This window comes from Nakamurella leprariae, from assembly GCF_016918035.1.
Classification (GTDB): domain Bacteria; phylum Actinomycetota; class Actinomycetes; order Mycobacteriales; family Nakamurellaceae; genus Nakamurella; species Nakamurella leprariae.
In genome coordinates, this window is the sequence record NZ_JAERWK010000020.1 from 171,390 (window position 1) to 223,494 (window position 52,105).

At 71.5% G+C, this 52,105-nt stretch carries 56 protein-coding genes and 1 pseudogene (1 of these 57 running past the window's edge); 19 read left to right on the plus strand and 38 right to left on the minus strand.

Annotated elements, in window-relative coordinates:
* Positions 1-69, plus strand: partial view of an ArsR/SmtB family transcription factor gene (locus JL106_RS15740; protein WP_205261677.1) — the 3' end only. 270 nt of this gene lie to the left of the window's left edge; the window shows 69 of its 339 coding nt (coding positions 271-339); its start codon lies beyond the left edge, outside the window; it ends in the stop codon at positions 67-69.
* Here the strand turns inward: JL106_RS15740 and JL106_RS21720 are convergent, their stop codons facing one another.
* The 3 genes from JL106_RS21720 to JL106_RS15755 form a co-directional block, all read right to left on the minus strand.
* Positions 70-561, minus strand: coding sequence for a MarR family winged helix-turn-helix transcriptional regulator (locus JL106_RS21720; RefSeq protein ID WP_205261678.1), 492 nt, complete (start codon positions 559-561; stop codon positions 70-72).
* Between the two features lie 409 nt (positions 562-970).
* A complete protein-coding gene (locus JL106_RS15750; protein ID WP_205261679.1) occupies positions 971-2,122 on the minus strand; it encodes a GNAT family N-acetyltransferase in 1,152 nt (383 codons plus the stop codon).
* A gap of 76 nt (positions 2,123-2,198) precedes the next feature.
* Positions 2,199-3,065, minus strand: coding sequence for a class I SAM-dependent methyltransferase (locus JL106_RS15755; RefSeq protein WP_205261680.1), 867 nt, complete (start codon positions 3,063-3,065; stop codon positions 2,199-2,201).
* A 48-nt stretch (positions 3,066-3,113) separates the two neighbouring features.
* Between JL106_RS15755 and JL106_RS15760 the strand changes: the two genes are divergently transcribed.
* Positions 3,114-3,683: a helix-turn-helix domain-containing protein gene (locus JL106_RS15760; RefSeq protein ID WP_205261681.1), complete on the plus strand. Its 570-nt coding sequence runs from the start codon at positions 3,114-3,116 to the stop codon at positions 3,681-3,683.
* Positions 3,684-3,980: 297 nt separating this feature from the next.
* Here JL106_RS15760 and JL106_RS15765 read toward each other — a convergent pair whose 3' ends face one another.
* The 3 genes from JL106_RS15765 to JL106_RS15775 form a co-directional block, all read right to left on the minus strand.
* Complete coding sequence (locus tag JL106_RS15765; RefSeq protein ID WP_205261682.1) at positions 3,981-5,402, minus strand: L-lactate permease; 1,422 nt, start codon at positions 5,400-5,402, stop codon at positions 3,981-3,983.
* 837 nt (positions 5,403-6,239) lie between these two features.
* Positions 6,240-6,797, minus strand: coding sequence for a nuclear transport factor 2 family protein (locus JL106_RS15770; protein ID WP_205261683.1), 558 nt, complete (start codon positions 6,795-6,797; stop codon positions 6,240-6,242).
* 59 nt (positions 6,798-6,856) lie between these two features.
* Complete coding sequence (locus tag JL106_RS15775; protein WP_205261684.1) at positions 6,857-7,648, minus strand: SDR family NAD(P)-dependent oxidoreductase; 792 nt, start codon at positions 7,646-7,648, stop codon at positions 6,857-6,859.
* Between the two features lie 192 nt (positions 7,649-7,840).
* Between JL106_RS15775 and JL106_RS15780 the strand changes: the two genes are divergently transcribed.
* Positions 7,841-9,838 carry an oxidoreductase gene (locus tag JL106_RS15780; RefSeq protein WP_205261685.1) on the plus strand — a complete coding sequence of 666 codons (1,998 nt, stop codon included), beginning with the start codon at positions 7,841-7,843 and terminating at the stop codon, positions 9,836-9,838.
* A gap of 30 nt (positions 9,839-9,868) precedes the next feature.
* Here the strand turns inward: JL106_RS15780 and JL106_RS15785 are convergent, their stop codons facing one another.
* The 10 genes from JL106_RS15785 to JL106_RS15830 form a co-directional block, all read right to left on the minus strand.
* The gene (locus tag JL106_RS15785) at positions 9,869-10,615 is read right to left on the minus strand and encodes a hypothetical protein (protein ID WP_205261686.1); all 747 of its coding nucleotides are present in this window, start codon (positions 10,613-10,615) and stop codon (positions 9,869-9,871) included.
* Positions 10,612-11,751, minus strand: a complete 1,140-nt coding sequence (locus tag JL106_RS15790; protein ID WP_205261687.1) for a serine aminopeptidase domain-containing protein — start codon at positions 11,749-11,751, stop codon at positions 10,612-10,614. The genes JL106_RS15785 and JL106_RS15790 overlap by 4 nt, the downstream gene beginning before the upstream one ends.
* Before the next feature lie 47 nt (positions 11,752-11,798).
* Positions 11,799-12,572, minus strand: a complete 774-nt coding sequence (locus tag JL106_RS15795; protein ID WP_205261688.1) for an SDR family NAD(P)-dependent oxidoreductase — start codon at positions 12,570-12,572, stop codon at positions 11,799-11,801.
* Positions 12,569-13,366, minus strand: a complete 798-nt coding sequence (locus tag JL106_RS15800) for an ABC transporter ATP-binding protein (protein WP_205261689.1) — start codon at positions 13,364-13,366, stop codon at positions 12,569-12,571. Before JL106_RS15800 ends, JL106_RS15795 begins: the two co-directional genes overlap by 4 nt.
* Complete coding sequence (locus tag JL106_RS15805) at positions 13,356-14,108, minus strand: ABC transporter ATP-binding protein (RefSeq protein WP_205261690.1); 753 nt, start codon at positions 14,106-14,108, stop codon at positions 13,356-13,358. Before JL106_RS15805 ends, JL106_RS15800 begins: the two co-directional genes overlap by 11 nt.
* Complete coding sequence (locus JL106_RS15810) at positions 14,101-14,988, minus strand: branched-chain amino acid ABC transporter permease (protein WP_205261691.1); 888 nt, start codon at positions 14,986-14,988, stop codon at positions 14,101-14,103. The genes JL106_RS15805 and JL106_RS15810 overlap by 8 nt, the downstream gene beginning before the upstream one ends.
* Positions 14,988-15,866, minus strand: coding sequence for a branched-chain amino acid ABC transporter permease (locus JL106_RS15815; protein WP_205261692.1), 879 nt, complete (start codon positions 15,864-15,866; stop codon positions 14,988-14,990). Before JL106_RS15815 ends, JL106_RS15810 begins: the two co-directional genes overlap by 1 nt.
* A gap of 28 nt (positions 15,867-15,894) precedes the next feature.
* Complete coding sequence (locus JL106_RS15820; RefSeq protein WP_205261693.1) at positions 15,895-17,103, minus strand: ABC transporter substrate-binding protein; 1,209 nt, start codon at positions 17,101-17,103, stop codon at positions 15,895-15,897.
* A 489-nt stretch (positions 17,104-17,592) separates the two neighbouring features.
* Entirely contained in the window at positions 17,593-18,333 is a 741-nt protein-coding gene (locus tag JL106_RS15825; RefSeq protein ID WP_205261694.1) for a GntR family transcriptional regulator, read from the minus strand.
* 98 nt (positions 18,334-18,431) lie between these two features.
* A complete protein-coding gene (locus JL106_RS15830) occupies positions 18,432-19,622 on the minus strand; it encodes a CaiB/BaiF CoA transferase family protein (RefSeq protein WP_205261695.1) in 1,191 nt (396 codons plus the stop codon).
* 184 nt (positions 19,623-19,806) lie between these two features.
* Between JL106_RS15830 and JL106_RS15835 the strand changes: the two genes are divergently transcribed.
* Positions 19,807-20,805 carry a hypothetical protein gene (locus JL106_RS15835; RefSeq protein WP_205261696.1) on the plus strand — a complete coding sequence of 333 codons (999 nt, stop codon included), beginning with the start codon at positions 19,807-19,809 and terminating at the stop codon, positions 20,803-20,805.
* Positions 20,806-20,825: 20 nt separating this feature from the next.
* Here the strand turns inward: JL106_RS15835 and JL106_RS15840 are convergent, their stop codons facing one another.
* From JL106_RS15840 to JL106_RS15870, 8 genes are all read right to left on the minus strand, one after another.
* Positions 20,826-21,512, minus strand: coding sequence for an SDR family NAD(P)-dependent oxidoreductase (locus tag JL106_RS15840; RefSeq protein ID WP_236007798.1), 687 nt, complete (start codon positions 21,510-21,512; stop codon positions 20,826-20,828).
* The gene (locus JL106_RS21175) at positions 21,404-21,769 is read right to left on the minus strand and encodes a hypothetical protein (protein WP_236007750.1); all 366 of its coding nucleotides are present in this window, start codon (positions 21,767-21,769) and stop codon (positions 21,404-21,406) included. Before JL106_RS21175 ends, JL106_RS15840 begins: the two co-directional genes overlap by 109 nt.
* A 28-nt stretch (positions 21,770-21,797) precedes the next feature.
* Complete coding sequence (locus JL106_RS15845) at positions 21,798-23,219, minus strand: FAD-dependent oxidoreductase (protein ID WP_205261698.1); 1,422 nt, start codon at positions 23,217-23,219, stop codon at positions 21,798-21,800.
* A gap of 74 nt (positions 23,220-23,293) precedes the next feature.
* Positions 23,294-23,989, minus strand: coding sequence for an IclR family transcriptional regulator (locus tag JL106_RS15850; RefSeq protein WP_205261699.1), 696 nt, complete (start codon positions 23,987-23,989; stop codon positions 23,294-23,296).
* Positions 23,990-24,015: 26 nt separating this feature from the next.
* Entirely contained in the window at positions 24,016-25,281 is a 1,266-nt protein-coding gene (locus JL106_RS15855; protein ID WP_205261700.1) for a homogentisate 1,2-dioxygenase, read from the minus strand.
* 198 nt (positions 25,282-25,479) lie between these two features.
* The gene (locus JL106_RS15860) at positions 25,480-26,082 is read right to left on the minus strand and encodes an NADPH-dependent FMN reductase (protein WP_205261701.1); all 603 of its coding nucleotides are present in this window, start codon (positions 26,080-26,082) and stop codon (positions 25,480-25,482) included.
* A complete protein-coding gene (locus JL106_RS15865) occupies positions 26,079-27,011 on the minus strand; it encodes a hydroxymethylglutaryl-CoA lyase (protein ID WP_205261702.1) in 933 nt (310 codons plus the stop codon). Before JL106_RS15865 ends, JL106_RS15860 begins: the two co-directional genes overlap by 4 nt.
* Positions 27,008-27,913 carry an SDR family NAD(P)-dependent oxidoreductase gene (locus JL106_RS15870; protein ID WP_205261703.1) on the minus strand — a complete coding sequence of 302 codons (906 nt, stop codon included), beginning with the start codon at positions 27,911-27,913 and terminating at the stop codon, positions 27,008-27,010. Before JL106_RS15870 ends, JL106_RS15865 begins: the two co-directional genes overlap by 4 nt.
* Before the next feature lie 167 nt (positions 27,914-28,080).
* Here JL106_RS15870 and JL106_RS15875 point away from each other — a divergent pair, with 167 nt between their 5' ends.
* The 5 genes from JL106_RS15875 (at position 28,081) to JL106_RS15895 (ending at position 31,918) form a co-directional block, all read left to right on the plus strand.
* Entirely contained in the window at positions 28,081-28,653 is a 573-nt protein-coding gene (locus tag JL106_RS15875) for a carboxymuconolactone decarboxylase family protein (protein ID WP_205261704.1), read from the plus strand.
* Positions 28,608-29,489, plus strand: a complete 882-nt coding sequence (locus JL106_RS15880; protein ID WP_205261705.1) for an aspartate/glutamate racemase family protein — start codon at positions 28,608-28,610, stop codon at positions 29,487-29,489. The genes JL106_RS15875 and JL106_RS15880 overlap by 46 nt, the downstream gene beginning before the upstream one ends.
* A complete protein-coding gene (locus JL106_RS15885) occupies positions 29,486-30,514 on the plus strand; it encodes a hypothetical protein (RefSeq protein ID WP_205261706.1) in 1,029 nt (342 codons plus the stop codon). The genes JL106_RS15880 and JL106_RS15885 overlap by 4 nt, the downstream gene beginning before the upstream one ends.
* Before the next feature lie 41 nt (positions 30,515-30,555).
* The gene (locus JL106_RS15890) at positions 30,556-31,083 is read left to right on the plus strand and encodes a UGSC family (seleno)protein (protein ID WP_205261707.1); all 528 of its coding nucleotides are present in this window, start codon (positions 30,556-30,558) and stop codon (positions 31,081-31,083) included.
* A gap of 466 nt (positions 31,084-31,549) precedes the next feature.
* Positions 31,550-31,918: a helix-turn-helix domain-containing protein gene (locus JL106_RS15895; RefSeq protein ID WP_205261708.1), complete on the plus strand. Its 369-nt coding sequence runs from the start codon at positions 31,550-31,552 to the stop codon at positions 31,916-31,918.
* Between the two features lie 129 nt (positions 31,919-32,047).
* Here JL106_RS15895 and JL106_RS15900 read toward each other — a convergent pair whose 3' ends face one another.
* The gene (locus tag JL106_RS15900; protein ID WP_205261709.1) at positions 32,048-32,788 is read right to left on the minus strand and encodes an SDR family NAD(P)-dependent oxidoreductase; all 741 of its coding nucleotides are present in this window, start codon (positions 32,786-32,788) and stop codon (positions 32,048-32,050) included.
* Positions 32,785-33,180: a (R)-mandelonitrile lyase gene (locus JL106_RS15905; protein ID WP_205261710.1), complete on the minus strand. Its 396-nt coding sequence runs from the start codon at positions 33,178-33,180 to the stop codon at positions 32,785-32,787. The genes JL106_RS15900 and JL106_RS15905 overlap by 4 nt, the downstream gene beginning before the upstream one ends.
* Positions 33,181-33,433: 253 nt before the next feature.
* Between JL106_RS15905 and JL106_RS15910 the strand changes: the two genes are divergently transcribed.
* Together JL106_RS15910 and JL106_RS15915 are read left to right on the plus strand one after the other, a co-directional pair.
* Positions 33,434-34,477 carry an NAD(P)-dependent alcohol dehydrogenase gene (locus JL106_RS15910; RefSeq protein ID WP_328842535.1) on the plus strand — a complete coding sequence of 348 codons (1,044 nt, stop codon included), beginning with the start codon at positions 33,434-33,436 and terminating at the stop codon, positions 34,475-34,477.
* 260 nt (positions 34,478-34,737) lie between these two features.
* Complete coding sequence (locus tag JL106_RS15915) at positions 34,738-36,093, plus strand: Nramp family divalent metal transporter (protein WP_205261712.1); 1,356 nt, start codon at positions 34,738-34,740, stop codon at positions 36,091-36,093.
* Positions 36,094-36,110: 17 nt separating this feature from the next.
* Here JL106_RS15915 and urtE read toward each other — a convergent pair whose 3' ends face one another.
* From urtE to urtA, 5 genes are all read right to left on the minus strand, one after another.
* Positions 36,111-36,803, minus strand: a complete 693-nt coding sequence (gene urtE / locus JL106_RS15920; protein WP_205261713.1) for an urea ABC transporter ATP-binding subunit UrtE — start codon at positions 36,801-36,803, stop codon at positions 36,111-36,113.
* Positions 36,803-37,561, minus strand: a complete 759-nt coding sequence (gene urtD, locus JL106_RS15925; protein WP_205261714.1) for an urea ABC transporter ATP-binding protein UrtD — start codon at positions 37,559-37,561, stop codon at positions 36,803-36,805. Before urtD ends, urtE begins: the two co-directional genes overlap by 1 nt.
* The gene (gene urtC / locus JL106_RS15930) at positions 37,561-38,694 is read right to left on the minus strand and encodes an urea ABC transporter permease subunit UrtC (RefSeq protein ID WP_205261715.1); all 1,134 of its coding nucleotides are present in this window, start codon (positions 38,692-38,694) and stop codon (positions 37,561-37,563) included. The genes urtD and urtC overlap by 1 nt, the downstream gene beginning before the upstream one ends.
* Entirely contained in the window at positions 38,691-39,575 is an 885-nt protein-coding gene (urtB, locus tag JL106_RS15935) for an urea ABC transporter permease subunit UrtB (protein WP_205261716.1), read from the minus strand. The genes urtC and urtB overlap by 4 nt, the downstream gene beginning before the upstream one ends.
* A gap of 119 nt (positions 39,576-39,694) precedes the next feature.
* Positions 39,695-41,005: an urea ABC transporter substrate-binding protein gene (urtA, locus tag JL106_RS15940; protein WP_205261717.1), complete on the minus strand. Its 1,311-nt coding sequence runs from the start codon at positions 41,003-41,005 to the stop codon at positions 39,695-39,697.
* Between the two features lie 512 nt (positions 41,006-41,517).
* Between urtA and JL106_RS22610 the strand changes: the two are divergent.
* From JL106_RS22610 to JL106_RS15960, 3 genes and pseudogenes are all read left to right on the plus strand, one after another.
* Positions 41,518-41,741, plus strand: a pseudogene (locus JL106_RS22610) (trimeric intracellular cation channel family protein); the annotation flags it as partial.
* Between the two features lie 213 nt (positions 41,742-41,954).
* Positions 41,955-42,713: an MOSC domain-containing protein gene (locus JL106_RS15955; protein ID WP_205261719.1), complete on the plus strand. Its 759-nt coding sequence runs from the start codon at positions 41,955-41,957 to the stop codon at positions 42,711-42,713.
* A 116-nt stretch (positions 42,714-42,829) separates the two neighbouring features.
* The gene (locus JL106_RS15960) at positions 42,830-43,030 is read left to right on the plus strand and encodes a hypothetical protein (RefSeq protein WP_205261720.1); all 201 of its coding nucleotides are present in this window, start codon (positions 42,830-42,832) and stop codon (positions 43,028-43,030) included.
* A 22-nt stretch (positions 43,031-43,052) separates the two neighbouring features.
* Here JL106_RS15960 and JL106_RS15965 read toward each other — a convergent pair whose 3' ends face one another.
* Entirely contained in the window at positions 43,053-44,090 is a 1,038-nt protein-coding gene (locus JL106_RS15965) for a DUF2332 domain-containing protein (protein WP_205261721.1), read from the minus strand.
* Between the two features lie 34 nt (positions 44,091-44,124).
* Here JL106_RS15965 and JL106_RS15970 point away from each other — a divergent pair, with 34 nt between their 5' ends.
* Positions 44,125-44,613 carry a hypothetical protein gene (locus tag JL106_RS15970; RefSeq protein ID WP_205261722.1) on the plus strand — a complete coding sequence of 163 codons (489 nt, stop codon included), beginning with the start codon at positions 44,125-44,127 and terminating at the stop codon, positions 44,611-44,613.
* A 22-nt stretch (positions 44,614-44,635) separates the two neighbouring features.
* Here the strand turns inward: JL106_RS15970 and JL106_RS15975 are convergent, their stop codons facing one another.
* On the minus strand, positions 44,636-45,154 hold the full coding sequence (locus tag JL106_RS15975; protein ID WP_205261723.1) for an RES domain-containing protein: 519 nt from the start codon (positions 45,152-45,154) through the stop codon (positions 44,636-44,638).
* 40 nt (positions 45,155-45,194) lie between these two features.
* The gene (locus JL106_RS21180) at positions 45,195-45,398 is read right to left on the minus strand and encodes an antitoxin Xre/MbcA/ParS toxin-binding domain-containing protein (protein WP_205261724.1); all 204 of its coding nucleotides are present in this window, start codon (positions 45,396-45,398) and stop codon (positions 45,195-45,197) included.
* A gap of 215 nt (positions 45,399-45,613) precedes the next feature.
* On the opposite strand from JL106_RS21180, the gene JL106_RS15985 reads away from it, so the two are divergent.
* Together JL106_RS15985 and JL106_RS15990 are read left to right on the plus strand one after the other, a co-directional pair.
* Positions 45,614-46,606, plus strand: coding sequence for a hypothetical protein (locus JL106_RS15985; RefSeq protein ID WP_205261725.1), 993 nt, complete (start codon positions 45,614-45,616; stop codon positions 46,604-46,606).
* A gap of 126 nt (positions 46,607-46,732) precedes the next feature.
* Positions 46,733-47,278, plus strand: coding sequence for a helix-turn-helix domain-containing protein (locus JL106_RS15990; RefSeq protein ID WP_205261726.1), 546 nt, complete (start codon positions 46,733-46,735; stop codon positions 47,276-47,278).
* Positions 47,279-47,719: 441 nt separating this feature from the next.
* Here the strand turns inward: JL106_RS15990 and JL106_RS15995 are convergent, their stop codons facing one another.
* The 3 genes from JL106_RS15995 to JL106_RS16005 all read right to left on the minus strand — a co-directional run bounded on the left by JL106_RS15995 (position 47,720) and on the right by JL106_RS16005 (position 49,970).
* Positions 47,720-48,169, minus strand: a complete 450-nt coding sequence (locus JL106_RS15995) for a hypothetical protein (RefSeq protein WP_205261727.1) — start codon at positions 48,167-48,169, stop codon at positions 47,720-47,722.
* 112 nt (positions 48,170-48,281) lie between these two features.
* Positions 48,282-48,857 carry a hypothetical protein gene (locus JL106_RS16000; RefSeq protein ID WP_205261728.1) on the minus strand — a complete coding sequence of 192 codons (576 nt, stop codon included), beginning with the start codon at positions 48,855-48,857 and terminating at the stop codon, positions 48,282-48,284.
* A 222-nt stretch (positions 48,858-49,079) separates the two neighbouring features.
* Positions 49,080-49,970 carry an LLM class flavin-dependent oxidoreductase gene (locus tag JL106_RS16005; protein ID WP_205261729.1) on the minus strand — a complete coding sequence of 297 codons (891 nt, stop codon included), beginning with the start codon at positions 49,968-49,970 and terminating at the stop codon, positions 49,080-49,082.
* A 151-nt stretch (positions 49,971-50,121) separates the two neighbouring features.
* Here JL106_RS16005 and JL106_RS16010 point away from each other — a divergent pair, with 151 nt between their 5' ends.
* On the plus strand, positions 50,122-50,697 hold the full coding sequence (locus JL106_RS16010; RefSeq protein ID WP_205261730.1) for a TetR/AcrR family transcriptional regulator: 576 nt from the start codon (positions 50,122-50,124) through the stop codon (positions 50,695-50,697).
* Between the two features lie 95 nt (positions 50,698-50,792).
* The gene (locus tag JL106_RS16015) at positions 50,793-51,560 is read left to right on the plus strand and encodes an EthD domain-containing protein (RefSeq protein ID WP_205261731.1); all 768 of its coding nucleotides are present in this window, start codon (positions 50,793-50,795) and stop codon (positions 51,558-51,560) included.
* 170 nt (positions 51,561-51,730) lie between these two features.
* Here JL106_RS16015 and JL106_RS16020 read toward each other — a convergent pair.
* Positions 51,731-52,105, minus strand: a 375-nt coding sequence (locus JL106_RS16020) for a transposase (protein WP_205261732.1), incomplete at its 5' end; no start/stop codon positions are given.

Consider the following 52,105-nt stretch of genomic DNA (forward strand, 5'->3'; position numbering starts at 1 on the left):
GTCGACGAACAGGTGCACGGGCTGCTCCACGGTGTCGGAGCCACCCACGCCGAGCAGGCCACCGGCTGATCAGCCGGTGCGCAGGCCGGGCCAGCCGTCCGGGTCGACGGCCTGCTGGATGTGGGTGCCGATCTCGCGGAGCTGGTGCACCTGCTCCGGGCTGAGCGGGTCGAAGACGGCGCGGCGCACGGTTGCCACGTGCCCGGGCGCGGTCGCCTGCACCTTGTGCCAGCCGGCCTGGGTGAGCGTGGCCAGGGTGGACCGGCCGTCGGTGGGGTCCGGCCGGCGGACCATCCAGCCGCGACGCTCCAGCCGGCGGGCCACGTGGGACAGGCGGGACGGCGAGCCATGGGTGAGCGCGGCCAGCTGACTCATCCGGCAGGTGCGGTCCTGCGACATGGAGAGCCAGGCCAGCACCTGATACTCGAAGTGGCTGATCCCGGCCTCGCGCTGCAGCTGCGTGTCCAGGGTGGACGACAGCGTGATGAGCACCCCCACCAGGGCCAGCCAGGCCTGGCTCTCCTCGTCGGAGAGCCACTGCGGCGGCGCCGGCGTGCTCACGACTCCACGGTAGCCGCGTTCCGGCCGAACGATCCGTCCTTCGTTGGACGCGTCAGATGAACGGTGTGCCGCCTGGTCGAAGTCTCGACCACCCGACGGGTCGAGGTCCACCCATGCCATCCCCGTTCTCCCCCGCCGCGCCCGGCGCGGCCTTCGACGCCTTCCTGCGGGTCGACGCCCCGACGGCCCGCGCGCGCCGCGCCTGGACCCCCGCGGACGGGCCGATGCCGGCGCGGTACCTGCGTCATGGCGCCCATGGTGTTCGACGCCGCCAGGGCGGGGACAGCCGCCCCGTTGCGCAGTGCGCCCGCCCGCCGCCACCGCGAACCGGCGATCGTGAGGTACCGGAGCCAGGTGGTCAGCCGTTGCGAACGCTCGACCGTCCGACGGGAACGCCAGCGTGGAACGTTCATTTCCGTCGTTCCATCACCTCAGCACGGTGCGCGCGCCGGGCGGCCACGAACGAGGTGACGGTGCCGCGTGCGGTCGCCGCGACCGAGAGCATCCGGGACCGCCGGCGGGGGCCGATGATGCCGAACTCCGGAGTGAGGTCGACCCGGTCGGTCCAGCGCAGCTTGGCCTGGTTGGGGCCGGCCGACAGGCACAGCTGCCGATGCCCCGCCTGCTGGGCGTCGGCGACGGCCAGCGACTGCAGGTAGGTGATGGCCGAGTAGGGCCACGCGGCATCGGTGGCGCCGGAGACCGAGCTGTAGGTCGCGGTCGAGGTGTGCAGCATCAGCTGGCCGGCCACCACCTCGTCGGCGATGAGCAGCTCGTACACGCTCACCGCGCCGCGGCGGGACATCCGGGTGACCACCTCCCGCAGGTAGCGCTGCACCCGGTCGTCGGCGAGCACGTTGGCGTGCACCGGCCGGCCGTCCTGCACGTCGGCCCGACTGCCGTGCAGCCGGACGAGCCGGTCGAACGCCGCGCCGATCTCGTCCTCGTCGAGGACCCGCCGGGTCGACCACCCGTCCGTGCCGAGGTCGCGGGTCAGCCGGTTGCGGGCCCGCCGGAACGACTCCTTGAGATTCCGCCGCCCGGAGTAGATGTCATGCCCCCCGGCCAGGTCCAGGGTGACGGTGGCGATGGTCCGGCGCGGCACCACGGTGAACTCCCAGTTCGGCAGCCACTCCGGCTCCAGCCACGGCGCCGCCGACCCGAAGATCACCGAGGACCAGTCCCAGTCGTCGGGGCGGGCACACAGCTCGGCGACCACCGCCCGCGCCACGGCCCGGCCCCGGGCCGGATCCGCCGTCATCGCCGGCAGCTCGTACGGCCCGATCCAGGGACTGCCGGTGCCGACCGGTTGCAGGACGTCGATCACGCGGGCCGCCGACTGCCGGTACAGCGGCAGCACGCCGACGAGGCGGTCGCCGTACCGGACGCTCAGCACGAACGGCGCTCGACGGTCGTCGGCGAAGTGCTCCAGCCAGGTGACCGCCCAGTCCGGGCCGGAGAACGGGTTCACGTCCCCAGCGTCGTCGTGCAGCACCTGCCACTCGCTCGCGAGGTCCGCGACCGACTCGACCGTCTGATGGACACGGACCTGGGGTTCCACGACGCTCCGACCGTACCGTTCGGCTCACATTGGCCTACGCATCGTAGTCATCGCGATGGATCCAGCGGAGCTGAGGTCAGGGGCGGCGTGCCGCCCACAGCGTGCGTCCGCCGCGGACCCACAGCTCGCCCAGCGCTCCCACCCGGCCGGACCCGTCCCCGGTGAGCGCCCGGAGCGTCGCCCGGTCGGTCTCCTCCAGCGCGTCGCCGGCCACCCGGGCGACCCGGGTCAGTTCCAGACGCGCCCACTCGCCGGCCGGCCCGTCGGCCGGCAGGGTCCGGTCGATCCGCAGCGGTCGCGTCTGCAGCAGCTCGAAGCCGGTGGCCCGGATGAGTGGCGCCCAGTCGATCCGGTGCTCGGCCGTCCCGGCGGCCCCGGCCGCGCGGATCCGTTGCTCGAACTCGGCGAACGCGACCGGCAGCAGCCGGGGCAGGCCGTCCATCTCGACGACGACCAGCAGGCCGCCCGGACGGAGTGCCGCGAGGAGGCCGCGGAACGCCGTGACCGGGTCGCCGACCTCGTGCAGCGCCGCCGACGACCAGATCACGTCCACATCGGCCGGCAGCGGGCCGTCGACGATGTCTGCGCGGACCGTGCGGACCCGGCCGGTGAGTCCGGCCGCCGCGGTGCGGGCCGTCACCCGCTCCAGCATGGCCGGGTCGGCATCCAGGGCAACGACATCCGCGGCCGGGAAGTGCCGGGCCAGCACGACGGTGCCGGTGCCGGTGCCCGCGCCGACGTCGAGCACCCGGGCGACGGGTCGGTCGCCCGCGGCCCCGCCAGCGAGGTCGGCGGTCAGGCCGACGGCCTGCTCGAGCAGGTCGGCGTGGACCTCGGCGTCCAGGTCGAGCAGGCGCGGCAGGAAGGTCGGGTCGCCGCCGTGGTGGTGGGCCGAGTGGTCGTGAGCGGCGGCATGGCGGTGGGCGTGGTGATGATGGGGCACGCCTCGAACCGTACGGCGGCCTTGCGGCTGTGTCATACAGTCTTGCGCATGCAGCAAGATGCGGATCTGGACCGACTCGTCCGGCAGCGGATCCGGGCGCTGCGCACGGCGCGCGGCTGGTCGCTCGACGCGCTGGCCGAGCGCACCCACCTGAGCCCGTCGAACCTGAGCCGGCTGGAGACCGGGGGCCGGCGCATCGCGCTCGACCAACTGGTGCCGATCGCCCGGGCGCTGGACACCACCGTCGACCACTTGCTCGAGTCGGGCGACGACGAGGACGTCGTCATCCGGCCCACCCACGACGCGGCCCGCGGCACCACCAGCTGGACGCTGGCACACGACCGCGCCCCGAACGGGCTGACCGTGGCCAAGATCCGGTTGACCGAACCGGCTCCGGCCCTGGACCGGGCCGGGGTGCATCCCGGGCGGGACTGGTTCACCGTGCTCTCCGGCGTGGCCGAGCTGCGGCTCGGCGATCGACTGCTGCTCGTCCCGACCGGTTCGGCCGCTGAGTTCTCCACCATGACGCCCCACGCGCTGGGCGCCCACGGCGGCACCCCGGCCGAGGTGCTGGTCATCCTGTCCCAGGACGGCCGGTCCGCCCATCTGCCGCGGTGACCGCCTCGACGCCGAGGAGGTCGGTGTGACAGGACGCCTCGAAGGTGGTGCCCTCGGCGGCCCGCAGCGGGTCATCGCTTCGACCCGGCGCAGGATCTCCTGGCCGTGGGAGCGCTCGGCGGCCGAGCGGTGATCAGCACGCGGCGGGCCGCTACGGCGGCGCGGGCCCGGGGTGCTCGACGGCGTGATCGGAGCGGGGCGGGCGGCGACGGTGCTGGTCTCCCTTGCTGCAACGCCGGGCGCCGGCGGGATGGTCCGGGCCTGGCGGTCCGCACGATCACCGTGCGATCGGGAATCTCAGGCCAGCAGCAGCATCGCCCCGCCGAGCACCACCGCGGCGACCAGCACGCTGCGCACGATGACCCGCATGGCGCTGCCCGGCAGCCGCTCCCCCGCGGCCAGCGTGACCGCGGTGGCCAGGGCGATGCGCGGCGGCGAGGCGATGATCGCGAAGGAGCCGGCCACGTTCTGCCCGGCCAGCGCGACCAGCGGGTCGGCACCCAGGTTGGCCGCCGCGGCCGACGTGGCGGACGAGAACATGGCAGCGGCACCGGTGTTGGAGCCGGTCAGATAGCCGCCGAGGGCGCCGATGGCCGGGATGGTCGCGACGAATCCGAAGCCGAGGTGGGCGGCGGTGGTGGCCAGGTGCTCGGCCATGCCGGTGGCGGCCATGACGATGCCCAGCACCATGAACACCAGCGCGTTCGCCGCGGTCGGCACCCAGCGGCGCAGCGCCCCGCGGGCGACGGCCGCCCGGTCGACCGGGACGCCGGACGCGGTGATGGCCACGACCGCCGCCACGATCAGCCACAGCGCCGGGCTGCTCAGCCAGTCCAGCCAGTCGGCGGTGTCGGTGACGGCGAGCAGCGCGGTCGAGGCCAGGATGCCCGCCACCAGCACCAGGTGCGGCACCACCGAGCGGACCAGCGGGGCCGAGATGCGCGGCAGCGGACCATGGGTCAGCCGGGTGACCATGAGCAACCCGGCCATCACCGCGGCCGGGGCGAGCACCCCGGACAGCGGCGTGCCGATGAGGACGTTGGCGCCGAGCAGCACGCCCCACTCGACCACGATCACCCCGGCGGCCAGGGCCAGCTGCCGGGCGTCCGGCCGGCCGACCAGCACGCCGAGCACGGCGACCATGCTGACGATCAGCACCACCGGGGTGAGCAGGGCGGACTCGACACCGAGCGCGTGCAGGTCCTCGCCGCCGAGCTGGGCGGCGATGAGGGTGCCTGGGCCGAGCGAGCCCCACGGCACCAGCACCATGCCCAGCAGTGAAGCCAGCACGGCCTTGGCCGGCGGCAAACCGAGCTGGACCAGCAGCGGCGCGGTGATGACCACGCCGAGACCGAAGCCGGTGACCGATTCCATGAACGGGGTCATGCCGAACACCAGCAGCAGCAGGGTGACGGTGCGGTCGGCGCCGGACTCGGTCTCCCGCAGCCACGACGCGATGCGGTCCTGCGCGCCGGTGCGGGCCATCGCCGTGGCCAGCCCGACCCCGCCGAGCAGCAGCAACGCCACCTCGAGCACGGTCGGTCCCATGTCCGCGACCGTGGCCTGCACCACGTCGCCGGTGGGCCGGAACGCGACCGCGGTGCCGAGCAGCGCGGTGCCGAGCCCGGCCACGCCCGCCCACAGCGACGGGACCCGGGTGGCCAGCAGCACCAGCACCACGACGATCGGGGCGAGGGCGACCAGGAAATGCCAGACCACGCGCTGCTGCTCCCCGCTGCCGCTCTCGTTCCCGGAACCGCATCGCCCGGGACCGCGAACCTAACCGACCGGCGGTGCCGTCCCGCGCATCGTCCGCGGCGGGATCAGGGCTGCCGGCCGGCCGCGGAGCCGTCCCGCCGGCGACGCTCCTGCTCGCGCGCGTACATCGCCCGCGTCGGCCGCCTCCATCGCCGTTCCTCCTGCTCGATGGACCGGTCCCGGCCCCGCCGGTTCAGCAGCCCGGTGAGCGCCTCGACGTCGGCATTGATCGGGAGACCCTGCGCCGCCGCCGCGGCGTCGTGCGGCTCGGTCGTGACGTCGCCGGCGATCTGGGGGCGACCCCGCCGCCATCGGCCGGCAGAACGAGTCCGGGAAGGACATCTCGTCGCCGGCGCTCACCGGGTGGTCGCTGGCGCGGACCACGAGCACGTCGGCTGTCCTCGTCCACCCGGGTGACCGCCCACAGACCCATCGGGATCTCGGCTGCCAGGTGATCGATGACCAGCTCGCTCGCCGTGTCGACCGTCCGGACCGGCTGCAGACGGGGAGCCACCGTCGTCACGGGACGAACATGCTCCGGCAGCGGTGTGAGGCCGCCGCAGCCCACAGCGGCCCAGCAGTTGCCGGCCGACGCGACCCCGGCGATCATTCGCGCGACCCCATGCCTGCTCGAGCTCGGACGCCCCGGAGCCGACGAGCACCACCCCGCGGAGCCCGACGACCCCGTCGACCGGCTCCGAAGCGAGCACCACACCGGCTCCCCCGCTGGCCGACGTCCCGCCGCCGAGGTGCCCGCAACCGGATTGCGGCTCGTTGCCGGGCCGGCCAGGCCCGTCGTCACTGCGGCAGCGCGCCGCCCAGCACCCCGAACAGCTTGCGCACCGGATCGGTCTCCTTCTGCGACCCGTGCTCGCCGGCCGGCGGGCGCGGGTACTGCTCCCAGTCCCCCGTGCCCTCGATGACCTGGTAGTGGTCGCGGATGAGCCGGCGGGTCAGGATCCGCCACTCCCCGTCCCGCTTCTCGAAGACGTCCAGGTACCGGCCGCCGGCCAGGTAGTCGTAGTCCGGCCGACCGTCCTGGCCCGGCTCGCGATGGAAGACCTGCCAGTAGGTCTCGCCGTGCGCTCGATCGCCGTGCACCCGCAGCAGGATGTTGCCGAGGAAGTGGGTCGAGGAGCGCAGGCTCTCCAGGAACGGCCAGATGACGTCGATGAACTCGTGGGCGTTGCCGCTGAACGACACGTGGTCGTCGGTGCCGTCCGGCCAGTAGCACCCCCGCAGGGTCTCCTGGTCCCGCCGGTCGATGCCGTGGCAGTACCGGTACAGGCAGTCGCGGATCGCCTCGCGGTCCAGCAGGTCCTGCACCGTGTTCGGGTAGTGCTCCACGTCCGACATCCGTTCCCTCTCCTCGGTGCTCGTGTCCGGGTCGCCGATCGCCGATCGCCGATCGCCGATCAACTCAGGTGCCAGCCGCCGTCCACGAACACGGTCTGGCCGGTGACGTACCCGGCCAGCGGCGAGGCCAGGTAGAGGACGGTGGTCGCGATGTCCTCCGGGCTGCCGGCTCGGCGCAGCGCGAGTTGCGACAGCGTCTGCTGCTTGGCCACCGCCCGCGGATCGTCCTCCGCCCACTGGGTGAGCCGGGTCTCGATGTAACCGGGCGAGACCGCGTTGACCCGGATGCCGCACGGTCCCCACTCCTGGGCACACGCTCGGGTCACGTTCTCCAGCCCCGCCTTGGACGTCGAGTAGCTCAGGCGTTGCGGCAGGGCCTTCTCGGTGACCAGCGAGGTGATGTTCACGATCGCACCGCCGCGGTCGTGCGACCGCATCGCGCGGTACGCCAGCTGACTGCCGCGCAGCGCACTGGAGGTGTTGTCGCGGAACACCTCCTCGAAGACGTCGAGATCCACGTCCTCCGCGCCCTGGTGGCTGACCCGCCCGGCGTTGTTGACCCACACCGACACCGGCGGGAGCTCGCTGAGCGCACGCTCGATCGGCGCCCGGCAGTCGTCGGTGCTCAGCGACGTGGCCACGCCCGCGACGGTCCCGGCGGTCGCCAGCTCCGTGACCGCGCGGTCCAGCTCCGCGGCATCCCGGTCCACCAGCAGGATCGCCATCCCGGCGGCCGACTGCAGCGTCCGGGCGATCTCCAGCCCCAGGCCGCGCGCCGCGCCGGTGACCACGGCGGTGCTGCCGGCCATGGCGGCGAACGGTCGGGCGAAGTCCAACGGAACGGTCGGCACGAGCGACTCCTTCGTCACTGAACGACAGATTGTGTACTGGAAGTATCATTCGATCGCGAACGCGGTACACACACCGGCGGATCTGAGCGCACGCTTCCCGGCGCACGACCCGCAGGCTATCGTGCGCGGTATACAACCCGCTACCCCAACCGTCGCCGCGCGGACGGGGTACCCGCCACCTTGGGGTCACCGATGACCGTTCCCTCCGTGCCGCCGGACGCGTCCGTCCCGCCCATCGATCCGGGACCGGATCCTGCGACGGCGTTGATGCTGCAACCGATGTCGCTGGGCCGGCTGCGACTGCGGAACCGGGTTGCGGTGAGCGCGCACGTCACCAACCTGGCCACCGCCGATCGGCTGGCGTCGGCCCGGCACGCCGCGTACTACGCCGAGCGGGCCCGGGGTGGCGCCGGCCTGATCGTGGTCGAGTCCCTGGCCGTGCATCCGACCGCCGGGTCGTCCCGACTGTCCATGCAGGCGTTCGACGACGGCATCACCGCCGCCATGAACCAGGTCGCCGCGGCCGTGCAGGCCGAAGGCGCTGCGGCCTTCGCCCAGCTGAACCACGGTGGCCGCGAGCACAATCCGATGACCACCCGGCGGGAGTTGTGGTCGGCCTCGGACCTGACGTCGCGACAGCGGCGGGAGCGACCGCACGCCATGACGGTCGCCGAGATCGATGCGGTGGTGGACGCCTTCGCCGCGGCCGCCGACCGGCTGGCCCGGTCCGGTCTGGACGGCTTGGAGGTGAACTCGGGGCACGGATACCTGTTGCACCAGTTCCTGTCTCCGCTGGCCAACCGGCGCACCGACGAGTACGGCGGCTCACTCGCGCAGCGATGCCGCTTCCCCGAGCGGGTGCTGGCCGCCGTCCGCGCCGCGGTCGGTCCGGACTTCCCGCTGGGCGTCCGGTTGTCCGGGAGCGAGTTCCTCGACGGTGGCATCGACCCGGAGATGGCCGCGGCCATCGCCCGTCGACTGGTCGCCGCCGGGAACCTCGACTACGTGTCGGTCTCCTGGTCCACCTACGAGACGCTCGACACCGTCATCCCCGACATGGCCTACGGGCAGATCCCGTTCACCGACCTGGCCGGCGTGATCCGGCGCGCGGTCGCCCCGGTGCCGGTGATGACGGCCGGCCGGATCGGCACCCCGGCGGCGGCCGAGGCGGTGCTGGCCCGCGGGGACGCCGACCTGGTCGCCATGACCCGCGCCCAGATCGCCGACCCGTACCTGGTCCGCAAGGTCGAACAGGGCCGCAGCCAGGACATCCGCTGGTGCATCGGCTGCAACCAGGGCTGCATCGGCTACACGTTCCTCGGAGGTGACCTGTCCTGTCTGCAGAACCCGGCCGCCGGGGACGAGCTGCACGACGCCGGCGAGGACCCGCCGCCCGCGGCGACACCCCGCCGGGTGGTCGTGGTCGGCGGTGGGCCCGCCGGCATGGAGGCCGCCTGGTACGCCGCGGCGTGCGGGCACCGGGTCACGCTGTTCGAGGCCGGAGCGCAGCTCGGTGGCCTGCTGGCGCACGCCGAGTCGCTGCCGTCCCGGGCGGACCTGGCCGGGGTGCGGTCCTACCGGGAGCGGATGCTGCGCCGGTACGGGGTCGACGTGCGGTGCGAGATCCGCGCCGGAGTCGACGACATCCAAGCCCTGGAACCCGATGTCGTGGTGATTGCGACCGGCTCGCGGCCCGAGGCGACCAGCGGGATGGTCCGGGGTTCGGAGTGGGCGTTCACCGCCCCGGCCGGCGAGCTCGGTCGCTGCGTGGTCGTCGACGGCGAGGGCACCATGACGGCGCTGACCGTCGCCGAAGCGCTGGCCGCCCGCGGCGCCACCGAGGTGACCCTGGTCGCCGCGGCGGGCGCCCCGGGCAACCAGATCGTCGGGATCAGCCTGCTGCCCGCCCAGCGGCGACTGCGGGCCACCGGGGTGCGGCAGCTCGGTCTGCACGAGCTGGGCGAGATCGGCGACGGGACAGTCGTGCTCACGGACGTGCTGAACGGCACCAGCGAGGTGCTGGCTGCGGACCACGTGGTGATCCCCGGAGCCCGGCGCAGCGACACCACCCTGGCCGACGCCCTGGCCGGCCGGGTGGGTCAGCTGCTGGTGGCCGGCGACGCGCTGGCCCCGCGGCAGGCCATCGAGGCGATCCGGGACGGACGACGAGTGGCCCGCTGGATCCGGTGAGATTCCGCGGGCGGCGTCGGTGCAGCCGGGTCAGGCCAGGCCCAGCTCGTCCAGCAGGCCGCGGAACACCCCGGTGAGGGCGGTGCCGTCCAGGGTCTCGGCGTAGCCAGGCACCATCAGCACCGCGGTCTCGCCCTGGTCGTGCACGGTCAGGCCGCCGTCCAGTTCGTTGTGTCCCAGGTGCAGCTCCCAGGCCGACAGCGCCCGCAGTGCGCGACCGAAGGTGTCTCGCGGACAGGCGATCTCGCCCGCCCGCGTGGTCACCAGCACATCCTGGTCCCGGACGGTGAAGGTGAATCCGCCGATGGATCCCGACCGGTCGACGGTGATCGGCCGCGTCCCGCGCAGCGCCCACAGCGGGTTGTCCGGCATGATCTCCAGCGTCACCCGGCGCTTGCCGTCCCCGGAGAAGGTGCGGTGCGCGACGGCGTTCGGCAGCTTGAACAGGTCACCGGTGCGCGCCAGGTAGCCGCCGTAGTGCTCGTCGCCGTCGGTCTCCTTGAACTCCACCCGCACCGACCCATGGACGATGTACAGGTAGGTGTCCCCGTCGTACACGGTGTTCCAGAACGGCAGCTGGTCGGCGGCACCGGTCGACTCCCACAGCGCCATGGAGCCACTGCGGCCCAGTTCGACCGGCACATGGGTGGGCCGGTCGGCGGCCGCACCGAAGGCCAGCACGTTGGTCATCGAGAACAGCTCCGGCCGGCCGGTGATCGTCGACTCCCCCGGGTGCACCTGCAGACCGGCGAAGTCCGGGTGCAACTCGACGGTCATGCCTTGATCCCGTGCTCGTCGAGCCAGGAGACCACCGTGTCGGCCACGAAGTCGACGTGCTCCGGCTGGTCCTTGAGGTAGTGCGTGCCGCCCTGCACCGGGACCAGGAGCTTGTCGTCGTGCGGTACCGCGTCGTACATCTGCTGCGCGTACGACGGGAAGCACACCTGGTCGGCGGTGCCGTACATGATGAGCGCGGGGACGCTGATCCGGGCCAGGTGCCGCTGCCCGTCCCCGTTGGACTCCCGCACGCTCCACTGGCTCAGCCACGACCGCAGGCTGCAGTTGTGGCCGAGCGAGGCGGGCATCAGGTTGGCCACCTCGGTCGGCCCCCACATGGTGCCGGGGGTGCGGTCCGACGGGTCGATGGTGACGTCGACGAAGCGCGGGTCGGCGGTGGTGCCGTGCACCAGGAAGGGCAGGTCGGCGAGCTCCCCACCGGCCGCGGCCAGCTCGGCCAGCGTGTCCTTGGCCCACTGGGTGATCCGGTCGTTGCGGGCCAGCTGGGCGGCGCGGTACCGGGCCACGAACTCCGGGTCCAGCGGCAGCGTGCGACCGGGGGCGAACAGGTCCAGCTCCGGGTCCCGGTCGAACGGGTCGTACTCGTTGCGGATGGCCGGATCCAGCCAGTCGCCGCACACCTGCGCGCGGCCCGGGTGCGCCATCAGCTGCACGATCGCATCGGCCGGCGACAGGTCGGCCGTGGTCAGGTCCGGCGGATCGCCCGCCGGGGTGTGCGTGATGGTCGGCGACTCGGCCTGGCTCTGGTACAGCGCGGCCAGCCCGCCGCCGCCGGAATTGCCGACCAGCACGACTTTCTCATAGCCCAGGTTCCGCAGGTACCGGATGCCGGCGCCCACATCGAGCACGCAGTTCTCCATGGTCAGCGCGCTGTCGTTGCCGATGTAGCGGGTGGTGAACCCGACGGCGTCGATGCCCCGCGCCGCCAAGGGCTCGAGCAGGTAGTGACCCATGAAGTTCGACGTCGGATGGACCATCATCGCCACCGTGCGGCTGGGGCGATCGGCGCGGTGCAGCGCGCCCCAGACCTTGCCGGCCATCCGGGCCACCCCGGAGTAGATGTCGATGCGGTCACTGGTCGCCATGGGGATGGGCAGCAGTTCGATCCCGGCCATGCTCGTCGCTCGTCCTCTCGAGATGCGGTGCCTTGCGTTGACGTTCGTCAGCCGATGAGCCGGCCGCCGTCGACGACCATGGTGTCGCCGGTGATGTAGTCGGCGTCGTCGCTGGTCAGGAACAGCACCGCCTTGGCGATGTCCGACGGCTGTCCCGGACGGCCCAGCGCGATCTTGCGCATCAGCCACTCGACCCGCTCGGGGTTCTCGAACACCGGCCGGGTCGCGCCGGTGCCCTGGACCAGTCCCGGCGCGACGGCGTTGCAGCGGATGTGCTGCGGGCCGTAGTCGTAGGCGATCGACTTGGTCAACGCGACCACGCCGCCCTTGGCCGCCATGTACGCGGCGTACTTCGGGTTCACGGTCAGCGCGGCCACCGACGCGGTGTTCACGATGACGCCGCCACCGCCGGCGACCATCCGCGGGATGCCGAACTTGCACCCCAGGAAGACGCCGGTGAGCGTGACGCCGATGGTCCGGTCCCACTCGTCCACGGTGGTGTCCACCACCGGCCGGTAGAGCGGCGCCCAGAACGCGTTGTTGTGCAGCACGTCCAGCTTCCCGAACAGCTCCACCGTCCGGTCCATCAGGGCCTCGACCGACGCGGGGTCGGACACGTCGGTCCGCACCGCCGCCGCCCGGCCACCGGTCGCGGTGATCTGCTCGACCGTCGCTGCCGCGGCGGCCTCGTCGATGTCGGCAACCACCACCTCGGCGCCCTCGGTGGCGAAGCTGACCGCGGTCTCCCGGCCGATCCCCGAGCCGGCGCCGGTCACCACCACCGTGCGGCCGGTGAAGCGGGCGCGTCCGTACGCGCTCATCCGGCGCTCCGCTCGGGACCACCCAGGTAGCTGCGCAGCAGGGCGGGATCGGCCTGCAGCTCATCCGCCGTGCCGGTGGCGGTCACCGTGCCGGTGGTCAGGACGTAGCCGCGGTCGGCGACCCGCAGGCCCTGGACCACGTTCTGCTCGACCAGCAGCACCGTCAGCCCGTCGGCAGCCAACCCGCGGATGAGCTCGAAGACCTCCCGGACCAGCAGCGGCGACAGTCCCAGCGACGGCTCGTCCAGCAGCAGGATCTGCGGGGTGGTGACGATCGCGCGGCCGATGACCAGCATCTGCTGCTCACCGCCGGACAGCGTGCCCGCCTTCTGCTCCCGCCGGTCCCGCAGCCGCGGGAACCGGTCGTAGACGGTGTCCAGTGCGGCGTGCAGCTCGGCGCCGCCCAGCGCGAAGCCGCCCAGCCGCAGGTTCTCCTCGACGGTCAGCCGCGGCAGCGGCCGGCGGCCCTCGGGGACGTGGTGCAGCCCGGCCCGGGCCAGCACGTCACTGCGCCGGCCGGTGACGTCCGTGCCGTTGAAGGTGACGGTCCCGGCGATCGGCTTGATCATCCCGGACACGGCGCGCAGCACGGTGCTCTTGCCGGCGCCGTTGCTGCCGAACATGGCGACCAGCTCGCCACGGCGGACGTCCAGGCTGATGTCGGACGCCCCGATGATCCGCCCGTAGCCGGCCTTCAGGTGCTGGACCGACAGCACGACCTCACCGGGCGTCGCGGCAGGACGGGTCGCATCGCGGATCTCAGGGCGGGTCTCAGTGCGGGTCTCAGGTTCCAAGGTATGCCGTCCTCACCTCAGCGCTCGACAACACCTCGAGCGGTTCGCCGTGCATGATGCGACGGCCGAAGTTGAGCACCGTGACCTCGTCGCACACCTTGGCGATGACGTCCATGTCGTGCTCCACGATGACCACGCTGACCCCCTCGTCCCGCAGCCGCCGGATCCGGGTGGACAGCTGACCGCGGCCCTCGGTGGTCATCCCCGCCGCCGGCTCGTCCAGCAGCAGCACCTTCGGCCGGGTGGCCATGGCCCGGGCCATCTCCAGCTGCTTCTGCACGCCGTACGGCAGCTGGGACACCGGGCGCTTGCCGTACCGGGCCAGGTCGAACAGCTCCAGCGTGTCCTTGGCCTCGGCCAGCAGCCGGCGGTCCGAGGCGGTGCGGAACGGCAGCAGGGAGCTCAGACCGGTGCGCGCGTGGGCGTGCTGGCCGATCATCACGTTCTCCAGCACCGACAGTCCGCCGAAGAGCCGGATGTTCTGGAAGGTGCGGACCACCCCGAGCGGCACCCGGCGCTGCGGGGTGAGCCCGGTGATGTCCCGCCCGCGCAGCTGCACCGTGCCGGCGTTCGGCAGCAGGTAACCCGACATCACCGACAGCAGCGTGGTCTTGCCGGCGCCGTTCGGTCCGACGATCCCGTGGATGGTGCCCTCGTGCAGGGTGACGTCGATGTCCTCCAGGGCCTGCACACTGCCGAAGCTCTTCGACAGGCCGGTGGCCTGCAGCAGTGGTTCAGCCAACGGACTCCTCCTCCCGCACACGCGGTTCCGGTTCCGGCGCGGCGCGGCGCAGGCTCAGCCCGACCGGGAAGATGCCGGCCCGGCTCCGGCCGATCAGGCCCTGGGGCCGGACGATCATCAGCACGACGAAGAGCAACCCGTAGATGATCTGGTACCAGTCGGCCAGGCCGTTGAAGTAGATCGGCAGCAGGCCCAGGACGATCGCGCCGATGGCCGCGCCCCAGAAGTACTGCACGCCACCGAACACGCAGAACAGGATGATGATCAGGGACTGCTGCGGGCCGTACAGGCCCGGGTTGATGATCAGCTGCTGGTGCGCGGCCAGGCCGCCGGCGATGCCGGTGACCGCCGCCGAGGTGGCGAAGGCGCCGACCGCGACCAGAGTGATCTTGACACCCGATCCCATGGCGGCCCGCTCGTCCTCGCGGATCGCCTCGTAGGCCAGGCCCATCCGGGACCGGGTGAGCAGGATCAGGTACGCGACCACCAGCACCACGCAGATGAGCACCATCGTGACGGTGGTGCCGGTCATCCCGAGCAGGCCGGACCCGCCACCCACGTAGTCCCACTGGTTCAGCAGGGTGATGAGCAGCTCGGAGAACACCAGCGTGATGATGGCCAGGTAGAGCATCGACAACCGCAACGCGATCCAGCCGACCAGCGCGCCGGCCACCGCGGAGACCACCGCGCCGGCGATCAGCGCGAGCGGCAGCGGCCAGCCCATCTTGAGGGTGAGGATGGACGAGCCGTACGCGCCGATGGCCATGAAGGCGGCGTGGCCGAACGAGTACTTCCCGGTGGAGACCGCGATCCAGTAGCCCAGGGCGAGCAGGACGTTGATGCCGGTCTGGATCAGGACCGCTTCGGTGAACGCTGACATCAGACACGCTCCAGAACGCCGGCGTTGCGCCCGAACAGACCCTGGGGGCGGAACAGCAGGAAGGCGGCGACCACGATGTACACGACGATGTCCCGCATCGTGGCCGAGAGGTAGACGACGGACAGCGTCTCGACCATGCCGACCGCGATGGCCGCGACGACCGCGCCCTTGACGCTGCCCAGGCCGCCGATGACGATGATGATCAACGCCGACAGCGTGGTGGCGAAGCCGTCCAGCGGGCTCACCGCGTGGAAGGCCAGGCCGGTCAGCAGACCGGCCGCGCCGGCCAGCATGCCGGACAGGGCGAAGGTCAGGATGACCACCCGCTCCACCGGCACACCGAGCAGGCCGGACATGGTGACGTCGTCGGAGACACCGCGGATGGCGGTTCCCCAGCGCGACCGCTCCAGGAACACGTACAGCCCCACGGTGAGCGCGGCCGACAGCACCAGGATCACCAGTTGGGAGGCGGTGACGTCGATCGGGCCGAGATCCCAGCGGGTTCCCGGGTAGACGTCCGGGATGACCTGCTGCTCACTGCCGAAGATCTTGATGACCAGGGCGGTCAGCACGATGCCGACCCCGAGCGAGGACAGGATCGACGCGTTCGGGTAGTCCCGGCTGACGTACTTGAACGACACGAAGTAGACCAGCACCGAGAGCAGCCCGCCGATCACCAGCGACGCCAGGAAGGCGACGAAGAAGGGCATCTCGAGTCGGTTCAACAACACCGAGGACACGATGGCGCTGACCATCGCCGTCTCGCCGAGCGAGAAGTTGAGCCGGTCCATGGCGCCGACGACCAGGTTGAAACCCAGCGCGGCCAGACAGAAGGTCGCGCCGAGCAACAGCCCGTTGAACAGTTGTTGCACCAACATCAGATGTGCTCCCCGTCTCCGGTGCCGCTCAGTTCGAGGCGCCGGCCGAGACGTCGGAGTGGTCCTCGATGACGAACTCACCGCCCTGGACGACCGCGACCAGCGACGGGCGGTCACCGGTGCCGTCCTCCTTGAAAGCCGTCCGGCCGGCCATGCCGTCATACTCGGTGAGGGCCTTCAGGCCCTCCTGGATGGCGACCCGGTTGGCCGCGAGATCGCCGTCGGCCGTGAGCCCCTGCTCCTCGATCACCTGGGCGATCATGTGGACCGCGTCGTAGGCGTAGGCGTAGTTCAGCGGGATGTCGGTCAGCCCGCTGGCCTGCTCGGCCGCGGCCAGCAGGCCCTTGGCCGGCTCCTCCGGATTCGTCGGGTCGTACTGCGTCGCCGAGAGCGTGCCGTCGGTCGCGTCGCCGCCGGCCTGGATGTACGCGGCGCCACCGGACTGCAGCGAACTGGTGCCCAGCAGGTCGAAGTCCAGGCCCTGGCTGCGCACCTCGCGGGCGATCCGGCCGGCGTCGGCCGGGCCGGCGGCCAGCGCGAGGACATCCGGTGCGGCGGCACCGATCTGGGTGACCTGGGAGGCGAAGCTGGAATCACCGGTCTTGAACGACGCGCTGACCACGACGTCGATGCCGGCCTGGGCGAAGACGTCCTCGAACAGCGGGATCTGGGCCTTGGTGGTCGCGGTGACGTCGTCGCCGATGATGGCCGCGGTCTTGTAGCCCTTGTCCTTGGCGATCTGCAGCAGGGCCGGCGTGCTGACGTCGACATCGGCCTCGGCCAGGGTGAAGCCGAACGGCACGGCGTTGTCCAGCACGCCCGGACGGCCGGCGCCCGGGCTCACCGCCGGGATCTGCAGCTGCTTGGCCACGGTGAAGGCGATCTCCGTCGCGGCGCTGTCGACCGGGCCGACGATCGCGACGGCGCCGTCCTGCACCAACCGGGGCACCAGCGTGGTGCCGTTCTTCGGCTCGCCCTGGACGTCGACCGTGACGGTCTCGATCTGGGCCCCGTTGATGCCGCCCTCGGCGTTGATCTGCTCGATGGCGTCGTTCGCCCCGTCGATCGCGGTCTTGTTGTTGTCGGCGAAGGCACCGGCACTGTTGTTGATCAGACCGATCTTCCAGGTGCCGCCACCGGAGCCACCGGAGCCGGACCCACCCGAGCCGCCGCTGTCGCTGCCGCACGCCGAGAGCGCGAGCGTGCCGGCGAGTACCGCAGCGACCCCCAAGGTCATGCCACGTCGCTTCATCCTGATGTTTCCCTCTCCTGCAACGACTCTGTCGGGTGATGGGTGGTGCCGGGACGTCTGTGGGACCGCGAGCTCCGGCCGGTGGGCCCTGCCGCGTCGCTGCGGCGGGCATCGGCGCCCGGACACGTGCCGGGTCCTGGAGGTCAACGGCCCCGCCCGCCAGCGGGACTGCCGGCGGCGGATGTTCGTCCGATCACATCTGGTCCGGCTCATTTTGTACGCAATCCGGCGTGATGGCAAGACTTGCCAGCACGTTCGGATCAACTCGGTGATGCCCATCCGGTCCGGCCCGGATGTCGCGCCGAGCGGTCCGATCAGCCGATTCTGTGACCGAACCGGACGGGCGGGCGCACCGGACGCCCGGTGGACGCCGCCTGTCGGGCAGCCTGCCTGACGACCTGGGCGACCGAAGTTGTATCCAACCGGCGATCGATCACGGCCGCGATCGGACTGCGCTCGGTGCCGGCCGGGACGTCAGCCGGCCGCTGGACGCCGTGGGCGACGGGCCGTGGCCCGGACCGCGGGGTCCGGGGTCGAGGGCTCCTCGACCACCGGCGGGTCGTCCACGGTGTCCGGGTCGGCCGCGGACTCGAGCACCGTGTTGCGCGCGGCCAGGATGTGGGTGCGCATGACCGACTCGGCCCACATCCCGTCCCGGGCGCGGATGGCCTCGACCAGCTCGTTGTGATGCATCGTGCTGGCCCGCATCCGGGGCGGCGAGTACCGCTGGAAGGTCCGGGTGATCAGCGGGACCTCCATCATCCCGCGGACCAGGGACGCCAGCTGCGCGTTCCGGGAGCCCTGGACGATGGCCCGGTGGAACTCGCCGTTCAGCACGGTCATCTCGTCCGCCGGCGGGGTCCCCCGGTTGCTGAGCGCCTCCATCCGGGCGGCGAGGTCGGCCAGGTGGTCCAGGTCCCGGTCACCGATCCGCTCCGCCGCCAGACGGGCGCCGTACCCCTCGAGCATGCTGCGCATCTCGTACAGGTCGGTGAGCTCCTCCGGCGACCAGGCCGTGACCCGGGCGCCGACGTTCGGGGTGAACTCGACCAGCCCCTCGGAGTCCAGTCGCCGCAGCGCTTCCCGGACCGGCGTGCGCGACACGCCGACCAGCTCGGCCAGCTGGGCCTCGCGCAGCCGCTCCCCGCGGGCGAACCGGCCGGACAGCACCGCGGACCGGACGAACGCGTACGCGGTCTCCGCTGCCTTGGCCATTCCGCTCTCCTCCCGGCGGGCCGATCACCGCGAGGGTGCACGACGACGTCGCGAGGGTAACCGCCTCGCGCCGTGCCCGTCCCCCACTCGCCCGGCGGTCATGCAGGTTCCGAGCCGGCGATCGCCGCCCGGAACCCGGCCAGCCACGCCCGCACCTCGCGATCGTGCTCGCCGTGGGCGGGGCCGCCCCACCGGATCCGCCCGGGCGTGCCGGACAGCTGTGGCGCGATCCCCTGCATCGGCACCGGGCCGAGCTGCGGATCGGGTACCTCGACGATGCTCTGCCGGGCCCGGAACTGCGGATCGGTGAGCATGTCGGCGGCGCGGTAGATCGCGCCGAACGGCACCGCGTGCTCGTCCAGCAGGACGGCGAGGTCGGCGGCCGACAGACCCGAGGTCCAGGTGTCCACCAGGTCGTCCAGTTCCGTCTGGTGCTCGCCCCGGGCGCCGTGCGTGGCGAATCGTGGGTCGGTGGCCAGCTCGGGCCGGCCCATGGCGGCGGCCAGCCGGCGGAAGACGGTGTCCTGGTTCGCGGCGATCAGCAGCAGCTGGTCGTCGGCGGTGCCGTAGACGTTGCTCGGCGCGACCCCGGGCAGGATCGCCCCGGACCGGCGCCGGGTGACCCCGGCGACGGCGAAGTCGGACACCAGCGACTCGGTCATGGCCAGCACCGACTCGTAGATCGACACGTCGACGACCTGACCGGTCCCGGTCCGGTCGCGGCTGCGCAGCGCCAGCAGGGTGCCCAGGGCCGCGTGCATCCCGGCGAGCAGGTCCCCCAGCGAGACCCCGAACCGGCTCGGCGGCCGGTCCGGGTCGCCGATCAGGTAGCGCAGGCCACCCATGGCCTCACCGATCGAGCCGTAGCCGGCCCGGGGGGCGTAGGGCCCGTACTGCCCGAAGCCGCTCACCCGGGTCAGCACGATCCCGGCGTTCACCGCGGCCAGGTCGTCGTAGGACAGCCCGAACTTCTCCATGGTGCCGGGCCGGAAGTTCTCGACCACCACGTCGGCCTGGGCCGCCAGTTCCAGGATGAAGTCGCGGCCCTCGGCGGTGCGCAGATCGGCCGTCACGCAGCGTTTGCCGCGGGCGATGACGTTCCAGCTCAGCGATCGGCCGTCCCGCACCACCCCCCACGACCGCATCGGGTCGCCCCGGTCCGGCTCCTCGACCTTGATGACGTCGGCCCCGAAGTCGGCCAGCAGCTGACCACAGAACGGCCCGGCGATCAGCTGCCCGAGCTCGATCACGCGGATGCCGTGCAACGGGCTGGGTGAGTCAGTGCTCATCTGGGTGTCCCCTCTGCGGGATCCGGCACAAGTAGGACCACGAGTGCGCCATTTGAATACAATCGTCGGTGCGTCACGGCACTGTCAACAGGCTCTTGCCCGGGCGAGCGCGACGATTGCATACTTTGCCAGCCGATGGCCGATCCGCGCCATTCCGGCCCACGGGTTCGACGAGGAGCCGCCGATGTCTGTCCCGCCCCGCATCGACAGTGACGCCGCGCCAGTCGATGTCGAGGACCAGCCGTCCGCCGCCGAGCTGGCCCGGATGTGCCGCAGTCCACACGTCCGGCTCACCGATGCGGTCACCGACGGTGGGCCGACCGCGGGCCGGGCCACCTGGTGGCACATGGTCGAACTCGTCCACGACATCGCGGCGTTGTATGCGAACTGGTGCACCGCGACGACCGACTGGTTGCTGCGCACCCACGGCTTCGCCGCCGCCGCGGCCGTGTTCCCGGTGTCCGAGCTGCTGCCGGGCGGGCCGGTGACGGTGTTGTCGCCGGAGCAGACCGCGCTGGCCCGGGCCGTGTACCGGGCGACCGACTTCCCCACGGAACGCTCCGATCTGGAACGCCGGGTGGGCGCGGCGGAGGCCGTCGCCGCGCTCACGGCGCTGTGGGACGAGGTGCACGCCGCGCTGGACGCGGCGGAGGTGTTGCGCCGCGACGCGGCCACCGCGCTGGTCTCGCTGGTGCACGACCGGTACGGCCCCGACGGTCTGGAGGACTGCCTGCGGCACGCCACCGGCCTGGTGTGGCGGCCCCGGATGGCGGCCGACCTGGGCCGGCCACCCCTGGTCCGGCTCCGGGCGTGGGCGGAGAAGATGTCGGTCGGCCACAACGGCGCCGTGTCCATCCGGGCCGAGGCGGACCGCTGGGTGATCGTGCTGGATCCGTGCGGGTCGTGCGGTCGGCAGCTGCTGACCGGTCGGTACCGGGACCCGTGGAACTTCCGGGTGGTCGCCCCGGGCCACCGAGTCGGGTTCCTGCGCGACGACATCACCGTCTACCAGGCGCATCTGGCCGTGGCCCACACGATGGTGCCGATCGAGCTGACCGGGGCGCCGTGGCCGGCCATGCAGTGCGCCGGGTTGGCCGCCCGGCCCTGTGAACTGGTGCTGTACCGGGATCCGGCCACCACGGCGGAGCCGTTCTACGCCCAGGTGGGCATGACCCGCCCCTGACCCGCCCCGGGGGCGGACGCTCAGTTGTGCGTCCAGCCGCCGTCCACGTTGAACACCTGCCCGGTGACGAAGTCCGAGTCGCCGCTGCAGAGGAACTCGATGGTGCCGGCCAGGTCCTCCGGGGTCTCGGTGCGGTGCAGGCACTGTTCAGCCCGGGTCCGCTCGATGAGGGCCTGCGCCGCAGCCGGGTCGTGCACGGCCTTGGGCGTGTCCACCGGGACGTAGCCCGGGGACACCGCGTTCACGCAGATGTTGTCGCCGCCCAGCTCCCGGGCCAGCGCCCGGGTCAGGCCCAGCGCGCCGCCCTTGGCCGCGATGTACGGGGCCAGCCCGATGGGGCCGCCGGTGAAGTAGCTGGACGAGCAGATGTTCACGATCTTGCCGGAGCCGGCCGCCCGCATGGCCGGAAGCACGGCCACCGTGCACAGCCACTGCCCGGTCAGGTTGACCGCCAGCACGTGGTCCCACTGTGTGCGCGGCACGGTGTCGATGGGGGCGGTCGGATACATCGCGCCGCCGGCGTTGTTCACCAGGCCGTCGATGCGTCCCCACCGGTCCAGCACCGCGGCGGACATGGCGGCGGTGGAGTCCTCGTCGGTCACGTCGGTGACGGCGGCCAGCGCCGCGTCCCCCAGCTCGGCGGCGGTGGCGGCCGCCCGGTCGGCGTCCAGGTCGGCGATCGCCACCCGCGCTCCCGCGCCGGCCAGTCGCCGCGCGTACGCCCGGCCCAGGCCCTGAGCGCCGCCGGTGACGACCACGACCCGGCCGTCCAGCCGGCCGCGGTGTCGAAGGCGCTGAACGCCTCCATCCGCATCCGGTCGAGCGAGACCAGCCAGGCGATGCTGCGGATGCCGCCGAGGGTGCCGGCGGTGTCGGCGATCCCGTCGATGCGGCTGCGCAGGGCGGCCAGCGTGGCCTCGTCGGCCGGCCGCAGCAACTGCCGACTGGTGTTGAGGTAGAACACGATCAGCTCCTTCTCATGGATCAGTGGGTCAGACGGCGGACGGGGTGCGGGACATCGCGGCGGCGCCGGCGGACCGGCCGTTGACCACCGCGTTGGCCACCGCGGTGCCGCCGCCGACGTAGCGGTTGCCGAGGATGCCGCCGCTGGCCTCCCCTGCGGCGAACAGCCCGGGGATGACCCGGCCGGCGCCGTCCAGGACGCGGGCCGACTCGTCGATGAGCAGTCCGGCGTGGCTGACGGCCAGCTCGGCCGGCAGCACCCGCACGGCGTAGTACGGCGCCGTGACGATCGGGGCGGGCGGGCGGGCGCCCTTGGCGGCCAGCGTCTCGTGCCGCAGGAACTCGGGATCCTGGCCATGGGGCAGGGTCTCGTTCCATCGCTCCAGCGTGGTGATCAGCACGTCCGGATCGGCGCCGATGGCCCGGGCCAGGTCGGCGACGGTGTCGGCGCGGTGGGTGCGGCCGGCGGCGGCCTCGGCCAGCACGTGCTCGGCCGACCAGTGCGGATACCCCGGCGCCAGGGACAGCCGGCCGGCCTCGTCGAAGATCATCCAGGCCCGGCCGCCGTGGTCGTCCACGATCCCGGCGGCGACCGCGTAGGAAGCGTCCTCGTCCATGAACCGGCGGCCGCGGTCGTCGACGAGGATGCGGGCGGCCGGCGGGAACCCGGACTGCCAGTGGTGCAGCCGCTGGAAGTAGGCGGTGACCAGCAGCATCCCCCAGCCACTGCCCGCGACGGCGGCGTCGACCTGCTCGCCGAAGCCGATGTGGTCGCCGCGGGAGCCGGGCGCGGACACCACGAACAGGTGCTCGCCGGCCCTGAGCGCGTCCGGGTAGAAGCGTTCCAGCAGCTCGGGGCTCCGGGTCAGGCCGCCGCTCGCCACCACCGTCGCCGCCGCGGGCACCTCGATGCCGTCGGCCACCACCCCGCGCACCCGCCCGTCGGTGACCAGCAGCCGCTCCACCCGGGTGCGCAGCACCAGCTCGACACCGCGCTGCCTGCGGGCCCGGTCCAGCACCTCGACCAGGCCGTAGCCCTCACCGGCGGGGACGTGGCCGCGCCAGACGTCCTCCACCCCGGCTCGGGTGAGTCCCGGCATGTGCGCGTTGGTGGAGCGCTGGGCCGGCACCTCCAGGCCCAGCTGCAGCAGCCACTCGAAGGTGTCGCGGGACCGTTCGCAGAAGCTGCGCAGCAGGCCGGGCCGCAGTCGCCACTGGTTGAGGTCCATGGTGTGCTGGAAGTGCGCGGCCGGCGAGTCCGAGATGCCCAGCGACGCCTGCACACTGGTGCCGGCCGCGGTGAACATGCCGGCCGACAGCATGGTGGAACCGCCCACCGCGTCCTCGGACTCGAACACCAGCACCCGGGCCCCGGCGTCGGCAGCAGCCACCGCGGCGGCCAGTCCGGCTCCGCCGGCGCCGATCACCACCACGTCCCAGTCGTCGGTCATCGCAGCGCTCCTCGTCGGTTGCGGTCGGTTCCGGTCGGTTCGGGTCGGTTCCGGTCGGTTCGGGTCAGGTCAGGTCAGGGGGCGGCGATGTCCGGCTCGATGGTGGCGACCAGTCGGCGCCCGGCCGCCGCCACCAGCGGTCCGACGGTGCCGAGATCCAGGGCGTGCACGGACACCACCCCGACGGACGCCGGCAGTCCGAGTCCCACCACCGAGGTGGCGATCCCGGTGGCGCCGGGGATGATCTCGCCGGTGCTGCTGAGCACCTCGGTCCGGCCGGCCGCCGAGGCCAGGATGGCCCGGCCCAGCGCGCCCACGTCGGCCGGCACCCGGGACCCCACCCGGTAGGCGATGTGGTACAGCGCCGACCGCGGTTCGACGACGGCCACCGCCACTGACTCGGCACCGTCGGCCACCGCGAGATGCGCGGTGGCGCCGGTGGACTCGGCCAGATCACGGAGCACACCCCGGGCCCGTTCGCCGAGGGCGGGATGCACCTGCCGGACCAGCGGCAGCACGCCGAGCCCGACGGTCCAGGTGCCGTCGACGTCCCGGCGGGCCATCCGGTGCTCGGCCAGCGTGCTCAGCAGCCGATACACGATCGGCCGGCTGAGCCGGAGGTCGGCCGCGATCCGGGCCGGGGTCCGTCCCTCCGGGGCCGCGGCCAGCAGCTCCAGCACGGACAGTCCGCGGCTGAGCGTCTGCGCCGTCTCGGGTCGCTCCGCCGCCGCACCGTCCCCGAGCGGTGCGGCGGCGGGCGGGTCGGCCACCGCCGACGCCGTCCGGTCCGAGGCCGTCAGGCCGGGGCGCCGGCCGCGGCCTGCTGCGGGGCCTGCTGCGTGGTCTGCTGGGGCGTGAGCGGACCGCGCCCGGCCCAGGTCCACGGGTACTTCGGGTCCTCCGAGCCGGCGGCGTCGGCGGCCAGCTCCAACGGCCGGAAGGTGTCCACCATGAACGCGGTCTCCTTGGACTCGGTGTGCTTGACCGAGTCCACGTAGACCTTGGCGCCGGGGCCGTGCGTGTAGCCGGCCGGGTGCAGCGAGACCGAGCCGTCACGGATGCCGGAGCCCTCGCGGGCCGCGGTCTCGCCGGCGAAGTAGAACATCACCTCGTCGGAGTCGACGTTGCTGTGGAAGTACGGCACCTTGACCGCGAGCGGGTGGGTCTCCAGCAGCCGCGGCACGAAGTTGCAGATCACGTAGCCCTGGCCCTCGAGCACCTGGTAGGTCGGCGGCGGTTGGATGATCTGTCCGGTGACCGGGGCGAAGTCGCGGTAGTTGAACGCGTACGGGTAGAGCTGGCCGTCCCAGCCGACCACGTCGAACGGGTGGTGGTCGTAGGTCACCACCGAACCGGTGACGCCGTCGCTGCTGCGGTGCTTGACGTAGACCTCGGTGTCCCGGTCGGCCTCGTCCGGCGCGGCCAGCAGGATCTCCTCCGGTCCACGGAAGTCCCGCTCGGTGAGCGGTGATCCCTCCAGGTACTGGCCGAACTTGCTGCGGTACTTGGCCGGTGGGGTGACGTGCCCGCTGCCCTCCACGCAGTACAGCCGCAGCGGTCCGTCGTCCTGGTTCGGCACCCAGCGGTGGATGGTCACCCGTGGGATGACGACGTTGTCGCCCTGTCGGACCTGCACCGCGCCGAAGACGCTCTCCAGCGTGGCGGACCCGCTCTCGATGAAGACCACCTCGTCGCCGATGGCGTTGCTGTACAGCGGCGACGGGGTGTCGCAGACGACGTAGGCGATGCGCACGTCCGCGTTGCCCAGGACGAGGCGGCGGTCGCGGACGGCGTCCTTGCCGGCGCCGTGCTCGGGGAACAGCTCGTGCAGCCGGTAGTGGTGCGGCAGCAGCGGGCGGTTCACCGAGGTCCCCAGCACACCGATGTCCCACGGCCGGGAATCGACCAGCGAGGCCGGGATCCCGGTGTGGTACAGCAGCGACCCGGTGCTGGAGAAGCCCTCCTCGCCGATGAACTCCTCGTAGGTCTGCCGGCCGTCGGCCGTGCTGAACAGGATGTGGCGCTTGCTCGGGAGTTCCCCCAGCGCCCGGTAGTACGTCATCGGGACCACCTTGTCCGTCGTCGTCGTCGACGAGACGACCGCTCGCGGAGCGCGGAACTCGGGCGGGGATCCGTCCGATATCCGGTCATCGTCGTCCTGTACACAATGATCTCCACCCCGGGCGGTGGTGTCAATGGTCACCACTCGGTCATGCGATGAGAGCTGTTGTCCGTGACCGGATATCGGTCACCCGATCGATCAGCTGACCGGGACCGCCGTTGCCGGGACGCCCGGCGGGGTGCGGACGGCGCCGAGCGCACCGGCCAACAGGGCCAGCGACTCGACCATCGGCCCCACCAGCGCGGCGGCCTCCGGCGGGGCGTCCAGTCGGCCGTGGTCGGTGATCCGCGCCGCCACGTGGTGGATCGAGACCGACTCGTGGACCACGAACGTCGAGACGGCGCCCAGGATCTGCCGGAGGAGCTGTGCGGACCGCAGGCCGCCGCCCCGCCCGCCGTAACTGACGATCGCGGCCGCCTTGAACCACCACTCGCGGTGCAGGTAGTCGATCGCGTTGGTCAGCGACGCCGGCGGGGCCAGGTTGTACTCCGGCGTCACGAACAGGAAGGCGTCCGCCCGGCCGGCCAGCTCGCTCCACCGGCGGGTGTGCGCCTGCCGGTACCGGCCCATCCGGGGCAACTCGGGCTCGTCGAGCAGCGGGAGCCCGAGATCGGCCACGTCGACCGTCTGCACGGTGAACCGCTCCAGCACCGCCGGGTGCCCCGCGATCCAGTCCCCGACGGCCGGGCCGACCCGGCCCGGCCGGACGCTGCCGACGACCACCTGCAGCACCGGGGTCATGCCGAGTCCCGCACCGGATCGGCCAGCAGCGACTCCGGGAAGCACCCGGCCCGGGACAATGCACTCCCGGACTCCCGGCCCAGCGAGTCCAGCAGCCACCGCGCGTCGGCCAGCAGCGGCGCCAGCTCGAAGCCGGTGTCCACCCCCATCCGACCGAAGCAGTACACGAGATCCTCGGTGGCGACGTTGCCGGTGGCGGCCGGCGCGAACGGGCAGCCACCGATGCCGCCGAGACTGGCGTCCAGCGCGGCCACCCCGGCCTCGACCGCCGCGACGGCGTTGGCCACTCCGGTGTTGCGGGTGTCGTGGAAGTGCGCGCGGCGCGGTACGTCCGGTGCCAGCTCGGCCAGCAGCGCGAAGCGAGCCCGCACGTCGGCCGGGGTCCCGACGCCGATGGTGTCGGCCAGCGAGATCTCGTCCGGGCCGATCGCCGCCACCTGCTGCAGCACCGAACGCAAGGCCGGCAGCGGGATCTCGCCCTCGAACGGGCAACCGAAGGACGCGCCGACGGTGATCGCGACGTGCACGCCGTCGGCCCCGGCCCGCTCCCGGATCCGGGCGGCCCCGTCCAGCGCCTGGGCCACCGACATCCGCTGGTTGCGCTGACTGAACGTCTCGCTCGCCAGCACCACCATGTTCACCGCGGTGACCCCGGCGGCCCGGGCCCGCTCGTACCCGCGCGGGTTCAGTACCAGCGCGGAGGTCTGCACCCCGGGCAGCGCGGCCGTCGCGGCGGCCACCTCGTCGGCGTCGGCCAGGGCCGGCACCACGTCCGGCCGGGCGAACCCGGTGATCTCCACCCGGCGGGCCCCGGCGGCCACCGCGCGCCGGATCAGCTCCAGCTTGGCCGCGGTGCTCAGCGGCCGGGCCTCGTTCTGCAGCCCGTCCCGCGGTGCGACCTCGACGATCTGCACGGATGCGGCGCTCATGCCGGCACCCCGGCCGCGTGGTGGGATCCCTGGCGGTGCAGCCCGATCGGTTGCGCCCACGCGTCGAGCACCTCGGCGAACGCCCGTTCCACGTCCTCGATGGTCGGCCCGATCTCGGTGCCCGGCCCGACCAGCCCGTGGTGGGTGAGCAGGTCGAGCCGGTTGCCGCGGCCGATCTGCACGATCTGCCCGGTCATCGGGGCGGACCGGTCGGACAGCAGGTGGACGGCGGCCGGGGCGTTGAACTCCGGCTCCACCGTGCGCTGCGCGACCGCGGCCTCCCGTTCGGCGCCGGACAGCCCCTCGTAGTCCATCCGCACCGACTGCATGCGGGTCTGCGCGATCGGCGACAGCGCGTTGACCCGGACCCCGGTGCCCTGCAGGTCGAGCGCCCAGCCGAGCGTCATCGACGCCACTGCGCCCTTGCTCGCGCCGTAGGCGCCCATCGAGGTCAGTCCGGCGATGGCCGACGAGGTGACGGTGACGACCGAGCCGCGACCGCGCTCGGTCATGTGCCGGATCGCGTGCAGGCCGGGCCAGGCCACGCCGAGCACGTTGATCTCCAGGATCCGCCGGAACTCCTCCGGGTCCTGCTGCTGGGGCAGGGCCATGCCGAACACCCCGGCGTTGGCGACCAGCCCGTCCAGGGCGCCGAACTCGTCGACCACGGCGCCGACGATCGCCCCGGCGGTGGCCCAGTCGGCGATGTTCCCGGGCACCGCCACCGCGCGGCCGCCGCCGGCCCGGATCTCCTCGGCGACCTCGGCAGCCGGCTCCGGATCGAGGTCGTTGACGCCGACCGCCGCCCCCTGGGCCGCGGCCAGCCGGGCGATGGCGGCGCCGATCCCCCGGCCCGCTCCGGTGACCAGTACCGCCCTGTCCGCCAACCGGTCCTGCGCCATCCGGCCTCCTCGCCGTCACCCTGCCTGGGACAGGTGCAGAGAATACAATCTGCTCCGATCGGACCGCTCGACTCGCCACTCAACAGCCTAGAGCGTCAAGTCAACCCCTTGCCGAGCGACTCGATTGCGTACAAACTGCGGTCGTCCACCTCGGCAAGGGAGCTGCAGTGCACATTCGGATGGTCGAACCGGAGGCCCTCACCCCGTCGCTGCGGCAGACCTGGGAGCAGGCCTCCGACGGCGGCAGGAAGTTCATCGGCGCGGTGGCCAACGCGCCCGAGCACGCCGAGCGGCTGTTCCCCGCCTACAACGGGCTCCGCTACGGCACCCGACTGGGCCCGCGGATGTGCGAACTGCTGCGGCTGGCCATCGCCCGGACCACCCAGTGCCCGATCTGTCTGCGCGGCCGGCGCGACGACGCCACCGACGAGGGGCTGACCGAGTCGATGGTGGCCGAGCTGATGGACCCCTCGCGCTCACCGGCCACCCTGCTCGGGTCGTTCAGCCCGGCCGAAGCCGCGGTGGTGTCGTTCGCGTGGAAGTTCGGCGCCGACCACTTCGACCTGGGTGAGGCCGACTTCGCTGCACTGCGGGATCATTTCGACGTCGAGGAGATCACCGAGATCGGGATGCTCTGCGCGCAGTTCCTCGGCTTCGGCCGCTTCGTCATGGTGTTCGGCCTGGACGACCCGGCGTGCCCGGTGTCGCCGCCGCCGGCCCGCGCGACGAGCGGGAGCTGATCCCGGTGCGCATGTGGTACCAGTCCATGGCCGACCTGAGCCGCTACCCGGCGTACGGAGACACGTTGCGCCGCCGGGCGTCCAGCCTGTTGCGGCCCGGTACCGAGGTCGACGTGCACGGCGCCGAGCCCGGGACCTACGGCGAGCTGCCGCCGGCCAGCGTGTCCAACCATCCGCTGGCCTACCACGTGCTGCTGGACCAGGTGGTGGGCAACGCGATCCGGGCCGAGCGCGAGGGCTGCGACGTGATGGTGCTCGGCTCCTACAGCGAGCCACACCTGCGGGTCATCCGGAGCGCGGTGGACATCCCGGTGGTCTCACTGGCCGAGACCACCCTGCTGACCGGCTGCCAGCTGGCCCGGCGGATCGGTCTGGTCACCGTGACCGCGGGCATCGCCTGGATGATCGACCACATCGTCGACAACCACTCGCTGCGGGACCGCACGGTGCCGGTCCAGGTGACCGACCCGGAGGTGCTGGAGGACGATCTCGTCGCGGCGCTGGACGAGCCCGACCGGATCATCGAGCTGTTCGTCGCGGCCGCCCGGCGGGCCATCGCCCAGTTCGCCGACGTGATCATCCCGGCCGAGGGCATCTTCAGCCAGCTGCTCGCCGACCGCGGCATCCGGGAGATCGACGGGGTCAGCGTCATGGACTGCGTCGCGGTGACGCTGCTCGAGGCCGAGAAGATGGCGCTGCTGCACGCGGAGACCGGGTTGATCCAGGGCCGGCGGTGGGAGTACCCGAAGGTCGACGCGGTGCGCGAGCAGCTGCTGGTGCAGCACGCGGACCGGATCCCGCTGTCCGCCGCGCAGCTGGGCGGAGTACGCGTGTGACCGGCACGGTCGACCTCGCGGCCGCGACCGTCGAGTGCGCCGACGACGCCGCCGTGCAGGAGCTGTTCCTGCAGCGCGGCTGGAGCGACGGGCTGCCGGTGGTGCCGCCCACGCCGGAGCGGGTGCGGGCGGTGGTCGAGGCCGCCCAGCTGCCCGGCGACCACGTGCTGGGGCGGATCCCGGAGCAGGCCCGCGCGGTGACCGTCGAGCACCTGGCCGTGAACGCGGTCGCCGCCGGGTGCCGGGTGGAGCACACCTCGGTGCTGGTGGCGATCGTGCGGGCGATCACCCGTCCGGAGTTCGGCCTGCACTCGGCCACCATCAGCGGCGCCACCGCGCCGCTGGCCATCGTCTCCGGCGACAGCGTCCGGCAGCTCGGGATGAACAGCGGTGCCAGCCTGTTCGGCCCGGGACACCTGGCCAACGCCACCATCGGCCGCGCCGTGCGGCTGCTGCTGCAGAACGTGTGCGGCGGCGTCCCCGGCGTGCTGGACAAGTCGACGTTCGGCCACCCGGGCAAGTACTCGTACTGCATCGCCGAGTCGGACGAGCACAACCCGTGGGAGCCGCTGCACGTGGCGCGCGGCCTGGACCCGCAGGACAGCGGGGTGACCGTGTTCTCCGGTGAGGGTCCGGTGAACGTCCGCAACGACTGGTCGGGCGAGCCCGGTCCGGTGCTGGCCAGCATCGCCGACGGCATGCTGCGGTCGCACTTCACCGGCGGGTCCGTGGTGGTCGTGCTGGGCCCGCTGCACGCCGCGATCCTGGCCCGGGCCGGGATGTCGCGGGCCGATGTGCAGGCCGAGCTGCACCGGCTGGCCCGGCGCAGCACGGCCGACCTGGCCCGGATCGGCCGCTTGCCCGGCGGCAGCGGCTCCCCCGACGAGTGGTGGTCCGCCGTACCCACGGCGGACGACGTGCTGCTGACCGTGGCGGGCGGTCACCTCTACGGCTACTCGGCGGTGATCCCGGCCTGGGTCGCCGGGCCGGACTCGCTGCCGGTCACCGAGCGCGTGCCGCGCTGAATGCCCGATCCCGCCGACCCCGACCCGCTCGAGGAGCTGTCATGACGCTGACCGTCCTGGACCCCACCGCCCGCAGCGCGGACGCCACCACCTCGCTGAACGCGCAGCCGGCGACCGTCGCCGGCCTCAGCGTCGGGCTGCTGGACAACGGCAAGCCCAACTCCGACCGCTTCCTGGCGGCGCTCGCCGACGAGCTGCGCCGGCGCGGGGCGCGACCGCTGGTCCCGAAGCGCAAGTCGAACATCGGCCGGCTGGCCGAGCCGGAGCTCATCGAAACCCTGTCGCTCGCGGCCGATCTCGTGGTGGTCGGGGTCGGCGACTGCGCCGGCTGCTGCTCCTGCTCGACGCTCGACGCCATCGCGCTGGAGGCCGCCGGGCGGCCGACGGTGATGGTGTGCACCAGCGAGTTCCTGACCACGGCCCAGATCTCGGCCGCGACCGCCGGCGTCCGGGACTACCCGTTCACCGTGATCGACCACCCGTTCGGCGCGCTGACCGCGGAGCAGGTGGCCGACCGGGCCCGCGAGGTGGCCGAGCGGCTGTGGGGTCCGCCGACCGACGGCCAGTGAGCGCGGCCGCCTGAGTCGGAGATGCTGATCAGGGCAGCGGTGTCCCGGTGTGCTCGGCCAGCGCGTAGCAGTGCGTCCTGGAACCCGCGGTCGGCGACGATCCCGTCGACGACGTCCCGACCAGCCCGGCTCCGCAACTGGCCGACGCCTGGCCGCCAGCCGGGCCGAGTGGGGTGCTGCCGACCACCGGGGACCACTCTGCTGCCGCCTCCCTGCTCGGTGGGGCGATGATGCTCGGGGCGCGGTGCCACTGCTGGTGGCGGGCCGACGGCGACTGCGGGGCTGAGGCGGATCGGCGCATTGCTCAGCCAGGTCCGCTCGGCGTCAGACGGCAGTAGGTTGGAGCCCCGTGCACCGACGGGGAGACGATGAGGCCATCAGAGACGTCTGATATGACAGCGTCCGCTGTAGAGCCGATGCCGCACTCAAGCCGAAGCCCTTCGGAACCCGAAACCAGAGGCGAGCGATGAGCGGTGAAGAGTTCCGGCGCGGCAACAGCCGCCTGCGCCGGATGCTGGCCGATCCCCAGACTCGGGACCAGGTCACCGCCGTGCGGGAAGAGATGGCACAGGCGGATCGCACCCACAAGATGAACCTGGCCGCGATCCGCAACGCGGCCAACCTGACCCAGGACGAACTCGCCGCCCGGATGGGCATCAAGCAGGCGGCCGTCAGTGGAGTCGAGGCCCGCAGCGATCTGCTGCTGTCGACGTTGGCCAACTACCTGCGCGCCGCCGGTGGCACCGACGCGCGGGTCGTCGTCACCCTCAACGGGCAGGACGTCGAACTGCCATTGACGAGCATTCTCGACGACGACCGACAGCCGTCGAGCTGACACCCATGACGCTCTCGGTTGGGGAGGCCTCGAGCAGGCTCCGACCGGCGTCAATCTGTCGTGACGCACGTGTGCTTTGCGAAGCCCGTCGACACTGTCACGAGAACGATCACTTGCGAAGAGTGCTGATCAGGGCAGCGGCGTCCCGGTGTGCTCGGCCAAGGCGTCGAGCAGCGCGTCCTGGAACCCGCGGTCGGCCACGGCCCCGTGGGTGTCGCGGCGCTTCTGGTGATACCAGTAGTGACCGCTGGTCAGCGCGTCCGGGTCGTCGCTGGTGGCCAGCCACACCTGGGTCGCCGCGCCCAGCTCGAGATCGTCCGAGGCGCCTCGGCCGCCCATCCGGGTCGGCACCCAGCCGGGATCGACCGAGTTGCTGAGCACGTCCGGCCAGCGCCGGGCCACCCCGGCCGCGAGCGCGCTGACCAGCTGCTTGGTGTTCGAGTAGGACGCCTCCCGGCGGGTGCCGGTCCAGTCCAGGGCGGCCAGGTCGGAGGTCTCCAGCCGGCCTCCCCGGTGCATGCCGCTGCTCAGGTAGACCAGCCGGTCCGGCCGGTCGATGAGCGCGGTGAGCAGGTACGGCGCCACCACGTTGACCCGGGCCAGCTCCCGCCCGGACAGCACCCCGGCGTTGTGGATGACGGCGTCCATCCGGCCCAGCGCGTTGACCTGGGCGGCCACGTCGCGCGTCGGGCCGGAGTCGGCCAGGTCGCCGACGACCACCTCGGCGCCCCGGGCGACCAGGTCGTCCACCGCGTCGCGCCGGTCCTCGTTGCGCACGTGCACCACCACGGCGTGCCCGCCGTCCAGCAGTCGCTCGGCGGCCAGATGGCCGAGCCCGTCGGCGGAGCCGGTGACCAGGACCCGACTCACGGCCGGTGGTAGTCCTCGTCGGACACGTGCTCCAGCCAGGTGGCGGCGGCCTCCGGGGTCTCGTCCCAGAGCGCCAGGTGTTCCATGAAGTCGTCGGGAGTGGCGCCGTGCCAGTGCTCCTCACCGGGCGGGGTGTACACGGTCTGACCTGGGGTGACCACCAGGACGGTGCCGTCCCGGGTCCCCATCAGGGCGACCCCTGCCACCACGTGCAGCGTCTGACCGAACGGGTGGGAGTGCCACGCGGTGCGGGCCCCCGGCGCGAACCGGACCCGGTTGCACCGCAGCTGCGCCGGCGCCGGCTTCGGCCCGGCGATCACGTCCATCCAGACGTCGCCGGTGAACCACTTGGCCGGAGCCTTGCCGGTCGGCTGCTTGGGCTCGATGTGCATGCCGCGCTCCTCGGTCGATCGTCGGGCCGTGCTCGTGCCCACTCTGGTGCATGCCGGCCGGTCGTGGGCGGTCGGGGTCGCGGCGCTTGCGCTGTCAGCGGAAGTGTTCGGCGTCACGCCGCCGCTGGATCCGGCGGTCGCGGGCTACCGTCGTGACGGCGGGCAGGCCGATCCACGCCGTTCCGCCGTGCCCGTCCCCGTGCAGCGTCGCGCGGTTCCGTTCCCCGCAGCACCGATCGATCGGGAGATCTCTGTGCCCACCACCGTCCGCGCCTGGGGCGCCCCGTCGGCCACCGACCCGTTGGTTCCGCTGACCATCGAGCGTCGCGACACCGGCGAGCACGACGTGCGCATCGCCATCCGCTACGCCGGCATCTGCCACTCCGACATTCACACCGTCCGCGGCGAGTGGGGCGACATCACCTACCCGCAGGTGGTCGGCCACGAGATCGCCGGCGAGGTCACCGAGGTCGGCGCCGGTGTCACCAAGTTCAAGGTTGGCGACCGCGTCGGCGTCGGCTGCATGGTCAACTCGTGCCGCGAGTGCGAGAACTGCCAGGCCGGCCTGGAGAACTACTGCCTCAAGGGCAACACCGGCACCTACAACTCGGTGGACCGCGACGGCACGATCACCCAGGGCGGCTACGCCACCGAGGTCGTCGTCGACCAGGACTTCGTGCTGAACGTGCCGGAATCGCTGCCGTACGAGTCGGTCGCGCCGCTGCTGTGCGCCGGCATCACCACCTACTCGCCGCTGGCCCACTGGAACGCGGGCCCCGGCAAGAAGGTCGCCGTCGTCGGCATGGGCGGCCTCGGCCACATGGCCGTCAAGATCGCCGCGGCCATGGGCGCCGAGGTGACCGTGCTGTCCCAGACGCTGTCCAAGCAGGCCGACAGCCTGGAGTTCGGCGCCACCGCGCATCACGCCACCAGCGACCCGTCGACCTTCGAGAAGCTGGCCAGCACCTTCGACCTCATCATCAACACGGTGTCGGCCGAGCTGGACCTGAACGCATACCTCAAGCTGCTTCGGCTGGACGGCACCATGGTCAACGTCGGCGCCCCGCCGCAGCCGCTGCCCATCCAGGTGTTCACCCTGTTCGGCGGCCGCCGCTCCTTCGCCGGTTCCAGCATCGGCGGCATCCGCGAGACCCAGGAGATGCTCGACTTCTGCGCCGAGCACAACGTCTCCCCCGCCACCGAGCTGATCAGCGCCGACCAGATCAACGAGGCCTACGACCGCGTGGTCAAGTCGGACGTGCGGTATCGGTTCGTCATCGATACGGCCACCATCTGACCCTGCTGTCTGACGCTGCTGTCCCGCCGAGGCCGGTGCATCCCTGACGGGGTGCGCCGGCCTCGGTCGTTCCAGGCTCTCGCGTGGCGGGCCGCCTGACCCGGACCTACGCTCCTTCGCACCGACACAACGACGTGGAGGCAGCGGTGAGCAGCAGTCTCGATCCTGACGGGTCCGCATCCGGCTCCGGGAGGGCCGCCGTCGATCCGGTGGTCAGTGCTTTTCCCACGAGAGTGTTGCCCGCCCCCAAGGTGCGGGAGATGCCGGCCGCCCCGACCCGGTACCTCCCGCTCATCGGCCCCGGCATCATCGCCGCCGGCGTCGGGCTGGCCTCGGGCGAGTTCATCCTCTACCCGTTCATCGCCTCGCAGGTCGGGCTGGTGTTCGTCTGGGCCGCGGTGGTCGGGCTGGTCACCCAGTTCTTCCTGAACATGGAGATCGAGCGGTACACGCTGGCCACCGGCGAAACGGCGCTGACCGGGTTCAGCCGCTACTGGCGGCACTGGGGTCTGGTCTTCGCGATCCTCACGTACTTCGCGAACCTCTGGCCGGGGTGGGCGACGTCGAGCGCCACACTGTTCTCGTACCTGTTCGGCGGCACGCCCCGGTACATCGCCATCGGGCTGCTGGTGCTGATCGGGCTGATCCTGACGCTGGCGCCGGTGGTGTACGTGGCGCTGGAGCGGGCGCAGATGCTCAAGGTCGCCGCGGTCATCCTGCTGTTCGTGGTGGCGGCGATCTTCGCGATCGGCGCCAGCGCCTGGGGCGACCTGCCGCAGGTGGTGACGAGGCCGCGGATCCCCGCCGAGGAACTGGGCTTCGCCGTGCTGCTGGGCGCACTGGCGTTCGCCGGCGGTGGCGGCGGGCAGAACCTGGTGCAGGCCAACTGGATCCGGGACAAGGGCTTCGGGATGGGCAGTTACGTCCCGCGACTGGTCAGCCCGATCACCGGGCAGCCGGAGGCCGAGCCGAGCACCGGCTACATCTTCCAGCCCAACGAGCGCAACCTGTCCCGTTGGCGGGGCTGGTGGAAGTTCGCCAACATCGAGCAGCTCACCACGTTCGTGCTGATCACCTTCCTGACCATCCTGTTCACCTCGCTGCTGGCCTACGCCACGGTCTACGGAACACCGGACCTGGCCAACAACATCAACTTCATCAAGACCGAGGGCGAGATCCTCGGTGAGCGCGTCGGCCCGTGGTTCCAGTACTTCTTCTGGTTCGTCGGCGCCTTCTCGCTGTTCGCCGCGGCGCTCGGCATCGTCGACTACACCAGCCGGCTGGCTGCCGACGTGGTCAAGACCTCCTACGCCCGCAAGATCAACGAGAGCAAGCTGTACGCCTGGCTGGTCTGGGGCCTGGTGGCCATCGGCATCGCCGTGCTGCTGGTCGGGTTCGACCAGCCGATCGTGCTGCTGGTCATCGCCGCCGTGGTCGGCGGCTTCATGATGTTCATCTACTCCGGGCTGTTGATCCTGATCAACCGCAAGCTGCTGCCAGCGCCGATCAAGGTGCGCGGGGTCCGGCTTGCTGCGCTCGTCTGGTCGATCCTGCTCTTCGGGACGCTTTCGGTGCTGACGTTCCACGACCAGATCGGTCGGTTGTTCGGGGACTGAGCGGGTCGGTCAGCCCCTCAGATGGCCATGGCCTCCCGCACCGACCCGGCCGCCTCCCGGCCGCCGTCGCCGGACGAGGTGACCCGCCCGGAGGCCAGCACGTAGTAGCGGCTCGAGGCGTCGAGCGCGAACCCGACGTGCTGCTCGACCAGCAGCACCGACAAACCACCGCGGGAGGCCAGGTCGATGATCGTCTGCTGGATCTCGGCGACGATCGACGGCTGGATGCCCTCGGTGGGCTCGTCCAGGATGAGCAGCTGCGGCTCGCTGATCAGGGCGCGGGCGATGGCCAGCTGCTGGCGCTGCCCACCGGAGAGGAGGCCGGCCTTGCGGCTGCTGAGCTCACCGAGCACCGGGAACATCTCCAGCGCCTCGTCGATGAGCGCCCGGCCCCGCTTGCGGCCGTCCGCGACCACCTGCAGGTTCTCCATGGTGGTCAGCTGCCCGAACGACTGCTGCCCCTGCGGCACGTAAGCCATGCCGCGGGCGACACGCTGGTACGGCCGCAGCCCGGTGATGTCCTCCCCGTCCAGCAGGATCTTCCCGGACCGCACCTTGAGCAGGCCCATGGCCGCGCGGATCAGCGTCGACTTGCCGGCGCCGTTGTGACCCATCACCGCGGCCACGCCGTCGGTGGGGACCTCGACGGTGACCCCGTGCAGCACGTTGGAGCGGGTGTATCCCACCGTGACATCGAGCAACGACAGCATCAGATCTCCGCTCCGGTGGGCGCGGCCGCGGCCGTGCCGAGATAGACGGCCTGCACGCGCGGGTCGGCCTGCACCTCGGCGACCGAGCCCTCGGACAGCACCTTGCCGGCGGCCAGCACGGTGACCGACTTGGCGAAGCTGCGCATGAAGTCCATGTCGTGCTCGACGATGACCACGGTGCGCTCGGTCGAGATGCGCTGCAGCAGCTCACCGGTGGCATTGCGCTCGTCGTGACTCATGCCGGCCACGGGCTCGTCGAGCAGCAGCAGCTGGGCGTTCTGCACCAGCAGCATGCCGATCTCCAGCCACTGCTTCTGCCCGTGCGACAGCACCCCGGCCAGGGTGTCGATCTGACCGGTCAGCCCGATGGTCTCCAGCGCGGCGGTGACCTCCTCGGGCACGGCGCTGCGCCGGCGCAGCAGGGTGAGCGGCGTGCGGTGCGCACCGGCCGCGATGTCCAGGTTCTGCAGGACGGTGAGATCCTCGAACACGGTGGACGTCTGGAAGGTGCGCCCCACCCCGAGCCGGGCGATCTTGTGCACCTTCTTGCCCTGCAGGTGGTTGCCGGCGAACTCGATGCTCCCGGTGGAGGGCACCAGTCCGGAGATGGCGTCGATGATCGTCGTCTTGCCGGCGCCGTTGGGGCCGATGAGGAACCGCAGGTCGCTCTTGAGCACCGTCAGGTTGACGGTGTCGACGGCGATGAACCCGTCGAAGGAGACGGTGAGGTCGGTGATCTCGAGGTAGTCGGTGGCCATCAGACCCTGCTCCCCACGTCGGTCTTGAGGTCGTCGGTCACGGCGACCGGCGGCTCGGCCGGCCGGCCACGCTTGTCGTCCCACCAGCCGCGGGCGTTGCGGATCACCGAGCCCAGGCTGGCCAGGCCGCCGGGCAGGAAGGCGATGACCACGATGAACAGCGCGCCCTGCACGTAGGTCCAGAACGCCGGGAACTGTTCGGACAGCGTGCTCTGTGCCCAGGCCACGCCGACCGCGCCGATCACCGGGCCCCACAGGGTGCCGCGGCCGCCGATGGCCACGCCGATGAGCATGGCGATGGACGGCGCGACGCCCACGTCCATCGGCGTGATGATGCCGACGATCGGCACGAACAGCGCCCCGCCGATGCCGGCCATGGCCGCGGCGATGACGTAGGCGACGACCTTGACGTTGGCCGGGTCGTAGCCCAGGAACCGGACCCGCTCCTCGGAGCTCTGGCAGGCGCGGAGCAGTTCGCCGTAGCGGCTGTTGCGCAGCTGCCGGGCGATGAACACCATCACCAGCAGGAAGCCGGCGGCCAGGTAGAACAGCATGCGCTGGTTGACCGGGTCGTTGAGGTCGTAGCCGAAGAACGACCGGAAGTTGCTGAGTCCGTTGGTGCCGTTGGTGTAGTTCCCGGACTGCGAGCCCAGCACGATGATGAGCAGCGCGAACGCCGCGGCCAGGGCCTGGGACAGGATGGCGAAGTAGGCGCCGCGGACCTTGCGCTTGAACGTGGCCAGGCCGAGCACGAGCGCGACCGCGGCGGGCAGCAGCACGATGGCCGCGATGGTGATCGGCCCGCTGCGGAACATCTCGATCCAGCCGGGCAGCCAGTCGGTGGTCGGTGGCATGTAGTCGGGCGCGCGGCCGGGGCCGGCGTCGTCCAGCTTCATGTGCAGGCCCATGGCGTAGGCGCCGAGGCCGAAGAACACGCCCTGGCCGAGGGTGAGCATGCCGCCGCTGCCCCAGGCCAGGCCGATGCCGACCGCGACGATGGCGAAGCACAGGTAGCGGGCGAGCAGGTTGAGCCGGAAGTCCGACAGGATGCCCGGCGCCAGCACGAAGAGCACGACGGCGGCGAGCAGGAACGGGACGAAGGCCGAGAAGCGGCTGCTGGTCAGGAACTTCATGCCAGGCTCCGGGTCCGCACGTTGAAGATGCCCTGCGGCCGCAGCTGCAGGAACAGCACGATGGCGACGAAGATGAGGATGCGCGCCAGGGACGCGTCGTAGATCTTCTCCAGGGCGGCCTGACCGATGCCGAGCACGAAGGCGGCGATGACCGCGCCCTTGATCTGCCCGATGCCGCCGACGACCACGACCAGGAACGCGTTGATGATGTACGCCTGACCGACCGAGGCGTTCACCGGCGCGAGCTGGGTGAGGGCCACGCCGGCGATGCCGGCCAGGCCGGAGCCGACGAAGAAGGTGAGCCGGTCGGTGGAGCGGGTGGAGATGCCGGAACACTCGGCCAGCTGCCGGTTCTGCACGGTGGCCCGGATGCGGCGGCCCAGCGACGTGGCCTTGAGCAGCATCGACAGGCCGACCACGGTGACCACCGCGAGGACGAGCACGAACACCCGGGTCTTGGGGAAGTCGAAGCCGAACAGCTCGATCGGGCCCTGCAGCCAGGTCGGGGTCTCGACCGACTTGCCCTGGGTACCGAAGATGGTCTTGGCCAGCTGCTGCAGGATCAGCGAGACGCCGTAGGTGACCAGCAGGGTGTCCAGCGGCCGGTGGTACATGCGGCGCAGCAGGGTCATCTCCAGGATGACGCCGAGCAGGCCGCCGACCAGGAAGGCCACCGGGATGGACAGCAGCAGGCCCACGCCCGCGTTCTCGAACAGGCCCTGCACCACGAAGGCGGTGTAGCCGCCGGCCATGATGAACTCGCCGTGCGCCATGTTGATGACGCCCATCTGGCCGAACGTCAGGGCCAGGCCGATGGCGGCCAGCAGCAGGATGGATCCGATGCTCAGGCCGGTGAAGATCTGCGACACCACGACATCCATGGGCGCGCTGCTCCTTCGGGTCGTCGGGGGGGTGACTGGACCGGGGGGGGGGGGGGGGGGGGGTGGGGGCGGGGGGGGGGGGGGCCCCGGGGGGGGGCCCCCCCGCCGCGCTCGTCAGGTCAGCTCAGGCCCTCGGCCCAGGGGTAGGTGGACAGGTAGGGGTCGGGCTCGATCGGCGCCGGCGACTCCCACTCGGTGTAGATGAGGCCGTCCTCGGCGACCTTGCCGATGAGCGCGGTCTTGGCGATGTGGTGGTTGTCGCCGTTGATGGTGACCAGGCCCTCGGGCGCCTCGAAGCTGACACCGTCGGCGTTGGCCTGGATGTCGGCCACCGCGAACGAGTTCGCCTTCTCGACGGTGTTCTTCCACAGGTACAGCGAGGTGTAGGCGGCCTCCATCGGGTCGGAGGTGACCCGGTCCTCGCCGTACTTGGCCTTGAAGTCGGCGACGAACTTCTGGTTCGCCGGGGTGTCGAGGGTCTGGTAGTAGTTCCAGGCGGTCAGCTGGCCGACCAGGTTCTCGACACCGACGCCGGCGACCTCCTCCTCGGCGATGGACACCGAGACGACCGGCATGGTGTCGGCGGACAGGCCGACGTTCTTGTACTCCTTGAAGAAGGAGACGTTGGCGTCACCGTTGAGGGTGTTGAACACCGCACCGGCGCCGGAGTCCTTGACCTTGGTGATGATGGTGGAGAAGTCGGCGCCGGAGGCGAGCGGGACGTACTCCTCGCCCTTGATCTCCATGCCGTTCTCGGCCGCCCAGGCCTTGATCTCCTTGTTGGCGGTCTGCGGGAAGACGTAGTCGGAGCCGACCAGGAACAGGCTGGTGACGCCCTGCTCCTTGAGGTAGTCCAGCGCCGGGAGGATCTGCTGGTTGGTGGTGGCGCCGGTGTAGAAGATGTTCTTGCTGGACTCGAGACCCTCGTACTGGACCGGGTAGTAGAGCAGCGCGTCGTTGCCCTCGAACACCGGCAGCATGGCCTTGCGCGACGATGAGGTCCAACCACCGAAGACGGCGGCGACACAGTCGCTCTGGATGAGCTTGTCGGCCTTCTCGGCGAAGGTGGCCGGCTCGGAGGCGCCGTCCTCCTTGATGACCTCGAGCTGCTTGCCGAGGACGCCGCCGGCGGCGTTGATCTCGTCGGCCGCCATGGTCAGCGACTCCTGCACGGTCTTCTCGCTGATCGCCATGGTGCCCGAGAGCGAGTTCAGGAAGCCGATCTTCACCGAGTCGCCGGACGTGTCGACGCAGGACTCCTTGGCCGCACCGGACGAGGCGGCGGCCGACGAACTGGAGGACGACGGCCCGCCGTCGGCGGCGGCGTTCACCTTGCTGCCGCAGGCGGTCAGGGCGAGCACACCCGCCACGCCCAGCAGTCCCACGTTCGTCAAGCTCCGTCGAGATCTGTTCACGCTCACGCCTTCCATGGCTGTCGAATGATTCCGAGCAGGGGAAATGGGGCGCCGCTCGGGCGCCTGGGGAGATGTCTGGATCGTCGGTCGCACGCCGCGTCGATGGTTGACTGGCAATCGGCCTCGTGAGCCGGGAAGTGCCGCTCCACCACGTCGTGATCACCGAACTGCGAGAAACGTATGGGCGACGTGTTCCCACGCAGTGACTGTCAGATTGCCGGCATGTGTCCTGAGTGACGTGATGTGTCCGGAGCGTGACGGGGTCGTCGGGGCGACGCCGCCGGTGGTCAGGGCCCCCGCTTGCTACCTGGGGATTCGCCCGCGGTTCACCCGTGCCGTCTCGCCGACCGTTGCGCAGGCATTGCGCCACCCGGTCGCGATGTTGCGCCGCCAGCTGGCCCAGGGCGCGCCGACTGCCACAGCGCGGGTAGCGGCGGACCGGAAGGGTTCGACGGACGCCGGCGGCCGACGCTGCTGTCACGTGCGTTCGTCGGTAGAACCTTTGGGTGCGTGCGCACCAGTGAGCCCTGCTCATCCTGGACCTGATCGGCACCTTCGCCTTCGCGGTGAACGGCGCGCTGACCGCGATCCGGATGACCCGGCTGGACATCGTCGGGGTGGTGACGCTGGGCATGGTGATGGCACTAGGGGCGGCATCATCCGCGACGAGCTGCTGGGCAGCCTGCCGCCGGCCACCTTCGGCGACTGGCGGTACCTGGCCGTGGCAGCGGGCAGTGGCCTGGTCACGTTCTCCCGGAAGCACGGGAACCTCGACGGGGTGGTGGTGACCTTCTTCGTCATGGTCGTCGCGGCGGGTCTGCTTCGGCTGCGGATGGTCGGCGTGCCGTTCGGCTGGCCGGCGCCGGGGATCCCCCGGTGGCCCGGCCGCGATCGGTCGTGACCGGTTGCGCTTGGCAGCAGTGGCGGTCAGGGTGGAGCGCTGGTCGGCGACAGGAGGACGGTCATGGTGGACGCGGTGCTGTCGGCTGCGCGACTGGACGTGGTGTCGGTCGGCTTCGCGCCGGTGAAGGGCACCCGCCACCTCCCGCAGCCGTCGGCGGAGTTCGACACGGACGGGCCTATCGGCGACCGCGCGTACTGCCTGGTCGACGTCGAGCGCCGCGAGGTGCTCAAGACCATCCGCAACCCGACCTTGATCGCGGTGGTGGCGCGGGAGACCGACAACGGGCTCGAGGTGGTACTGCCGTCCGGCGAGTCTGCGGTGGGCGTCCCGTCGCCGACCGGGGACCAGGTGACGTGTGAGTACTGGGGCCGCCCGGTCCCGTTGAAGCTCACTGATGGCCCGCACGCCGACCTGTTCTCCCGTTACCTCGGCCGGGCCGTGCGCTTCGCCCGGGCGCCGCGCGGCGGGGTTGTGTTCGGTGACCAGGTCACCGTCGTGACGACGGCGTCGCTGCGCGACCTGGGCTCACGGGTGGACGTGCCGGACCTGGTCGCCGAGGCCGGGCGGTTCCGAGCGACCTTCGTGGTGGAGACGGACGAGCCGTACGCCGAGGAGTCGTGGCTGGGGCGCGAGATGACGGTCGGGTCGGTGCGGCTGCGGATCAGCATCCCGATCCCCCGCTGCGGCGTCATCGACCTCGACCCGAACACCGGTGAGCGGCACGGGCGGCTGCTGAAGACGCTGGCCGGGTACCGGCCGGTCAACCGGGCGGGTGAGCCGATGTTCGGGGTGTATGCGCGGGTGGTCGGCGAGGCGTAACTGCCGTGGGTCCGGCTGGGGCCCGACGGTCGCAGTGCGAATCGGACACCTGCAGGGCACGATCCGTCCGTCAATGATGCCGCCAGTAGCGTCCGAGCCGATCGAGAGGCCATCCGATGCCCACCCACACCGCCTACGTCACCGCCGACGACCGGTGGTGGCTGGTCTCCGTCCCTGAGCTCGACGTCGTGACGCAGGCACAGCACCTGCGCGACATCGACCGGATGGCTAGGGAGGTCATCGCCGTGAGGCTCGACGTGCCGCTGAGCGAGATCGCGGTGCAGGTACGCGTGACCGGACCATCAGTCGCCGTCTGACTCCTCGCCCGAGCGTGTTGACTCATGCGCCCGTCGATGTCCACGACAACAGGCGTCCGCGCGACCAAGCACGCCCGACCGCCTCGGTTGCGACATCGGGGCCATTGATGATGGCGATGCCGAGGATGCTGTGACCTGAGGCGGGGCGATCGCCGAAGGTCGGGACCTCGGGTGCGACCCCGACGCCTTCCGCGGACACCCACATCAGCGGCCTCCCGGCCACCTGCAGCTGCTCGAGGAAGCGCCGGCGCTGCTCGGGCCGGAAGCTGGACAACGCCCAGGTGGTCATGACGACGGGGAGAGCATCGGCCGGGACGCTCGCGATGGCTGCCGGCAGCGTGTCGATCGGATCACCGGCAACGAGTCGCGGTCGGAGGGTCCGCAGCAACGCGATCTCCGCTTCGAGTTGGGCAGCTTGCTCGCGGTCATCGGGTGACACGCAGGCGCGCAGCCAGCGGGCGTCTGCCTCGTCGGTCACGTCCAACGGGCTGCGGTCGAGCCCGATGCGAGCGACCACCTCAGGCAGCGGCGTGGACGGGACCGCCCGCTCCCCCACCACCGTCGCCGCTTGCTGCACCGGAGAGGCGCTGTCTCCTAGATGCTGTCCGTGGTTGTAGGCGACTCCGACCCGATCGACGATGAGGTTGAGCGCCGCTGGCCTGCCGACGTCGATCAGCCCGACCGTCACGGCGCCGGCCCGGCGGGCGGCCTCGGCGACGAGCGGCGCGAGCACGGTGGCCCGCGCAGACTGGTCGACCACCGGTCGCCGATCTCCCGTGACGGCGACGATCGCTCCGATCTCGCGCGTCAGGGTGTCGACTGCCGCGACGCCGGCCGCCTCGCCGTCCCCCGCGGAGAACGCATCGGCCAGCTCGGGAGCCCGCCCGGCCAAGGCCAAGTCGTGGAGCGCGGCGAACACCGTGGCTGGTCTGCGCTTCGCGGCTGGCAGCGTTTCGATGGCCTCCAGAGCCTCTGTGCTGCGGGTGATCGCGCGGGCCATGCCGGCCGCCAACGGCCCGGATCCGAAGTCCTCCGTCACCCGACCGAAGCTGTCGGACACACCACGACCTCCCGTCATCAGGTCATTCTGCGTCGTGCCGACCCGCCGCCGAAGTCACCCACCGCTCGCCCACCGTGACTCTGTCCCTGTTCCCGACCACCCGATATTCAGGATCAAGCGAATCATCGGTGATCGCAGCATGGGAAGGAGCGTCGTGGACCGTGACCCCGGCGAGCGTTCACTGGCACGGATGGCGCGGTGGTCGGTGCAGAGCGCAGCGTCCATCGGCGCCCTGCTCGGTGTCCTGGCCGTTGATCACACCGCTGGTCTCAGCGGCCTGCTCGCGCTCGCGACCCTCGGACTCCCACTGGTCGCCTCGTGGATCGCGCTCCGCGTGGTCTTCACCGGGCGAGGCTGGCCGCCGCGGCCTTCTGACCTGGCACTGCCCATGGCGATCTGGATGACCGTCGGAGTCGCGCTGTGGAGCGTGCCGTTGGCAGTGGTCCTGCTGACGGTCGTCGCCGTGGGCGCCGTCGCGCCTGCCGTGCCGCTGCTGGTGGCACGAGCACGATCAACGCGATGAGGGGAGTCGGGCGGCCGTCCCCTCACACCACTCGCAGCAACGCATCGGCGGCATCCCGGACCGCGGGGTGCGCGAGGGTCAGCGGCTCGACTTGGACGCACGTCGGTCGCGCCCAGCTGGCCAGGATCGACCACGTGGGCCGCTGGAAGGACCACCACTGCACGGCCTGCCATCGACGGGTGGCCGGCTCGTGTGGGTCGCGCTCGTCCCAGATGCCGTGTCCCCAGGCCTGAGTGACGGCCAAGTTCCGCGCCACGATCTGCGTCGGCCGCAGCCCGCGCTGCGCCAGTTCGGCTGGGTCGTCCAGGTCCAGCACCCGCAGATCATCAGGTAGCGCGTAGGTGCCCAGCGCGCGGCGAGCGCCGGGCAGCAACGGAAACTCGAACATCGACGGGTCCCACGCCGACAGATTGCCGAAGCTCTCCCCGACCGCGCCGGCGGCCTCCCGCGCCAGGTACCAGACGAAGTCGTCGGGATGGTCGACGCGACCGCCGCGCTGGGGCCGGTGCTCGTACTCCGGGTGCCCCGGGTCGCCGGCCACCGCGGACGCCAGATACGGAAAGACGCGATGGAGCAGCACCTCAGGCCGCGCCGCCCCACGTCTCTGCGTCCAGCGCCTCGAGCACCGGACCGGGCCCGCGCAGCGTGAGGACGTCCACCGGCCGCGCACCGCCCAGGTGTGCATTCGCGCTCGTCATCCAGGTCGCGGCGGCCGGCTCGGCCCACACCAGTCGCACCCGGGCCAGCACGTGTTCGAGGTCGATGAGCACCGGCGCTACCTTCACACCCGGGCGCTCCTTGCCGCTGGCCCACCGCGACGGCTGGCTCGGCGAGACCCCCAGGATGTCGGCCAGGACCCGGCCACCACCGACCGCTTCGGTCAGCCACCGCGTCCGCTCGGCCGACAGCGGGTCGTCCGCCGGCCTCGCGCGGGACGATGGGCGCTCGGTCGCGGTCGAGCTCGGCGGCCAGGCCGTGTCGATCGTGACTGATCCACGGCGTGGACGGCGCCCGCGCTGTCGTGGCCGCGGAACTGTCGATCGCGGGCACCGGATACCCGGACCTGGTCGTGGTGCAGACCGACGGTTCGGTGACGGTGGTCGAGTGCAAGCTGCACACCAACTCGGAGATCCGCCGACACGTCGTGGGCCAGATCCTGGCCTCTGCGTCCGCGCTGTCGGAGTCGTCGGCCACCCAGTTCGTCACGGCGTGGCGTGCCACCACGCGCACCGATCTGGTCGCGGCCATCACGACACGCGCGGCCCAGGTGGGCGACGGCGACGACCCGGCCGCGTTCCTCGACTCGTTGAACGCGACGCTGGCTGAGGGCCGGCTCCGCCTGGTGATCGCGGTGGACCAGGTGACCGTCGAGCTGCGGCGCATCGTGGAGTTGCTGAACCGTGCCAGTGGCAGCGATCTCGACGTGGTGTGCATGGAGTTCGAGTACGTGGCCGACGGCGACGTAGAGATCGTGATCCCGCGCACGTACGGCATCGCGGCGGTTGAACGCAACGCCGCTCGGCGCGCGCAGCACAACGAAGCCGGCTTTCGCGCCGTCGCGCAGGAACGCTGCTCGGGTGCGCTGGCGGACGCCGTCGATCGGCTGCTCAGCCATGCCCGCGAGCACCCGGCGTTCCGGGGTTGCACGTGGGGCGTCGGGGCCCAGCCGAGCGCGTCGCCGTCGTTCGCGCTCGCCAATGGCACGGTCGTCCAGCCGTGGACCTTCTACCTGGCGACGGACGACCGGCACGGCCTCGCGGTCAACTTCGACTGGATCCACTACCACGGGCAGAAGGCCACCGAGGCGGCGACGGCGCGGTTCGCCGCGGCGTTGCGCCCGTTGCCCGGTCTCGCGGCCGAGGTCGACGAGGCTGCAGCCAACGGATGGCGGCGGCGTCCGACCATCCTGGCCGAGCCGTTGTTCAGGGCGCCGGATGCGGTCGCGGTCATCAGCAGCGCCATCGACGACGTGGTCGCACACGCGAGCGGCTGATCACCGCACGGTGATGTCCATGTCATCGCGGGACCCAGCCACGACCGGGCGCAGACGGGATGGTGACGCAATAGCGTGTGCGGCATGGCCACGGTGCAAGAGGTGCTCCACCGACACGGAGTGGAGATGGACGAGACAACCTTCGCCGAGCACCTCGACGCATTGCTGTCGCCGCGCGAGACCGGTGTCGACCTGTCCGCCCACGAGACCGCGTTCCTGCAGGACTCGGACGGCGTCGAGCCGGCCGTCGAAGATGCGCTGGTCGCGCTGGACACCCGTTCCGCCCTGGCGGCCGCCGCCGAGGTCGCTCGGACCCTGACCCGTGTCGAGGTGGCAACGCTGCTCGGGGTCAGCGCCTCGCGCGTCACCCGACTGGTTGCTGCCGGACGGTTGTCGTTCTACCGCGTGGCGCAGCGACCGATGTTCCCCGACTGGCAGTTCGTCGCGATTGACGGGGCGGCGGGTGGCGGGCGCACGCTGCCCGGCCTGGCAGGTGTGCTCGCGGCCATGCCTCCCGGGTCACACCCACTCGCGGTCCGGACCTTCATGCTCACCGCGGACGACGAACTGACGCTCGCCGGCCGGGAGCTGTCACCACGAGAGTGGTTGCTGTCGGACGGTGATGCCGCGCCGGTCGTCGAACTCGCCCGGACCCTCGGCGAACAGGTGTGACGGCAGCCGAGCTGCCGCGTCGACGTCTCGCCGGCCGAACAACCGAGTGGCGGACCTCGCCGACGTCGGACCCGTTGCGGCACGTCGCCAAGACCGCCAGCGCTGTTCGCCTCGGTGCTTCCCAACTGCTCAGCACGGGACCGAGTCCGCCATCCGGGGCGTGAGCCAGGGCGTTGCTGTCCACATGGCCGGACGTCGACGGCATCGCCTACCGCTCGTCCATGGCCGGCCGGGCCCGCCTCGCCTCATGGGCGCCCGCCGCCGGCTCGTTCCCGGCAGCACCAGAATTCGCGCGGGTCGTCGGCGATCCTGCGCTTGGCTGGCAGACGCTCCTGCGCAGCGCGGCCGCGCAGATCAGCTACGTCTTCGCCTGGAGGGCGGTCGGTCCCAGCAGGTTCAGAAGGGCGGCGGTTCGTGTTCTCGACCTCGCGGACCGCCCGCTCACGGCGACACGGCGATGGTCGTCGGCGCGGACAGGTCTGGGCTGTCCATCACGACGGAAAGGGCTTCGCCGTGATCGAGCGGGCGTGATAGTCGGAAGCTGTTGCGCTCCCAGCTGCCGGAGGCATCGCAGGCGAGGTTGGCAGGCTGCGGCGTCTCGAACGAGTACTTCAGATGCATCGTCGGGCCGTCGATCGACATCTCAGACGGCTCGATTCCGCAATAGGTGCCATTGATGAAATCAATGTGCACCTGGGCCCGGTCCTCCGACAGCGACGCGTAAATACCGGGGTTCATGACCTGCGAATCCGGCACGCCGATGGTGAAGGTTTCGATCGATCGATCCGAGTTCGCCGCGTCGCGATCGGAACACGCCGCTGTCCCGAGCAGGGCAACGGTGAGAAGTCCGCACGCGAACCGCGTCCAGATCCTGCCCTCGACGTCAGCCATCGGTCGCTCCGTTCGACGAGCAGTCGCAGTGATGAGCAGTGTGGTCGCACACTGGCGCGATCGGGTCATGAAAGCACCGCTGATCATCGACGGCCAGCCACTCGCCCGCCAGTCAGCTCTCACTGAAGCTGGCGACGAGCGCGTCAGCGACCTGTCGTGGCGAGAGCTGGCCGTACTGGTCCTCGTCCAGCGAGTTGACCTCGAGCACGGCGATGGCACCGGCCGCTTCATCGAAGTACAGGGCTTGGTACTCCCCCTGGGGGTTCGTGGGATACCAGCGGCTGAGCACCTGGACGTCCAGCTCGCCGGACTGGACCGTCTCGACGCTGTTGTCCTGCACATCGGTGCTGGGTTGATCGGTGAACTGCTCGACGGTCTCCCGCGCCTGGTCGTCCGAGCCGGTCTTGATCAACTGCAGCGATCCGGCGTACGCGTCAGGAGCCCACAGGTCACACACGTACCGGAACGCCGTGTCCGACGCGCTGTCGTCGCCGTAAGGTCCCCAGCCGACGTCCGTGATCTCGGCCGTGCGGCCCAGCAGCTCGGGCGGGGCGTCGGCGAGCAGGCAGTCCCCTCGTCCGAGCACGGGCATGGTCGCGCCGTGACCGTCCGAGTCCGGCCACCCCTGCGTCGTCCGTTCGATCCAGGACACCGGGATGCCGGTGACCGCCGTCGGAGGTTCGGGCACCGACGGACCCGAGCAGCCGGTCACCACCACGGCGGTTCCGGCGGCGATCACCCACCGACCGATCGACCGCGTTGTTCCAGCCAAGCTCGCCTCCCGAGGGACCTGCAGGCCGATGAAGTCGGCCTCCGTGACGGACACCAGTCTGGCGTCCGTCGCGGGGTCGGTGCGCACCGCGTTCGGCTCCGCGCGGTCACCCGGACGTGGCAGCCGACACCGACACGCTCAGCCGCGCTTCGCGATCGCCCCGTGCACGATCGCTTCCGCCACCCACTGCGCCACCTGTTCGGGGTACGGCGTCGGCAGACTGAGCACGACGTGCGGGAAGCCGGCGTCGATCGCCTCGCGGATGGCGGCGCGGGTGGCCTCCGGCCGCTCGTAGGACACGCCCAGCACGATCGACCGGGTGATCGACGCCGGGTCCCGTCCGATCTCCCCGCACAGCCGATCGAGCAGCTGGCTCCGCTGGACCAGGTCCTCGATCGGCCCGCCGCCGGGGATGTTCCAGATGTCGGCGTGCTCGGCAACCACCCACAGGGTCGCGGTGGCGCGGCCGCCGATGACGATCGGCGGGTGCGGCCGCTGCACCGGCTTGGGGTTGCCGAATGCGCCGGTGAGCCGGACTGAGGTCCCGGTGTGGTCGAACGGCTCCTCGCTGCTCCACAGCTGCTTGATGACGGTGAGCGATTCGGCGAGATCCCGCACTGAATGGTCGAAGTCGTGGTACGGCAGGCCGTGCGCCTCGTACTCCAGCCGGGCCATCGGCACCGTCGGGCGGGAGCCGGCGCCGATCCCGAAGTCGAGCCGCCCGTGCGAGACGACATCGACCGTGGCGGCGATCTTGGCCAGCACCGCCGGCGGACGGAACCGGTTGCTGGTCACCATGAGTCCGAGACGCACGCGTTCGGTCTGGGCGGCGAGCGCGGACAGCAGCGTCCAGCCCTCGAAGATCGGCCCGGTGAGTGGGCCGCCGATGGGCAGCAGGTGGTCGAACAGCCACAGGTGCTCGATCTCCGGGATGGCGTCGGCGTCGCGCCAGACGCGGAGCAGGTCCGGATAGGTGACCTGTTGCGGGGCGGTGAGGAGGCCGAAGCTGGGACGGGTGGTGGACGACATGACGTCGGTCCTCTCGGTTCGAGATGCGCGCTCGAGGCGCGCGACAGTGACGACGCGAATCCGTCGCTGTGCCAGGATGGAAAGCGGAACACCGCTCCGCTCACGATACGGAGCAGCGTTCCGCTTCGCAAGAACGACTCGGGGAGTGGCGATGACGACCGGCCGGACGACGCCGACCAAGCGGGCCGACGCGCGACGCAACGAGCAGGTCCTGCTCGACGCGGCCGCCGCGGCGTTCGTCGCGTCGGGCGTCGAGGTACCGGTCCGCCACATCGCGGCCCGGGCCGGGGTCGGGGTCGGCACGATCTACCGTCACTTCCCCACCCGCGCCGATCTGGTGATCGCCGTCTACCGCCACCAGGTCGATGCCTGCGCCGACGCCGGCCCGACCCTGCTCGCGCACGCCGACAGCCCCCACCAGGCACTCAGCCGGTGGATCGACCTGTTCGTCGACTTCCTGACCACCAAGCACGGCCTGGCCGCAGCCCTGCAGTCCGACCGGGCGCAGTTCGAGACGCTGCACGCCTGGTTCCTCGACCGCCTGGTCCCGGTGTGCGCCGAACTGCTGCAGGCGTGCGTGCAGGCCGGCCAGGTGCGCGACGACATCGAGGCGCTGGAGCTGATGCGGGGTGTCGGCAACCTGTGCATCGGCGCCGACGAGCGGTACGACGCGCGGCGGATGGTCGAGCTGCTCATCGCCGGCCTGCGGGCGACCACCCAGCGCTGACCGGCCGGCCGGTGCAGACGTCGACGGTCGTTCGCACCACTGATACCGTCCCGACCCGTCCGAAATCATGCATCTCAACGGCGAGGGCAACTTCGATGATCAAGCTGGTCTACGCACTGAAGCGTCGTGACGACATGACGCAGGAAGAATTCAGTCACCACTGGCTGAACGTCCACGCTCCGTTGATCGCGAACAACCGCGAGATCATCCGGGCCAAGAAGTACGTCCAGAGCCACCTGATCGACACCCCCGCGAACGAGGCGCTGCGCGCGCCACGCGGCATGCTGCCGCCGCTGGCCGGGGTGGCCGAGCTCTGGTACGACAGCGTCGAGGACTTCCAGGCCGCCGGGCAGGACCCCCGCGTCCAGGCCATCGGCCCCGAGCTGGCCGCCGACGAGCTGAAGTTCATCGACCACTCGGGCTCGCAGTTCTTCTTCACCGAGGAACACGAGATCTTCGACCACTCGGACAAGACCCCGATCGGGCCCGACGCGATCAAGTGCGCGTACCTGCTCAAGCGCAAGGACGGCATGACGCCCGAGGAGTGCCACACGACCTGGCTGCACGACCACGGGCCGCTGGTCAAGAGCTTCTCCCCCGTCGTGCACTCCACCAAGTACGTGCAGAGCCACGCCATCGCCTACGACGTCAACCACGCGATCGCCGCCGCCCGCGGCTTCGTCGAGCCGCTCGACGGGCTCACCGAGGTCTGGATCGCCAACCCCGCCGCCCGCGCCGAGCCGACCGACGAGAGCCGCCACGCCGGCGAGGCCATGGCGGAGGACGAGCGCCGCTTCGTGCAGATGGACCAGTCGCGCTGCTTCATGACCAAGGAGCACGTGATCTTCGATCACACCAGCTGAGGTCGAGCTGCGGGCGGCGCCGCCGGCATTCGGTGGCGCCGCCCGCCTGTGCGTCCCGCTCCCAGGCGAGACCGCAGGGTCTGCGAGACCGGCGACCGAGCACTTGGCGCGTCACGCGCGCTGCAGTTGCGGTCGGTGACCGCTGGGCCGACGCCTACTAGGGCGTGTCTCTATATGCGTGACCAGGTGATGCAGGCGGCGAGGATGACGGCGGCGCGGTAGGTGACGGCGAGTTTGTCGTAGCGGGTGGCCAGGCCGCGCCACTGTTTGGTCAGCGCGAAGTGGCGTTCGATGACGTTGCGGCCTCGGTCGGCGGTGCTGTCCAGGGTTCGGGGTCGGCCGCCGCGTGCCCCGCGGCGTCGGCGGGCGGTGATCTCGTCGGACTTCTCTGGGATCACCACCTTGATGCCGCGGGCGTGCAACGCACGGCGGTAGGTGCCGGCCGAGTACGCCCGGTCGGCGATCACCGCGTCGGGTCGGGTGCGCGCCCGCCCCCGGCCGAGCCGCGGGACGCGAAGCTCGCCCAGCACGGTGGCCAGCAGCGC

Coding starts and splice junctions, on each gene's coding strand:
- JL106_RS15760 (WP_205261681.1), top strand. CDS start 3,114: ATGCAGCAAGATGCGGATCTGGACCGACTCGTCCGGCAGCGGATCCGG.
- JL106_RS15770 (WP_205261683.1), bottom strand. CDS start 6,797: ATGTCGGACGTGGAGCACTACCCGAACACGGTGCAGGACCTGCTGGAC.
- JL106_RS15780 (WP_205261685.1), top strand. CDS start 7,841: ATGACCGTTCCCTCCGTGCCGCCGGACGCGTCCGTCCCGCCCATCGAT.
- JL106_RS15785 (WP_205261686.1), bottom strand. CDS start 10,615: ATGACCGTCGAGTTGCACCCGGACTTCGCCGGTCTGCAGGTGCACCCG.
- JL106_RS15790 (WP_205261687.1), bottom strand. CDS start 11,751: ATGGCCGGGATCGAACTGCTGCCCATCCCCATGGCGACCAGTGACCGC.
- JL106_RS15795 (WP_205261688.1), bottom strand. CDS start 12,572: ATGAGCGCGTACGGACGCGCCCGCTTCACCGGCCGCACGGTGGTGGTG.
- JL106_RS15810 (WP_205261691.1), bottom strand. CDS start 14,988: ATGTCAGCGTTCACCGAAGCGGTCCTGATCCAGACCGGCATCAACGTC.
- JL106_RS15815 (WP_205261692.1), bottom strand. CDS start 15,866: ATGTTGGTGCAACAACTGTTCAACGGGCTGTTGCTCGGCGCGACCTTC.
- JL106_RS15820 (WP_205261693.1), bottom strand. CDS start 17,103: ATGACCTTGGGGGTCGCTGCGGTACTCGCCGGCACGCTCGCGCTCTCG.
- JL106_RS15825 (WP_205261694.1), bottom strand. CDS start 18,333: ATGGCCAAGGCAGCGGAGACCGCGTACGCGTTCGTCCGGTCCGCGGTG.
- JL106_RS15830 (WP_205261695.1), bottom strand. CDS start 19,622: ATGAGCACTGACTCACCCAGCCCGTTGCACGGCATCCGCGTGATCGAG.
- JL106_RS15835 (WP_205261696.1), top strand. CDS start 19,807: ATGTCTGTCCCGCCCCGCATCGACAGTGACGCCGCGCCAGTCGATGTC.
- JL106_RS15845 (WP_205261698.1), bottom strand. CDS start 23,219: ATGACCGACGACTGGGACGTGGTGGTGATCGGCGCCGGCGGAGCCGGA.
- JL106_RS15855 (WP_205261700.1), bottom strand. CDS start 25,281: ATGACGTACTACCGGGCGCTGGGGGAACTCCCGAGCAAGCGCCACATC.
- JL106_RS15860 (WP_205261701.1), bottom strand. CDS start 26,082: ATGACCCCGGTGCTGCAGGTGGTCGTCGGCAGCGTCCGGCCGGGCCGG.
- JL106_RS15865 (WP_205261702.1), bottom strand. CDS start 27,011: ATGAGCGCCGCATCCGTGCAGATCGTCGAGGTCGCACCGCGGGACGGG.
- JL106_RS15870 (WP_205261703.1), bottom strand. CDS start 27,913: ATGGCGCAGGACCGGTTGGCGGACAGGGCGGTACTGGTCACCGGAGCG.
- JL106_RS15890 (WP_205261707.1), top strand. CDS start 30,556: ATGACGCTGACCGTCCTGGACCCCACCGCCCGCAGCGCGGACGCCACC.
- JL106_RS15895 (WP_205261708.1), top strand. CDS start 31,550: ATGAGCGGTGAAGAGTTCCGGCGCGGCAACAGCCGCCTGCGCCGGATG.
- JL106_RS15905 (WP_205261710.1), bottom strand. CDS start 33,180: ATGCACATCGAGCCCAAGCAGCCGACCGGCAAGGCTCCGGCCAAGTGG.
- JL106_RS15915 (WP_205261712.1), top strand. CDS start 34,738: ATGCCGGCCGCCCCGACCCGGTACCTCCCGCTCATCGGCCCCGGCATC.
- urtE (WP_205261713.1), bottom strand. CDS start 36,803: ATGCTGTCGTTGCTCGATGTCACGGTGGGATACACCCGCTCCAACGTG.
- urtD (WP_205261714.1), bottom strand. CDS start 37,561: ATGGCCACCGACTACCTCGAGATCACCGACCTCACCGTCTCCTTCGAC.
- urtC (WP_205261715.1), bottom strand. CDS start 38,694: ATGAAGTTCCTGACCAGCAGCCGCTTCTCGGCCTTCGTCCCGTTCCTG.
- urtB (WP_205261716.1), bottom strand. CDS start 39,575: ATGGATGTCGTGGTGTCGCAGATCTTCACCGGCCTGAGCATCGGATCC.
- urtA (WP_205261717.1), bottom strand. CDS start 41,005: ATGGAAGGCGTGAGCGTGAACAGATCTCGACGGAGCTTGACGAACGTG.
- JL106_RS15955 (WP_205261719.1), top strand. CDS start 41,955: ATGGTGGACGCGGTGCTGTCGGCTGCGCGACTGGACGTGGTGTCGGTC.
- JL106_RS15960 (WP_205261720.1), top strand. CDS start 42,830: ATGCCCACCCACACCGCCTACGTCACCGCCGACGACCGGTGGTGGCTG.
- JL106_RS15990 (WP_205261726.1), top strand. CDS start 46,733: ATGGACGAGACAACCTTCGCCGAGCACCTCGACGCATTGCTGTCGCCG.
- JL106_RS15995 (WP_205261727.1), bottom strand. CDS start 48,169: ATGGCTGACGTCGAGGGCAGGATCTGGACGCGGTTCGCGTGCGGACTT.
- JL106_RS16005 (WP_205261729.1), bottom strand. CDS start 49,970: ATGTCGTCCACCACCCGTCCCAGCTTCGGCCTCCTCACCGCCCCGCAA.
- JL106_RS16010 (WP_205261730.1), top strand. CDS start 50,122: ATGACGACCGGCCGGACGACGCCGACCAAGCGGGCCGACGCGCGACGC.
- JL106_RS16015 (WP_205261731.1), top strand. CDS start 50,793: ATGATCAAGCTGGTCTACGCACTGAAGCGTCGTGACGACATGACGCAG.